Genomic DNA, 53892 nt, shown 5'->3' with positions numbered 1-53892 from the left:
AAACCCGATTGCAATGTAAAGCCCGCATCCCGATTTTTTCAATCGGGAGAGGACTTGTAATGCAAAGCGGGACTGAAGCCGCCAAGAACCACAAACCGCTCATTTCCTAAAACAAAACCTTCTTTCCAATTTCGATAAGTAACTTCTATTTGGAGCGCAGGGCTTGTACAAGGCAGTAAATTTCTTCCCGTTTTATGCTTTTACGCTTCGCTTCCTCGTACCTCGTTGCTGCAGGGTAACGCTGCAACCGGGGCTAGGTGGCCACAACTGTATTTCAATTTTGGGGTTGCGAAGTGCAGAAACCCTTGTTTATAAACCCGATTGCAATGTAAAGCCCGCATCCCGATTTTTTCAATCGGGAGAGGACTTGTAATGCAAAGCGGGACTGAAGCCGCCAAGAACCACAAACAGCTCATTTCCTAAAACAAAACCTTCTTTCCAATTTCGATAAGTAACTTCTATTTGGAGCGCAGGGCTTGTACAAGGCAATACGTTTCCTCCCGTTTTACGCTTTTACGCTTCGCTTCCTCGTACCTCGTTGCTGCAGGGTAACGCTGCAACCGGGGCTAGGTGGCCACAATTGTATTTCATTTTTGGGGTTGCGAAGTGTAGAAACCCTTGTTTATAAACCCGATTGCAATGAAAAGCCCGCATCCCGATTTTTTCAATCGGGAGAGGACTTGTAATGCAAAGCGGGACTGAAGCCGCCAAGAACCACAAACGGCTCATTTCCTAAAACAAAACCTTCTTTCCAATTTCGATAAGTAACTTCTATTTGGAGCGCAAGGCTTGTACAAGGCAATAAATTTCTTCCCGTTTTTCGCTTTTACGCTTCGCAGCCTCGTACCTCGTTGCTGCAGGGTAACGCTGCAACCGGGGCTAGGTGGCCACAATTGTATTTCATTTTTGGGGTTGCGAAGTGTAGAAGCCCCTGTTCCTAAACCCCATTGCAATGAAAAGCCCACAGCGCTGGACTGAAGCAGCCAAGAACCACAAACCGCTCATTTCCTAAGAATAAAACAGCACTAACCGTATAAGAAATATAAGATACATATAAGCTTAATGCGAATAACGACTGAACTACTTGTTAGTTTTTTTCTTACCATACATCAACAATAGGTTTATTCCTTATCTCCATATTTGCTTCATAAAATTTTAAAAAAAATCTTCAAAAATATGAGCTTAATAGATGCCCTAAACTGGCGTTATGCCGTTAAGAAAATGAACGGTCAACCTGTTGAACAAGAAAAGGTTGATAAAATTATTGCTGCTGCACATTTGGCACCAACATCATCAGGGTTACAGCCATTTAAAGTTATTGTGGTAACCAACCAGGAGCTAAAAGAGAAAATTGCGCCGATTGCTTTTAACCAATCGCAAGTGATCGATTCTTCTCACTTATTGATTTTTGCAGCCAACGAAAATTACACAGATGAAGGTATTGATGCTGTTTTTAACAGAATGAATGCAGAGCGTGGTTTACCATTAGATACTACCGATGCTTATAAAGCACAACTTAAAGGTATGCTTTTACCAAGAACTGCAGAAGAAAACTTCAATCATGCTGCCCGTCAGGCTTATATTGCTTTCGGTATTGCCATTGCAGAAGCGGCTTTATTAAAAGTAGATGCTACCCCAATGGAAGGTTTTAACGGCCCTGCATTAGATGAACTTTTAGGTTTAGATAAAAAAGGGTTAAAAAGTGTTACATTATTACCATTAGGAAACAGAGATGAAGCTGGCGATTGGTTGGTAAACCTTAAAAAGGTACGTTCACCTAAAGAAGAGTTCTTAATTGAGTTTAAATAACAGGCAAACACCATTATATTTAAAACGGGCCGCTATTTTAGTGGCCTGTTTTGTTCGTTAGATGCTCCATAAACGAACGTCTTGCTGAACTTGTTTCAGCATCTTTATCGGTTATTTTAAGATCCTGAAACAAGTTCAGGATGACGATGAACATGGGATTTTTTGTAAAAAAATGTTAAACATCATTACATTTTATGTGCTCTATTTATAATTGGATATATTTACGGACTTAGCATTTAATATCCAATCCATGAAGATTTTTAGATTATCGTTTATCATACTGTCACTTCTATCAGCACTAAGTTTTTCTTCTTCGGCCCAAACCGATACCATTAGCATAAACAGTATCATTAACAAAACGAATAAGGTATTAAGCGATTACCCAGCTGAAAAGATTTATCTTCATTTCGACAAACCTTATTACGCAGTAGCCGATACGGTTTGGTTTAAAGCTTATGTTACCGAAAATCAAAATTTCTTATCAGCCATCAGTAAGATCATTTATGTGGATGTGATCAATCAGAAAGATTCGCTTATCCAAACCTTAAAATTACCCATTACAGGCGGTTTTGCTTATGGCAGTTTTCCTTTAGACCAGATCAACTATAAACAAGGCAATTACCATATCAGGGCTTATACTTTATGGATGCTTAACAGTGAAGATCCCGCTTATTTTAACAAAACTTTTTATGTAGGTGAAGCCATTGATAAAGAGGTAAAAACCCATATCACCTATAAAAATACCTCTACTGATAAGTTAGAAAAGATTGATGCACGTGTACAATTTAAAGATGCCAATAATAAACCCTATGCCAATAAAAATGTAAGCTGGCAAGTGGTTACCAGTTACACGGTTATTGCCAAAGGAAGAGGCACAACAGATGCTAACGGCTATTTAACCATCGCGATGAGCAATGCGCAAAAGGCAGAATATCAATTACAAAAAGGCGAACTGATTACCAGTATTAATACCACTGATAAAGATGTGGCAAGCAGTAGCTTTCAACTTAAAAATGCTATTGTAAGCAAAGATTTTCAATTTTTCCCGGAAGGTGGGAGTTTAATAGCTGGCCTAAATAACGAGGTAGCCTTTAAAGCCATTAAAAGTGATGGTTTAGGTATTAACTCGAAAGGCACGGTAACCGATAATGATGGCAAAACTGTTGCTACTTTTACTGCTCAGCATTTAGGAATGGGCAGTTTCAGCTTATTGGCTGAAGCCGGAAAAACTTACAAAGCAGCTGTTACCTATGCCGATGGCACCACTCAAAATTATAATTTGCCGGCAGTTGCTGTAAATGGTGCTACCGTAAATATAGATAACAGTAGCGCAGATAACATCGCCATTAAAATTTTGGCTAACGATGCTTTCTTTGAACAAAACCAGGGCAAAAAGCTTTATTTAATAGCACAGAGTAAAGGTGTTATCTGTTACGGTGCACAAACGGTATTATCAAACAAAGAGTACAATACCACCGTACTTAAATCTAAATTCCCGAATGGAATTGCACAATTTACCCTGTTTAATGAGTTTGGTAAACCGCTAAGTGAGCGATTGGTTTTTGTTCAGCACAAAAATACCATGGCAGTAACGTTAACCAGTGCTGCAACTACTTACGGAATTAAGAAAAAGGTGAAAATAAATGTGGCAGCCAAAAAAGATGGCGCTCCTGTAGAAGGTAGCTTCTCGGTAGCTGTTGTAGATGAAACCAAAGTTCCATCAAATGAAGATGCAACCAGTACCATATTAACAGGGCTTTTATTAAGCAGCGATGTTAAAGGTTATATCGAAAAAGCAAATTATTACTTTAATGCGCCAGATGCGAAGAAAAATGCAGATTTAGATGTACTATTACTCACCCAGGGCTACCGCAGTTTCAAATACACCGATATTATTGCCAATAAATTACCTAAAATTGATTTCTTACCAGAACAGGGCATCGAAATTTCGGGTATTTTACGTCAAAACAACGGTATTCCGGTTAGAAAGGGAGCGTTATTATTAACCATACCGGATAAACGTTTCAATTTAGAAAGTACCACTGATCCTGTTGGGAATTTTAAATTTCAAAATCTGATGTTTAACGATTCCTCTAAAGTGACCATTACCGCTAAGTATAATGTTAACTACAAAAACATGACCTTAAGCTTAAATGGTGCACCTGTACCTACACTAACCAGAAACTTTAGTGCAGCCGAAGAGGTTTTAAATATCGATAGTGCTTTAACTAGTTATTTAGATAATAGCAAAAGACAATATGCTTATTTACATACACTAAAAGATGTAAACATTAAAGCCGCTGTGGTTCCGAAAGTAAGTCATAAGGATTATCCTGCGCTGAGCGGACTAAGTCAAATGGCCGATCATGAAGTTAGTGGTGATCGGTTTAAAGGATGTGGTTTATTGATTAACTGTTTACAAGGTATGCTTGCCGGTGTTACCTTCGTTGATAATAATTTCTATGTAACCAGAGATTACAACCAGGGCAAAAAAATCCCGATGGGTATTTTCATTAACGGTATGAATGTAGATGTAAACCAGATCAACACATTAGATGCCAATCAGCTCGAATCGGTTGAGGTGTTTTTAAGAGACGATTTAGGATTGGTTAACCGTGCCAATAATGTAAACGGTGTAATTGTATTTAACCAGAAGAAAGCACCTAAAGGAACCAAAATTACGAAAGCGCAGTTGATGGATATGCTTCCTAAATACTACGAGCTTACTTTCTCGCCACAAGGTTATAACAAAGAAAAACAGTTTTACTCACCTAAATATGATGTTCCTGCAAGTATGAACCGTAACGATTTAAGAACCACTATTTACTGGAACCCTAAAGTAGTTACGGATGCAACTGGGAATGCCTCTTTCGAATATTACAATGCAGATGGCAAAGGCCAATATAAAGTAATTATTGAAGGTATAGATGCCAATGGAAATTTAGGAAGATCGGTGTTTAAGTATCTTGTTAAGTAGAAGTTAAGGTTCACTTGTCATTGCAAACAGAAAACAGATTAAGTCGGTTAACTGGTTAATAATTTAATTGGTTAACTGTATCAAACACCGAATAAAATATAGTCATCCTAAAGGGTAATTTATTGAATAAAGATAAATATGAATGACGGATAAAGAAGATGAATGATATCGAAGTATCGTCATTTCGACCGCAGTGGGGAAATCTTTTAAATTTGTTAGATAACTTGATAAAAAGATCTCTCCATTTCGCTACGCTACAGTCGAGACGACAATTCTATTGGATTATCATTTCACTTCAAAAGGTAGTTTCTCCTCTTTCAATCCCGCTACAATGTTCTTAACAATTATTTGAGCCATCGCGGCTCGGGTTTCTTCAGTAGCTGAGCCAATGTGTGGTAAAACGGCAACGTTTTCCATGGCTAACAAGGGATTATTTTTATCCATAGGTTCTGGATTGGTTACATCCAGGCCAGCTCCCCAGATTATTTTTTCTTTTAGGGCTTTAATCAGGTCTTTTTCATTGTGGATGCCTCCTCTTGCGGTATTGATAAAAATGGAATTTGGTTTCATCTGTTTAAACACCCCTAGTGTAAATTTATCTTTAGTTTCAGGCGTGAGTGCGGTATGAATGGAAAGGACATCACTTTGAGCCAACAGTTCTTCAAAAGATACATATCTGGCACCTATTACTTGTTCAGCCTCTTCGTTATGCGAACGGTTATGGTAAATTACCGACATATTGTAGGCGCCAATGCATTTTCTGGCCATCTCTAATCCAATTTTTCCAAGACCGAAAATACCAAGGGTTTTGCCATTTACTTCAATACCAAGTTCAGGACTGGGTTCATAGTTTTTCCATTCACCCTTTATAATTTTCTTATGTGTGTAGAAAGCCTTTCTGGAAACAGCCAGCATCAATAAAAAAGCAGTATCGGCAGTGGCGGCGCTTAACACGCCGGGGGTATTCCCTATCGGAATATTTAATGCCTTTGCTGCAGCTATATCTACATTATCATAACCTACCGAATGCAGGGCAATCACCTTTAAATGGTTACAGGCTTTTAGAAACCCGGCATTGATCTTATTTGGGCCTACACTGATCAAAGCATCCTGACCCTGGCAGGCCTCAATCAACTCTTCCGGACTGATCTGCCGGTTTTCTTTCCATTGGGTAACCAAAATATTATTTGCTTCAAGTTCTTTTAATCCAACCGGCGCAATGTTGCCACTTATAAATACTTTCATGTTTATTTAACAGTAAATTCCGATCAGGAGTTTTAACTACTTTACAGTCGTGGTAAGTACCTGATAAGTGTTTGCACTGAAATAACCCAATGCATTATTCGTAATATTTGATGGTGGATTGGCTGGTGTTGTACCCTGATTTGGTCCGCGGTCTGATTGCTGGCTCAGGGCGTACCAATAATCAAATATATTACTGTCAACACATTCCATTTCAATCTTCACCTTATCATTAGTGTTCAGCTCATCACTGTCGTGATCGTTATTGGGTTTAAAGAAGAGCTGAATCCGTAAATCGTTACCATTGGTTAACCTGTCATTGTTAGCATAATAGCGTCGAGACAGCACATCATTTACGTAAAGGTTAAAGTGGTAGAAATTAACTTCATTGGCCGGATCTTTTAAAAAAGCAGCCGCTGTTTTGCGCTCGCGACCAAAAAAATTATTTTTAATGATCCCGATCGAATCCATTTTAACCTCATTGGGCATTTTAGAGCTTGCGGTATAGTTTTGCCCCTCAACAGTAGCATTTAAATGATAGGTAACACCAGGCTCGCCCTTCATGTGATTAATGTAAGTCCCAGGCTTACTTCCTTCTTTAAATACAAATGTATTTCCCTTACTATCGGTTACGGTAACGCTAGCACCTGAAATTTTCGGAAAAACATTTTCCTCGGTATAACCTATCGTTTTGCTGATTTTAATTTCCTGATCTATTAATTGATTATTAATGATCCCTTCAATTACCAGCTGCGGGTCGGCATTTTCAGTCTTAATTGAGATAATTTTCTTGCATGAAGTGAGGCACAAAGTAAATAAGGTAAAATATATCGTAAGTTTTTTCATGGCATTAAAATTTAAAGTTCCAGGTAATGGAAGGAATGAGCCCAAAAAGCGAGGTTTGCTGTGCAGCAGTTTTATTCGGATTTTCCGGATCGGTAATAAACTCTATTGAGTAAGGGTTTTTACGGCCCAGCACATTATAAATACCGAAATTCCAGCTAGATTGATATTTCTTTCCAGGCTTCCCTTCTAATGTAGCACTTACATCTAAACGCATGTTGTAAGGCATACGACCTGCATTACGCTGGGTATAATAATAAGCTGGTTGCCCGCCAATAATATATTTGCCTGCCGGATAGGTAACCGCATTACCTGTACTGTAAATAAAACTCGAAGAGAAGGTCCAACGCTTGCTCATATTATAAATGCCCACAACCGAAATATCATGCGTACGATCCTGCCTGGCCGGAAAATATTTGCCGTTATTCAATTCGGCAAATTTACGCTCAGTACGTGATAAGGTATAACCTATCCAGCCGTTCAGTTTACCAAATTTCTTTTTAAAAAACAGCTCCATTCCATAAGCGCGGCCTATGCCGTAAATCAGCTCCGATTCTACATTCGAATTGGCCAGTAACTGGGCAGCATTTTTATAATCAATCTGATTTTGTAGCCATTTGTAATAAATCTCACCTGAAAGTTCGTAATTGTTATCCTCAATATTTTTAAAATAACCTATAGCAACCTGATCGGCAATTTCGGGTTTAACGTTATTGCTGCTTAACACATACTGATCCGTAGGTGAGCTGGAAGTAGCATTGGTTAAAATATGTACATTTTGAGCATTACGGTTGTACGAGGCTTTGATTGAGTTCTGTTCGTTAAATAAATAGCTTACGGAGAAACGCGGCTCAAGGTTAAAATAACTTTTATAAAATTTCCCTTTGGCTACACTCTCCGTAGATGTGATATTTCCGTCCGCATCATAATTATTAAAATTACCAGGCCCCATTAGGGAAAAAGCAGCTAAACGCACACCATATAAAAAATTTAAATGTTCGTTAACCGCCCATTCGTCGGAGATGTAAGCTGCTGATTCTATACCATAACGTCTTTCCTGTGTTAGCGAATTTACCTGCGAAGATTTATCGCTGTCGATATCAATAGGAGAAATACGGTGTTGTGTAGCATTTATACCAAACCTAAGGGTATGTTTGTTGCTGAAATACTGAAAATCTTCTTTAAAGTTAAAATCGCGAACTAATGAAGTAGCCTTAAAGTTTGTGGCATCGTTTAACAACCTTACGGTATAATTATAGTTGTTGTAAATTAAGGAAGTGTTAGAAAATAAACGGTCGCTAAAAATATGGTTTAAGCGGATGGTGGTGGTAACATTGCCCCAGTTATTTTCAAAAAGGTCTTTAACACCAATATTATCTTTACCGAAATAGCCAGAAATGTAAACGGTATTCTTATCGTTGATTTTATAATTTGCCTTTGCATTGATGTCGTAAAAATTCAGGGTACTACCATTTACGGATGAATCTGGCGAAGAGCGTAAAAACGCATCGATGTAGGTACGGCGGAAACTCACCATAAACGAGCCTCTGTCTTTTACAATCGGTCCTTCTGCTTTTAAACGCGAAGCGATTAAACCAATACCGCCCTGAAACTTAAATTCTTTATTGTTGCCATCATCCATTTTAACATCTAAAACAGACGATAACCTACCGCCATATTGTGCAGGCATACCACCTTTATACAGGCTCACATCTTTAATTGCATCGGCATTAAAAGTAGAAAAGAAGCCCAAAAGGTGCGATGAATTGTACACCACGGCCTCATCCAGGATAATCAAGTTCTGATCGGCAGCTCCCCCTCGCACGTAAAAACCCGTATTCCCTTCGCCACCTGATTTTACGCCCGGTAATAACTGGATGGTTTTTAAAATATCTTTTTCGCCCAGCAGTACCGGAATAGAATTAAGCGATTTCATATCGATCCTTTCCAAACCCATCTGCGCACTTTTAACGTTTTCGTTTTTACGGTTATTGGCACTTACCGTTACTTCGGCCAAATCGTTTGCACTTCTTAATTCCTCATTTAACTTGGTATCTTTTGTTAAATTGATGGTTTTAACAATGGAGGTATAACCAGTGTAACTTATCGCCACAGTGTAGGTTCCTTCGGCCTGTGTTAAAGCAAAATATCCATAATTATTGGTTAAGGTTGCAGCGGTAGAAGCGCCAGAAATCCTTACCGTTGCGCCAATTAAGGTTTCGCCTGTACCTGCATCGCGAATAGTGCCGCTAAGGGTAAATTTCTTTTGAGCAAAAGTAGACGTGGAGAGAAAAAGGAGGAAAAATAAAGCTAAAGAGTATTTTATGGGCATATCGGCTACTATCTAATTTTTAAGGTAGAAACCAAATGTACGAAATCCAAGTCCTTTTCATAGCCAGTGGAAAATTTCTTAATACAAGTTTGGTTTTTACTTACTATTAACGGGATAAATACCGATATGGTGTGAACGCAGTAAATAAGCACTTAAATCAGCTTTACCAGCCTGTTGAAAAGTGATCAATTTTGAAGATTCTTTAGGCATATGACAATCGATACAGTTGGTACTAAGCGAGCCTTTTGCTAAAGTGGTTTTGCTATGGTTGGCACTTTGGTGGCAATTAATGCAGCGCTGCGAGTAAAGATTTAAATTGCCCTTAATATTTTCGTGCGTATTGTGGCACGATTGGCAGGTCATGGTTTCGCTTTTGCGATAGCAATTGCTTCCTTTCAGCATTTCGGTCTGGTTGCCATGCACGTCGGGATCGGCACCACCAAAGCCTGCAAAGTCTTGTGCATAATAGTCGTCTAAATTGTCGCCGGGCTGAAAACCGAAAACCGATTTTTGGGCAACCAATGCATTGCCAGAGTGGCACACCCCACAGGCATCCATCTTTTGTTTTCTGCTAAGCGTTTTATAAATGGCGATGAATTTTGCCGTCTTCACTTCGGGATTTTCCAAGTGAAAAACCGCATGTTGCCGGCCTGGCCCGTGGCAACGCTCGCAATCTATACCGTAAATTAATGCACCACGCTCCAGCTCCTCATCTGTAGAAACACCCGAAGTTTGGGTTATTTTCTTGTCTACATAGGAGGCATGGCACTCTAAACAACGGCTACCAATGAGACGGTCGTAGTAAAAGGTTTGTTTAGGGAAACCCGGACTAATGGCCCAGTTCCGAATGGCCGAAAAATAAGAAAGTGGCAACTCATACAACTTTTTGCCTTTCCAATAGGCGTAGGTATAAGCCTTCTCGCCCGAACCAAATACCATATCGAACTTTTCGGCACGTACTTCTTTTCCATCTACATAGGCTATCTGAAAAATGCCTCCTGCCCGTTTTTCGATCACCACCTTCTGGTGTACATCGTAGTTAAATACATTCGAATCGGGTGTAAAAACCTGTAAAAATTGCTGACCAACTATTGGTTTAGAGGTTAAACCATGTGCATTATGGATAAAAGATTGCCCAGTCTCTTTATGGCATTTTACACAGGTGGCGGCACCGGTATAGGTTTCGCCCCTGATGTCTTTTGGTAACTGATCAGCCACATTCATGCACCTTGAAAGGATAATGATAACTATTACCATTGCTCCTAAAATAACCAGGATTCGTTTTATACCTTTCAAGATGATGCCTGCTTTTTATTTTACAAACTGAATATAGCTAAAATTATAACCTCCGGCAGCGGCCAGCGCCCTGATTTTTTGCTTTCCGGCCTTTAATGGTACATTTTTGATTTCGAAAGTGGCAAACTTTTTCGCATCGCCAGTATTGGGTACGATTACTTCCTTAGCTACGGTTTTACCATCGATTGAAATATTCATCCGTCCGCTAGCCTGATCTGCCGCAGCATTTATTTTTAAAGTATAGGTTCCTTTTTGCGACACATTTACGGTGTATTGCAGCCATTCACCTTTTTCGATGTGGTTTACATAATACTTTTCGTACTGTGTAGAATCTTTTGTAATATCTACCCCATCATTCCTGTAAATCCAGCCGCGGTTGCCTGCATTTCTTTTTCCTGTTGAGGTATGGTAATCGGCCGTATCGTTATCGAAGTAGGCAAAACCATTTCTCCCCAAGTCATAATCAACCGCATAAATAATACTCTTGTTTTTAATTAAATTGGCTTTAAAAGGTTTGGTTTCGTTACTAAAGGGCTGTCGAATCATCGCATCGATTACGTCGCGGTGAATGATGGTATTTTCTAACCTCGAATAAATGGCCAGCTCCATCAATCCGCTATACACATTGCTATCTTTAGGTTTATTGCCGCCATTGTTCAGGTATTTTACCAGCGCATTGTAATTGGGATTCGATTTAATTTCTATCGGGTTATTGACACCGATTTTTTTTAAAGGCCACCATGACCAACCAATATTGTTCTTTTCTAAAAGGTGGATGGCATCAGTAAACCAAACATTCGAGTTCTCGCCTGTTTCGCCCAGCCAAACAGGTACATGCTGCTCATCGCGGGCTTTAATAATGTGCGCTATCGAAGCCTGATCGTTATAATTCCAGTATTTATGGAAACTTAAGGCCATATTTTTATCCCAAAGTGGAAAGATACCATTGTAATTATTGCCCCAGCCATTACCTTCAATAATAATCAGGTGTTGCTGATCTACCTCCCGGATGGCTTTGGTAATTTCTACCATCAGTTTTCTTAAGGGTGCATTTACTTTTTCTTTGGTACCGTTTTTATCTTCTTCCGGATTGCTGAAACCATAATTTGGCTCATTTATAATATCGTAGGCGCCAATATAGGGTTCGTTTTTATATCGCTCGGCCAGTTTTCGCCAAAGAGCAATGGTTTTCTCCTGGTTGGCCTCACTATCCCACAGGTAGGGTTTTGATGGATCGCGGTCGGCAATGTTTAAATCGTTTCCTTGACCGCCAGGTGCTGCGTGTAAATCTAAAATGAGGTACATTTTATTGGCTTTACACCAGTTGAGCAAACTATCGGTTAAGGCAAAACCTTTTTCGAGCCAGGTATTCTTTCCGGCCACGGGTTCTTTATCTACAGGTAAAGTGTATAAATTGTAATGCATTGGCAAACGGATGGAATTAAATCCCCAGCGTTTCATCGAATCGACATCAATTTTACGCATGTGGTTAGCCAGCCATGCATCGTAAAACTCCTGCGTTTGCTTTGGCCCTACCAGGTCGGCAATTCTTTCGCGGATACGGTACTGCTGTGCCTCGTTATTAATTTTTAGCATATAGCCTTCCTGCAACATCCAGCCTCCAAGGCCAATACCACGCAATAATACATTCTGACCGCGGCCATCAACAATTTTTGTGCCCGATGCTTTTAAAAAACCCTGACTAAAACCGGTAAACGAAATACTGCTGAACAGCAAAATAGATAAAAGTGATTTTCTTAAAAACATAGTGTAAATAATTGATAATTACCAGATATAAGTGGCTACTGCACCCTTATCGAGTGCTGCAGCATATGTTTTGCCATTCTGACTGATGTTAAAGGCTGCAGCTTCTTTACCCGTATTGGCCACAATAAGTACATGTTTACCATCGGGTGTTTTAAATGCAACGTTAGCTAAACCATTCAGCTCGTTTGAAGCAATGCGTATAGCGCCAGGCCTTACAAACTTTGAGGCATGAGCAATGGAGAAGTAAGCCAGGTTGCGGCTATACTTATCGCCATTAATGGTAACTGCCCCCTGGCACATAGAGCAACCTCCTCTTTCGGTATACGGCTTGTTTTCTGGATCGGCAGCGAGGTTCCATTCCAAAACGTTTCTGCTCCAGTTGCGTGCGGCACCAATAATTAAGCGCTTTACCGGATTTATGATATTGATAGTTGCGGCATCGGGCCGTTCAACCACCATTTGCTCAGAGAAATAAATATTTTTATCGGGATGGGCATTATGCACATCGGTTAAAGCCTCTATGTTACCTCCGTAAAGATGAAAGGCCGAACCTGTTATGTATTTCTTTGCTTCCGAATCATCTAAAATGCTGATCGGATAATCAGGTCGGTCAGCATTGTGATCATAAATAATAATTTTGGTTTTAATATTGGATTTAGCAAAAGCGGGACCCAGAAACTGTTTTATAAAAAGTGCCTGATCTGGTGCTGCCATAAATAAACTGGGATTATTACCCGGGTGTAATGGCTCATTTTGCACCGTAATGGCATCGATCGGAATACCTACCCTTTGCATTTCCTGTACGTACCGCACAAAATATTTAGCGTAAGTAGTGTAATATTCGGGTTTAAGCATACCTCCACGGGCATCGTAAGTGGTTTTCATCCATAAGGGCGGAGACCATGGCGAAGCCATAATTTTAATCTTCGGGTTAATGGCCAGGATCTCCTTCATTACCGGAATAACATCAGTTTTATCGGGTCCTAAATCAAATTTGGCCTGTTCCAAATCGGTTTGTCCTTCGGGAAGGTCATTATAAGAAAATACTTTTTCATTTAAATCGGATGCACCGATACTTAACCTGATGTAGCTTACACCAATATTATTGCCATTGGTTGCAAAAAGTTCTTTAAGCAGTGCTGCCCTTGCCGGCGCCGACATTTTAATAATATGCTGCGCACTTCCCCCGGTTAAGGCAAAACCAAAACCATCTATACTTTGAAAAGTTTCTTTATCGTTTACAAAAATAGTAGGCAGCTTATTTTTGGCCTTGGCCAAACTTAAGCCAGTAGATTGACGGGTAAATAAAGCCGTACGATCGGCTTTGGTTAACCACACTTGTGGCTGGCCCTGCGCCATAACCGAAAAAGTAAAAGCACAGCCTATTAAGAGTCCAAAGGACTTGGTGAATAGCATACAAGGAAGATGATCTGGTAAAAACAGGAAGAAAGACTTAGCTTTCTCCCTGTAACAATTAAACATTAAGGATATATAAACGGGGATTATTTAGAACCGCCCCATTCTTTACTCTGCAAAATTTTAGAGTTGGCCAGTTCATTTTCAGGAATTGGCAGGATCTCATTTCTACCGCTCTTGAAACCTTTTGAGGCCAGTACTGTTGGTGCAAGCCCCCAACGTACCAAATCAAACCAGCGGTGTCCTTCTGCAGCAAGCTCTAAACGGCGTTCGCGCATAATGTTATCCATAGTTACCGGTAGCGGATTTAAGCCCACTCTTGCCCTTACCGCGTTAAACATCATATAAGCTTTTGTTCCGGCACCAACACCTGCTCCACTTTTCAGCAATGCTTCTGCCTCTAACAAATAAGTATCGGCCAAACGGATTTCGTACATATCCTGACCAAAGTTGAGTTCTAACTGGCCACTGGATGCTTTGGTTGAATTACGGCCAGCATATTTTTCTATAAAATATCCGGTATTAGCATATGCATGCTTGTAAGTCACAATACCTGCCTTTTCTAAACTATCCAAGTTGGCAACAGTTGCTTTATTTCTTGGGTCGTAATGAATCTGGTCAAAGAAATCTTTGGTGAAAGGCAAGAAGCTCCAGCCCGAAATGTAATCAGGTGCGAGCGCTGCATTTACAGGTACATAGTTACGCGGACCAACCAAAATACTCATTACGTTACCTTCACGACTACCAACTGTTCCCCAACCCATATCAGAGGTGGTGTTGTAAACAATTTCTAAAATAGATTCAGAATTAAATTTGTTCTTCACATTCCACAGGTCGGCGTAATTAGTTAAGAGTTTATAACCATACTGGCTTGAACCTGGTGTTGAACCGTTAACCAAGGCAAACTCTGCTGCAGCTTCAGGCCATTTCTGCAACCACATATACACTTTTCCAAGTACTGCATGGGCGGCGCCCTGGGTTAACCTGCCACCTTCAGACGCAACAGGAACGGTAATCGGTAAATTTGGGATCGCCTCGCTCAGGTCTTTAATCACAAAAGTATATATATCGGCAGATGGCACCTGCAACACATCGTACATGTTGCCAGCGGTAAGCGGTTCGGTAATCAAAGGAATATTCTTGAATAATTTAACAAGGTCGAAATAGAAAATCGCTCTCATCGCTTTTGCTTCTGCGATATACCGGTTTTTTGTAGCATTATCCATGGCAATACCCTGCACTTTCTGCAAGAATACATTGGCACGGTAAACGCCGGTAAAACCTTTATTCCAGAGGTGACTGGCAGCGCCGGAAGTAGAAGTTAGCGTATAATTATTGATCGATTGTAAATCACCGATATCAGATGGCGAATCGCCCCCGGCGTAATGATCATCAGATGCTGCAGAGAGTATATTTACTTTAGTTAAGTAGCCCGAAGATTGATTTCCAAGCATATCGTAAACCGAAACCAGCGAATTAAATGCCTCTGAAGGCGTTTTATAATAATTGCTCTCCAGAATACGTTCTCTCGGATTTACATCAAGCTGTTTTCTACATGCAGTAAATAATTGTGATGAAGCGACAATAGCCGCTATATATAAAATGCTTTTTTTCATTGTTCAAGTATTAAAATCCAACGTTTAAACCAATCATAAATGAACGTGCCTGCGGATAAACACCTCTATCTACACCTAACACTGTTCCCCCAATCTCCGGATCATAACCTGTATATTTTGTAATGGTCCATAAGTTTTCGCTCATTAAATAAGCTCTCACTTTTTGTGCACCAATTTTTTTCGATACATTTTGAGGAAGCGTATAGCCTACCTGTAAGGTTTTTAGCCTGAAATAATCACCTTTTTCAAGATATAGTTTCGAAAACTTGATGTAGTTTCCGTTCGGATCAGTTTCAACAATACGCGGCATAGTGGTTGAAGGATTAGAAGGCGTCCAGCGGTCTAATATCTTCGTTTGCCAGTTGGCATAGGTTACATCTAAACGGCGTAAGCCCTGGAAAATCTGGTTTCCACCAACTCCATTACCGAAAGCTACCAAGTCCCAGTTTTTATAAGCCAGGTTGATGGTTAAACCATAAGTGTATTTAGGAATCGGACTGCCTAAATAAGTTCTGTCTGATGAGTTAATCTCGTTATCCCCATTTAAGTTCGCGTATTTAATATCACCTGGTTTTGCATTTGGCTGTAATTTGGTTCCTGCCGGACCAACATAACTGTCGATCTCTGCCTGAGTCTGGAAAATACCCTGCATATCGTAACCATAATACTCATTGAAAGAGCGACCCAAGCCTGTTCTGGTGAAATTACCCATCGTTTGGAAACTCTGTGCATTATCCTCTATAAATTCTCTTCCAGGCAATAATTTGGTTACCTTGTTTTTTAAGAAAGAGATGTTACCGTTAACACCCAGGTTAAATTCACCTATTTTTTTTCGGTAACCCAATTCAATCTCTATACCGGTATTTTGCATATCGCCAATGTTCTGAACCGGACCACCTGCAGCACCAGAATAACCCGGAATTGGAGGGGTCATTAAAATTCCGACTGTTTTCTTTTTATAATACTCGGCGGTTAATGTAAAGTTGGTAAATAATGTTGCATCGAAACCAATGTTAGTTTGACGGGTTTCTTCCCAGATTAAATCAGGGTTTGATAATGCCGCTGGGCTCCAGCCAATGGTACTTGCATCCGTAGTACCGAATGTATAGTTACGGTTACTGCCAACCAGTGAAACATACCTAAATTCGCCACCGAGGTTATCATTACCTGTTACACCATAACCACCACGTAATTTTAAGAAGTTAACCACATTGTTTTCTTTCCAGAAATCTTCTTTTGAAGGTACCCATCCCAATGAGAACGAAGGGAAATAACCGAATCTGTGGTTAGGACCAAAGCGTGTAGAACCATCACGCCTGATAATACCGGTAAAAAGGTATTTCTCATCATAATCGTAAGTTACGCGCGTAAACAGCGAATTTACTACATGTTGCACACCATCACTACCGTTTACTAATTTATTGGCTGTTCCGGGATCATAATTTAAGTTGGCCTCATAAAAATTATTGGCAATAATGTTCTGGTAAGTGGTGCTTATGCCTCTGGTATTACCATCCATATAATATCCTTGTCCTAAGATGATAAAAGCATGGTGTTTTCCAAAGTTACGTGAGTAACTCAGGGTATTTTCCCAGTTGTAGTTCAATACCGTATTGATTTCACGGTAAAATGATTTTTTATCGTTTTTAGATGATGAGTTTAGGTAAAACAGTGGAGTATAAGAATCGCCTCCATAAAAAGCAACCTTAGTACCTAAAGTAGATCTTAGTTTTAAATTCGCAATAGGCTCTATTTCAGCAAATGCATTACCCACAATATTGTGGTCCCAGCTATAATTGCCTAATCTGGTTTGCATGTAAGCCACTGGGTTAGTCATCTCCTGACCAACAATCGGCGAGATACCATATGGGAATCCGTTAGCATCCCTTAAAGTATTTGCAATGGTATAAGGCGATTTGGCAATTAAAGCCGGGTTGGTTTCTACTACCGGTGTAATCGGATCGAGGTTAATTGCAGAACTTAATGGTCCGCCAAACTCGCTATTGGTGTTCCCTAAACTGCTGTTTACCGAATGGCTGTAACCTAAATTTTCGCCAAAAGTAATCCATTTTGCAGGTTTATATGTTGTATTAATTCTTACATTGGCCCTGTTCCATTTAGAAATCGGGCTGGCCACGATACCGTCTTGTTTAATGTAACCGAAAGAGCTGTAAACAGTAAGCTTCTCGCTTCCTCCACTAACGCTGAATTCGTGTGTCTGGCGACGGGCATCATCGTTAAATACCTGGTCTTGCCAGTTAGTACCTTCACCAAGTGCAGCCGGATTTGCATAAGGCTGTGGTAATCCTGCGTTTGCTGCCGATTCATTCCTGATTGTAGCATATTGAGTTGCATTTAAAAGATCTAATCTTTTAGCAGGTGCTGAGGTGCCATAGAAACCATTATAGTTAACACTTACCAAACCGGCTTTACCTTTTTTGGTGGTCACAATGATTACTCCGTTTGCAGCCCTGGCACCATAAATGGCCTGTGAAGCGGCATCCTTTAAAACTTCGATCGATTCGATATCGGCCTGGTTAAGGTAACCAATACCGCCGTTATCTACAATCACCCCATCTACTACCCAAAGTGGATCATTACTTCCCCCGCTTGAGAAGGTGGTGTACCCCCTTACCCTAACTGTAGAAGATGTTCCGGGCTGGCCATTACTACTGGCAATGGTTAAACCAGATGTTCTGCCCTGCAAAGCCTGCTCTACCCGGTTAATGGGCATGCTTTCTAAATCTTTGGCCTTAACGCTCGAGATAGATCCGGTTACCACACTTTTCTTCTGTGTGCCGTAACCCACCACTACTACTTCGGTAAGGTCTTTTGAATTGGCAATTAGCGTTACATTAATACGGCCTCCTGCTGGCACAGTTACCGTTTGTGCCGTCATACCGATTAAATTGATGGTGAGCTTTGCGCCTACCGGAGCCTGAATGGTAAATACACCGTTGGCATCAGTAGATGCCGCTTTTGTAGTTCCATCTAACTTAACTGTTACACCTGGTAACGGACTACCATTTTGTTCTGTTACCTTTCCTGTAACCGGAATGTCTTGCGCCATTATGGCAAACGGGAAAGCCAGGAGACAGTAAATGAAGAATACGAATGTAAATCTTCCTCTCATAGAAATTAGTTTTTAGTTAATGATATTTGGTTAGTTCATGATACAGTCTTATTGGCTGCTGTTTCATAAATCAAATCTATAGACGTGGGTAGCAATAGCAGAATTTAGCACTACTACACGAACCATACACCAACCCTCAAAAAGGCTAAAAAACAAAAAAAACAGGCCTACATAAGCCCTACAAGAGAAGCATAAACAACTGTATTACAGTTGTTTAAATTTTTTAACAGAAAATAACAATTATTGTAACAAAAACATACATTTAAGGCGTTTTTTGTCGTGCTATTTCGATCAGGAATTCGTACAGATTAGTTTCTGGCTTAAGCTGAAGTTTCTTTCTAAGGCGGTAACGCCCCACTTCTATAGCCTTAATGGTTACATTCATCAGCTGGGCCATTTCTTTTGATGAAAGGTTCATTGACAGGTAGGCGCAGAATTTCAGATCGTTCTGGCTTAGGTCGGGATAAAGATCTTTTAGCCTGCTGAAGAACTCGGTATTTACATGGTTAAAATGTACACTCATGTGATCCAGTTCCTGGTCTTTCTTTTCTACATCTTTAATCAACCTGATCAGGTGCCTGAAACTGGGCGAACTTTCGTTAAGATCATGGTTTTTAATTACCGCCGATATAACTTCCTTTATTTTGGCCAAAACTTTACCACGCTGAACCAGGTGCATGGTCATGGTAGAAAGCTCTTTGTTTTTATAATTCACATCAGCTTCTAGCTTTTCGTTCTGCAGCCTTACTATTTCTTTTTCATTTCTATCTAGCTCCAGCTGGTGCAGGTAACTCATGCGCTCCTGCTCTTTTATATGCTTCTTTTTTTGCCACCTGATAATTAACCTCAATGCCATTACAATTAAAACCAGGTAAACCATGCGCATCCAAATGGTATTGTACCAGGCGGGCAGCACTACAAAAGTATAGCTTACCACATCCGATTCGTTACTGATACCGGTACTGGCCTTTACATTAAAGGTATATTTTCCGGCAGGCAGATTGGTATAATCCTTTTCACTCTTAGTATTCCATGCCGACCATTCGCTATCAAAGCCCATAAGCTGGTAGCTGAATTTAATGTTTTTATCGTGCTCAAAAAGCGTAGAAGCATATTCGAAATGGATAGAATTTAAGCTGTATACATATTCAGGTATTTCTTGCAAATCCTGCTTTGGCACAATGGCGCCTTTATTTACAAAATAGCCACCAAAAACCACACTGTCTTTATTACCCATTAATTTAACCGTGCCTAACACTACATTTGGCCGGGTTATATTCTGAATGTATTTCTGGTAATTGATATGGTAAGCCCCTTTGTTTGCACCTATAAATATGTTTTTGCTATCGGGTGTATATATCGATTCGAAACCACCAACCACTTTGCCATTTAGCTCGGGCAGGTATAAAATACTGAAAGCATTTTTACCCTGCGGCCTGTGGAAATCGATTACGCCTACCTTTTTATTGGTAATAAACCAGATATTGCCATCGTTATCTTCTTTAAGGTACTGGATGGGAACACCGTTGAGTGCTGATCCCAACAATTTAAACCGGGTAAACTTTTTACTGACCGCGTTGTATTCAAAAATCCCGCTTATGGTAGCAATTACCACCCTATTTTTAAGGTGGAACACGTAATTATAAAGCTTGGTGGGCAAACCATCCCGATCAGAGCATAAGGTAGTACGTAGCACACTTTTATGATCGGGTTTAAGTTCTATTTTATATACACCATGGTAAGGATGCGAAGCCCAGATCAGGTCTGGATTATTGTTGTCGGCCACAATAAAGCGCAGTGTTTCGTTAATTCCGGCAATTTTGCCGCCGTTAATAAAGCGGCTTCCATTGTAATTTATTTCCTGCAGTCCGGCATAAGTGCCTGCAATTACCTCTTTGCTTGGGTAAACATTATCCATGCTTTGGTACGTCCAGGTACCAATTGCGCTGTATAGCGGGGTGGCAACATTATCCTTCACTAACAGGGTTCCATCTTCGTGTGCCATGAGCAGCTGGTTGTTAATTTCATCAAGCCCCCATACCTGCCCCTTGGTATTCTTTACCTCTTCAAAATTGGCTGTCGAATAGCTTAAATCGGGCATAGCCGTATTAATTTTAGTGCGGTACAAGCCATAAGAAGTGCCAATGTAGATCGATCCGCCATATTTACGAAAAGCGTAACTGGTAATCTGCTTATTACGATCGGGTGAAATATTTTTAACTGCACTGTTTATGGCCACATAAGCAATTCCATCATCAAGGGCCAGCCACATGTTCTTATCCTTATCCAGCAGTATGCCCCTTACATTATTGTTCTGTAAGCCCTCTTTATAGTTGTATTTCTGCACCAGGTTACCCTGTTTGGTCATAATGTACACCCCACCCGAAGTGGTGGCTACGCCATATAAATTCGGACTGATTTGGGTGGTAAAATAAACCCTTTCGTTTAAAAAAACCTGATCTAAACTGGTTTTTAAAGGTTTTAGCTGGTGGTTAACGATGAGAAAGAAGCCTTTTTTTAACATCGAAACCAATAAGGTATCGCCACCATAAGGTAGTACTGCAGTAATGCCTGAGCGGTTTAAAACACTATCCACACAAAAGGGCTTCCACATTTCGTGGTCATAAATCATCAGGCCAGAATCAGATGATTGTGAAAAAACTTTCCCCTTTGCCGCGCCCATAAACAGCCAGGTAGTATTGGTTTTATAACTTTTAACTACACCGTCTTTATAATGCAGAATAGCATGTATCGACCTAAAAAACACTTCATCGCGCACAATTGCAACGCCCCAGATATCGGCTAGTTTCCGCATGTTTTCGGGCAGCAGGTTTAATAACGAAGTATATTTTAAAACACCTTGTGCATTAGGGTAGAAATAACCAAACTCATCTTGTCCGCCTACGTAAATTCGGTTTTTAGAATCGATCCCTACCGAACGTACCGAGGTAAAGTTGGGCAACCTGAACAGGTTCCAATAACGGCCGTTAAAAGTAAGCAGCCCCTCATTGTTGCCAAAATAGAGGATTCCATTTTTATCCTGCTCTACATCCCAGTTCTGAATACCGCCATTATACTGCTCGTTATTGTAGTTTACCACTTGCGGAATCCCCAATAGCACCTGGGCCTGGGTACAAAAAGCAGTAAAGAAGAATAATATAGCCAGTAGAAGTTTCTTCATGTAAGTTAGGGGACGGTTAAAACGCAATAATAAATATATAATTTTAATTCCGGTTAACATTGTTTACCGCATTCACTAAAACAAATCATTATGAGTATGAAATAGCTAACGCTTATTTTCTTAGGTGTGCTAAGATGTCTTAGATGGTAAAAATGAATTGCTTTTTATTCTTCAGCGCAGCATCTCAATTTTTTCTAACCATATAAGAAATTTAAGGACATATGAGCTTATGTGTTCTTATATATCTTATATGGTAAATTGATAGTAATCTAGGGCATCGACTTCCGAAAGTAGGGTATTTGCCTTAGGTGGTGAGAAAATTTGTCTTGTTTTTTGGAGCGCAATAGCTGTAGTGTTTCGGTTTGTTCCAGTCCCGCTTTCACTACAAGTCCTCACTCGTACCTCGCTCCGGGCTTACCGTTCAATCGGGGCTAGTTTATTGGAGACTGTGCAAGAAAAGATACATTAGGTGCTAAAGAATAGACCAGAAAATTTCTAACCATATCAGAAATTTAAGGTCATGTAAGCTTATGTGTCCTTATTCCAGGCTTGCGCGCGTTTCTAACGCGTGCATAAATTGCCTGACGATTGTATCGTTAAGCTACTCCAACCCATCACCTATTGCAGATGAATTTCAGTCTCGATATCCTTACTATAGATTTCTCCGCTTCGGTCGAAATGACGATTTTCGCTTTAAGCTTTAGTCTTTTAACAGATGTGGCTCAACAGCTTTTTTCCAGATGGCATAACCGGCAGCATTCATGTGCAGCATATCATCTACAAAAAGTTCTGGTCTAAGCTGCCCATCCTTGGTTAACATCAACGGATATATATTGACGAATTTCGTATTGGCTTCTCCGGCGAGGAACTTTTTAATCAACGCGTTAGATGCTACTGCTTTCTCCTTAAATTTATCTCTGCTCGGGCTTGGTTTAATCGAAATATAAACAATGGGCACCGTTGGTAACTTTGCCCTAATGGCCTGCACTAAACGGATGGTACGGTTTAAAACAGTATCAGGTGTAACCGCATCATTAGGCAGGTCATTTTCGCCAACATAAAGTACAATCTGTTTAGGTTGATACGGGAAAACAACATCGTTTAAATAATACGTAATATCGTTAATCACCGCACCGCCAATACCCCGGTTTAAAGCATTATATTTGGCAAAAATCTGTGTACAATCGTCCCATTTGCGGATAGATGAGCTCCCGACAAAAAGCACCGGATTTACAGGTGGTTTATACATTTGATCGTACTTTTTAATTACCTGTACATCATCCCAAAAATTGGGTTTCTTTTGCGCAAAAGTTGTTATGGTTAAGAAAGAGAGGCAAAGCAGAACAAAGGATAATTTTTTCATATAAAAATGTTTAAAACGGGCACAATATAGCAATATACAACTGGCGGTGGGTAAATCAAACAAATTTATTACCGCTGGTTTATGATGTGATTGCCATGGAGCCATAGGTTATGCACGGAGCTAGTGGCTAAATCTGTCTCGAAGCATCGTCATTTCGAGCGAAACGCAGTGCAGTCGAGAAATCTTTTAAACTAGATTTCAATAACTAGGTTCAAAGATCTCTCTCCCGAAAGTTCGGGACTGCACTCCAGTCGAGATGACGATTTTTCTATTGGAATATGCCATCCTGAGCGTAGTCGAAGGATCCTTTACGTATAAATACATTTTAAAAGTTAACGACTGAGAAGGTCTTCGACTCCGCTCAGACTGACAAACAATTAACTTTAACCCCCAAAACCAGCACTGAACTTCGTGAATAAACCTGATTGGAATGGAAAGCCCGCAATCCCGATTTTTCATCGGGAGCGGACTTGTAATGAAAAGCAGGACTACAATCTGCTAAGACCCACTGCCCTTTCATTTCCAAAAAACAAATAAATTGATCTATTGACAAAGTCTTCGACTCCGCTCAGACTGACAAACATTAAACTCAGCCCCAAAAACCAGCACTAAACCGCTTAAAATCCAACGATAAAGCCGCAATGTGCGCCAGCTTCTGCCTGGTAGAATGATCATCATGATTTACATCCATAACATCAACACGTGGTACTACATCATTTTTTAATATAGCTTCGTTACTCAGGTTGCTAACAATTTGTGTAACCAGCAATGGGTCGGCTTGCTCTGGTTTATGGTTAACAGAAAGGTAAATAGAAGTGATGATGGCATTAATCTGGTAAATGGTAGACTGTACCCCATACAAGCCATTAAAATCGATATGTTTCCGCATCGGCTCCTGGCTGGCCGACTCAATGGCTTCGCTTAATGAAGATAAACTCAGGTTAGCGTTTTTTCTGGCCATGCGTGAGATATTCTCGTCCATGTTCTCCTTCCTTTCTATCGCTACCTGCAAATAATGCAAACTGTCTTTTGTGGCTTTGCTTATTTTCTCTTTCAACTGGCGGCTGTCCCAAATTGGGAAAAGATAAGTGGCAAAAATGGCAATTACACAGCCCAGTACAGTGAAGATAATCCGATCGTGCACAATATGATCGAAATGGCCCTGGTAACTACCTAATGTTAAAATTACGGCAGGGGTAATAAACAATACACTTACAGTATAATTTAAACGGTTAAAGGCATAAAAGCCCAACAGAAAAATAACCGAGAATGATAACAGCACCGCCGGGCTTTTCACAAAATAAATAATAATCAATCCAATTACAACCCCACCCATACTTCCTTTTAAACGCTGCAGATTCCGTTTCCAGGTAATCGAAAACTTCGGCCGCGCCACAATAACCAGGGTAAGAAAAAGCCAATAGCTGTATTTACTTGGTTCTAATTGCCAGATGAGCAAAAAACCAAAAAGAAAACAGATGGCCAAGCGTAGCGAAAACCTGAAGATGGGCGATTTTAAGGTAAGGTGCTCCTTAATCGAAAAACGATCGCCGGTAATAAATAAGGGATAGGAAATCGGCCCACTCAATTCCTGCAGGTGTTTCTGTGGCGTACGCTCATTGCCTCTTATCATTTCGATAATACGTACAATATCGTTCATGTTCGAAACCACTTTGAGCACAATTTTGCGTTGCGTTTCGTTTAAACGCTCCATTTCCTGCAATAACATCAGGCGTTTCTGGTAATATTCGATATTGGTGGCCACCTCACCTTTATAAGCCTTTGCCGAACGCACGTGCCTGCCCAGTTGCTCCAGCTCTTTGGCCAGCAATTCTATTAAAGTGGCAATCAGTTTCAGGCTCGGGCCTGTTGCCAAAGTTTTTCGTACCAAAGCGTAATCGTAATGTACGGCGTTCAACTGCTCATATAAATCAATCAGTAACCTGGCCCGCTCCAACAACAACTGGCCTTTGGGGTTATCGGGATTCATGGCATACTTATCGGTAAGCAACAAATTGCGGATCAGTTCATGTTTCTGGTTTACCTTGATGTGCAGTTTAATGGCTTCTTTCTGTTGCAGATCGAGCGGCACATCCACATCATAATTTTTAGCCTTTGCATTTAGAAATGCGGCACTGCTCATCAAACATTCAAAAATGGCATGGTGCAGCGAGCGGTAAGGTCGTATTAAAATCTGGATCAGGCTGATGACATAATACCACACACCACCCACCAAAATATAACTACTGAAATACATCGGCCTGGCCGGATGAAGCCCCATTACAAAAGTGCATACAATCAGCGCCATGGTGCCAATCAACGATAGTTTTTGCCCGTACACCGCAAACATGGAACAACCGAAAGCCGCAATAACCATTACCACCGCAGTAAGGTATGGATTGTACAATACGGATGAGACCACCAATGTGGCCAGGAAAAACACGATGATACTGGATAAGGCTGTTTTCAGTTTATTCAGGCGGTTATCGGGCAAATCAGTCAGGCTGATTAACAAAGCCCCGACTCCTATTCCTTTTGCCGCCTCGGGGTTGCCCAGGTAAAAGAATAAAATAATAGGCAATACCACGGTAATGGTGGTGCGCAGGGCATCAGAAAAGTACTCGCCTAAAAAGAAGTACGAAATGGTAGAGCCGATGCTATTTTTGCCCATGAAATAAGTTAATGAATGCGGATAAACGGTTAAACGCTGCAAAGATAACAGATTTATAATGCATGCATAGTAAATGGCTATAGAAAACCAGATACCGATTTGTTCTTTGGGTTTTATAAAACTATCGGGGCGCAAGTATTAGTACTTGAGGACGGCGCAAAAGACTGAATGTGTTTTTAAAATAATATCTAAAGCAAATTGATTTTGAGCCAACCGATACGATTCTTTTTATTATACTTAAATTAGAACATTCCTGTAATCATAAAAGATACCATGTATATTCAAGAAATATCAATTGATATAATGACAAAAAAATTGGATAAAGATGAACTTATTGATGAGTTTAATGTACTGATGTCTTTTTATCGTGGAAATGGACAGACACAAGGAAGAATAGAATCTCAGTATATTAAAAACGACAAAATAGTTTGTTTACCCTTCACGCTTGAGAAAAATTCTCTCCATAAGAAATTTAATAACTTCTATGTAAATAGACAAACAAAAACAATTGAGGATATCTGTAATGCTAAGCTGAAATATAAAACTATAGGAAAGTCGTATAATAGTTATAAATCTCCTTGCAAATGTAAAAAACCTGATTTCTATATTCTGATTACAAATTATATCACAATCAAATCTCCGTTAACTTGTGGGACTTGCTTTAAATCAGTTCCTCTTTATAGATTACCAATTTATTACGATCATGGCTATATGCCTATTTTAAGTTGGGAAACAAATTATATTTCGTGCGACAGTTTGCAAATGAATTGTGAAGTTGGAGAACGTTGGGCTTTACAACAGATGCAAGAAATTGATTCTGAACTATCCAAACAGGGGCTCGAAATTTGCAAGAAAATCGAAGAGTTGACTTCAATCCCAACTCTTTATTATTTACATAATTACAACAAATATAAAGGAGATGAACTGACAAGGCCTTGTCCGGGTTGTAATAAGAAATGGAATTTAAAAACACAACTTAACAACCAGTATGACTTTAAATGTGATGCGTGTAAAATAATATCTACAGTATCAATGAACTGTGAATAAGTTTATCTATCCCAATTCTGAAAAGCACAAGTCAACCCAATTCTACTATCATACCGGCTAAAACTCGCGCCGAAATGAGTACGGTTTCCCGTATTGTTTGATTCTTTTTGGTATTTACATTAGTGGACTTAATAATAATCACTAATTAAATATGAAACACTTCAACATCTTATTCTTTGCAGCATTACTGACACTATCAAGCTGTACAACAAATTATTACCTTACCGTTTCTGATGCAGAAACTCCAATATTCAGTACATCAAATGAAATCGATCAATCATCTTCAATAGCGTCAGGCAAAGCTTTTGTTTATTCAAGGGGTACAAAAAATGCATTTATAAAATATGGATCCATCACTGGCTATAGCGCGAAACTTAGAACTTGGAAAAAATTAAAGAAGCTATCTAAAGAACAAGCTGACAATCTTAAATTTACGGATGAGTATGGTTACGTCTATGACGGAATACCTGTTATACAATATCGATATGGTAAACTAATCAAGAATAATACATCAAGTGTATCTTCTAGTTCTACGAGCAGATCAACTACCTCATCAGGAGGAACCGTACATGTAAAAGGTTATACGCGAAAAAACGGAACTTACGTAAGTCCGCATACAAGATCAGCTCCGAGGAGGCATTAATATTTATAACCTCAATTTAGCCTTAACATGGAAAGTACAAGTCAACCCAACCCTACTATTCTGCCCGTTAAGATTTGCTCTAGAATGGGTTACAGATTTTATGCCTATTTCCGTGAATGCCAATTTAAATTGCAAAATACGATTTTGGCCCACAATAATAAATTCTTATTTTGTCAGGAAATTAATCTCTCACAATGAGTAAGCAGACTGAAATAACAAATACTGTCCCAGTTCAACTATTAACATTTGGGGCAAAACGATTCAAGCAAACAATAAAATCTCATAATGAGGTTTTGGATAAGTATTATAATGGTTTTGAGAATGCAAGTAATCTAAAGGGTGATTATAAAATATTCTTAGATACAAATGTACTCCTAAGAATCTACAGTACTTCCTTCAAAGCTCGTGAAAAACTGCTTCAATTTTTCAAAGACTATGAAAAAAGGATTGTTTTGACAGCTCAAGTCCAATGGGAATTTGTTAAGAATAGGGAAAATGTAATAAATACTTTTAGTAACGAGGTAACCAAAACTATTCCAGAAAATTTTTCCTCTGGTATTCTCGATAATATCTCAAATTTTCAAGAAAAGAACAAATCGAAACTTATTGACTATCCTGATGTAGATAAGAAATTGAAAAAACTACATGATAGCGCTAAAAATCTGTTAACTGAGATCGAAACGGCAATTGGATCAAAAAACGTCTCTACATCTGAAATACTATACAAGGACGAATTTATCAAGATTTTCAATAAACTTGAATTATTACAACCACTTCCAGATGAGTATCTTAATGCTATTAAAAAAGAATTTGATGAATTTATCAAACTTCTTGATAAGTCCGATTTTGATAAAGAACAATTTAAAACCTTTCCAGGCTGTTATGAACGGAAAGAAAAATCAGAAGATCCTTATGGAGATTTTGTTATTTATCATGAAATGCTCAATTATGCAAAATCTAATCAAACTGATTTAGTTTTTTTGACTTATGATGTCACAAAGGGAGATTGGATGCAAAAAAGTAAAAATGCTCACTTACATTATGTTGAAAATTTCTACCTAAATACTTCTCAAATATTATTTATTCTAGATGGGCAGAGAACATTTGATGAACTATTAGACATAAATTTTAAGTCCCTTATAAAAACTACAATTAATGATATAAATAGTGATCAATTAACGCTGCAGATTTTTCAGGAATTTCTTAATGATTATCCTCATTTTGCAGGTGCAGGTTCATATATTTCTGATGTCATCATTTCTGAATTATTTTTTAATGGATATAATAATCTAGCTTATATAGAAGCAACTCTTCAAACCAGTTTAAAATACTTACCTCAAATCAGACGTACACATCCTAGCTTTTCAAAATTAGGCTTATTTCGGGCTTGTATGACTGCTGTTGATCCTTCTTATAAAGTATATAGCAGTGATGGCTATATCCGAATGAACTATTCGAAATTGGATTACACTCAGCCTGGTGTTTCGGACTTGGCTGATGACAAAGTCTAATGAAGCTACAGGTGTTGCCATTTTATTGTGAATCTTCGTAAATCATCAATCGTTTTAGACATTAACAAATTCAAATAACTTTGAAGACACCAAACATGCAGTAAAGCAACTGGCTATCAACAATTTTTAAGTTTCTTCAAAAAGACTTGCTTCACGCCACCTCATTACCCATCCTTTCAGTTCGCAATGACGAATTGGCCGACGAATAACGATAAAACAAACTTACATACACTGGGCTGTCTTTCAACAGCCCAGTTGTATTTTAATCCCTATACCCATCCCTAAAACTATAATGCGTTTGCGCATTACAGATTACATAATCAATAATTTCGATGTTTAGCTTTGCACAGGTATTAAAACAGGTGCTTACAAAAAGTTCGTCGAGGGGGTTAACCTTAATGCTTTTCACATCGCAATAGTTTACCACCAGTACACCATAAGCATTACAGGCAACAGCCAAGCCCGCCAGTTGCTGTATGCAGTTAATTGGTTTGGCCTGTTGCTTTAGCTTGTGCCAGCAAAAAACCTCGTGGTTTTGGTTTACAAAAAGCACATACCAATCGCATTCTTTACCAGATGATGGTTTGCCTCGGAGCTGTTTTAAAAATTGAATTGAATTTTGGACCAGGTTTACATTAAAAGGCCTTTTGAGTGTGCGATAACTAAACTCCAGTTTAGCTAAAGTAATTTGATTTTTTGTTAGATGCATCTTAAAAAAATTAAATAAATGCCTAACTGTGTTCGCGACATAAATATAGCAAAAATTTATAATTAAGCTGCTGAAAGAAGAATTTAATTTGTATACAGATAAGTTAATTACTAGAGAGACCCTGAAATAAATTACCTTCGGTGAACTCGCATAAGGCTCGGTTTACTGCGTAGCTTTCCGCTGCGCTACAGGTCAGGGTGACGATCACCTTCAATATTCTGTTAAAAAGATTGCTTCACGCCACCGAAGCAACCCTGCCTTCAGTTCGCAATGACGAAATTTTTCAGACTGATTTCTTCGTGCTCTTGGAGGTAAAACACAACACCATTAAGATTAGCTTCGCTGAGCACTCCGTGGTTCCCGCATGCGCGAGAATGAAGAATGGGCAGAGCATAATTGCAGCCCCCCAACTTTGTGCCCTCTGTGCTTTCTCTCCGTGGTCTTTGTGGTTAAGAGAAAAATATATCTAAACTTCCGCCCTCGGTCACCGACTAATTCAACCATTATCAAAACAATTGCGTTTTAAAACGGATTATATTAGTACACCAATAACATTTGATATGAAAACGAAAATAATAATTTTAGTAGCCGCATTTGGTTTAGCATTGTCAGCCTGTACTGGTAAAAAGGCTGATCAGGAAAATGCGGATAGTACGTATAAATACACTGATACCACCAAGGTAATTGACAGTACAAGTACCGATGCTGTAGCAGATTCTACCACCAATGCCCCTGCTGATATAAAGCATTAAAGAAAATAAAACAAACAGCTAGCGCTCATGCTGAAAGGTGTGGGCGTTTTGTTTTATTAAGGCTAGTGACCCCTCAGGGGTTCGAACCCTGGACCCACAGATTAAGAGTCTGTTGCTCTACCAACTGAGCTAAGGAGTCTGGTTAAATAAATATAGGATAAAAAAGAGGAGCGTTAACTAAATATATAAAAGCACATGGTATAAAAACGCATTGACCAAATAATCTGGCCATTTTTGATTATAATTGAATACTAAAGATCTCAATTGGTTACACCTAAAGCCAGCACCATTAAAATGACGCCCGAAGAATTAAAAAAAACCTACCTAAAGCTTTCTACAGTCGAACTTTTAGAGATAGTTGATAATAAATTTAACTATACAGCCCTGGCAGTTAGTATTGCCCTGGCAGAACTTGCAAGCCGGGAGGTTTCTGAACAAGACATTAACCACTATAAAGACTCACAGATAGAAAAAGTAGTAACGTTTATAAAACGTAACATTTCAGACGATTTGAACCTATTACAAAAGAATTTATTTTATTTCATCTGGTTTCCTTTAATAAATTTCGCATTTAAGCAAAATTTTAGAGACGACAATTACATTTTAAAACTCAAACAAGCCAATTACTATTCTCTGATTGGATTCCTTGTTTTTATTTCTACCGGAGTTCTTTCTGCAATATTTAATTACAATAATCTTATTTCATTTACCATTTGGATAGTTGGTTTTATCCCCGCTTATATTTTCGACGAGAAATTTAACAGAGAAAAGCAAATTAATAAGTTAAAAATACTTTACGACTCCACCAATGCTGACGAAGAAAATAACTTAGAATAAATTTAAGAACAATTCAAAAATGTTATCGGCAATTATATGATAAACCACATAACCAATAAATATCACATTAACATTTACGACGATGAAACATTTACAGAGGGATCGGTTGATCATGTTAACCATTACGATTTTGCTTATTTCGAAAAATCTAAATATCGCTCTACGTCAATTTATGGAATAAAAGTTTTTAAGAACGGCACATTAATCAAAAGTGCGGCTATAGGAGCTATTGGTGGAGGAACATCAATTCACGAAACCTCAACAATAATAGAAGATGACAGACTCTTAATCTGTTGTTCTGACACCATTTTTTGTTTATCAATTCCTGATCTGGCCTTATTATGGCGTACGCAAGCCGACGGAGCTACCTGCTTTGAAATTTATAAATATCAGGACACATATATTATTCATGGTGAGCTCGAAATTTCACGACTTGACAGAGACGGTAAAATACTTTGGCAACAAGGCGGTGCTGATATCTTTGTAACGACTGCTGATGAACAGTCTTTTGAACTTATTGAGCATTTTATTATGGCCAAAGACTTTGAGAACAGAGTTTATAAATTTGATTACGATGGGAATAATTTGAGCACAAAACCTGGCATCGATACAAGCATGAATAAGTTCAAACAACTTTTTGAAAGTAAGAAAGATGAAGTGAACGAACTGGGCATTACCTTTAACGCTCCCTGTAGCGGTGAAGACCTTACAGAGCTCGAGCTAAAGCTTAGTTATCCCCTTCCACCAGACCTTATTGAATTCTATACATTTTGCAACGGATTTAACACCGATGATTGGTTATTCAGGGTAATTCCAGTACATGAGGCGGTTGATTATAAAAGCGAATTAGCAAACAATATTTTCCACTTTGCTGAATATATGATCAACAGCGACCAATGGTTAATCCAACTCCAGGAAGGAGGTCAATATGAAGTTATAAACGACGATCATGGATCTCAGGAAATGACTGTACAGACCACTTCAATTCTAAAATTTCTGGATATATACCTTACTGAAGGTCTTTTTAGCAAATTAGACAACAACAGCTTTTGGGATCGGTTAAATAAAAACCGTGATTAACCCATTAAGTGGATATAAGGCGGCTGAAATCATCAAACAGATTGCTTTACGCCACCGCGCCATCCTGCCCTTCCGTTCGCCATTACAAATGGATTCATTTTTATAAGCCTAGACTTCCGACTCCGGACACCTGTCTTCTGACTTAAGGATTACAGCCCTTGCGCTCCAAAAGGCTCTCTGATCCTCTATGCTTTGAGAAACCCAAAATTCAGCCCCGTCTCCTAACTTCTGCCAAAACTCATAAAATATACCCAATAAAAGGTATTGATGTTAAGTGACATGATTGGGAAATTGGCTTGTAATAAACAACTAATTAAGACATGAAAATAACTAAACTCCTCCCAATGGCATTAGTGCTTGTGCTATTGGTAACGGCACCTGGTGTGATGGCGCAGGTTAAAAAATCAGCAACCAAAACAGCTGCTCCTGTTAAAACCAAATACGGCGCTTTAGCTGTAGACCGATCTAATGGTTTTTATTATGGTTTTTCGTTCGATCAGCCAAACCTGGCAGAGGCGGAGAAGAGAGCAGTTGACGAATGCAACAAACGTGGTGGATCTTGTAGCATTGTGTTAACCTATTCGGGTACAGGCTGTGCCGCCTACCGCACCATAAACGGCAATGTGGGTACCGCATTTGGCTGGGGTATAGCAAAAACCAAAGAAGAGGCCGATGCAATAGCTACTAACGAATGTTTAAAAAGAAGCGGCGGTATACAACCGACCAACTTTGTTTGGAGCTGTAATGCGGCGCAAGCGGCGCAGTTAAAAGAAATATACAATGCCTCGCCAGAAATTACAGGTCCGGTAAAAATTGGCAACCAGGTGTGGACAAGCACCAATTTAAACGTGAGTACCTATAGAAACGGCGAGCAGATTTATTATGCAGCCAACCAAAAAGAATGGGAAAAAGTAAGCAGGGAAAAGATTCCGGCTTATTGTTACCTTAATTTCGATAGCAGTAATGAGAAGAAATACGGAAAGCTGTACAACTTTTATGCAGTTACCGATCGCCGTGGCTTAGCGCCTGCTGGCTGGCATGTGCCAAGCAGCAATGAATTTTTAACGCTTATTGCAGCTTTAGGCGGGGAAAAGGTAGCAGGTAAAAAAATGCGCGGCACTACCGGCTGGGACGTAAAAGATTCGTACAAATTTGCGCATGGCAATGGCGATAACTCATCGGGGCTCAATTTATTGACTAATGGCAGTGCAGGCGGCGATGAATATGGCGGTGGCCAATCTTTCAAGTACGGGGTATGGCTAAGCTACTGGTGGTCGAGCACGACCAAATCAAGCGGCGACAGCTTTGCCTACTACCTTGACTTTAACAAATACAGCGAACCGCGTGTAACCGATTATAGTAAAACTACAGGCTGTGCAGTAAGGTTAGTGAAAGATTAAATTCGCTGTATTATAATATTTTAAGCGCTTAAAGGTTCTAAATCACTTAATCAACCGGGAATAATCAAGATTTCCGGTTGATTTTGTTTAAGGGAATAACAATCAAACCTTATCTTTAGGCACCACAAACAATAAATGACCGACGAACAAGTTATCACGCTAATTGAAAAGGAATTTCAGGAAAAAACGTTTGGGGTAACCGAACAATATCTTGAAATCCATGCGCCAATCTACATCAATAATAAATTACAGATCACGCGGATCGACCGCGACCGTGACAAGTTCATTATAGCTTACTTACCGGTGCTTGATGAACGGTTTTACTTTACGGTATATATCGATAGTGATTCGGGCGAAATAATCACTATAAGTACTGAACCCAATCATCAGGTTTATTTTTTGGCCACTTCCGAAAATCTCTCAGAAACGGAGCTTAAAGCCATGTGTAGCTTATCGGTTGATGAGAGCTGGAACATTGGAGATTTAAAGAAAAACGGCAGATCGGCATATAACTTTAGCGCGCTGAAAATAATGCCCAATAGCGAGCCCGATGAATTTGAAGATAAGCTCGATAAGTTATTAACCTATCTGGAAACAGACAAGAAAGGAGTTAGCGAACTTGTAGAAAAAGCTGAAGGCTACATTCAGGTGGCAATGGATATTCATAATGGCAATGGAATGATTGGTGGCCCGAGTATCAAAAGGGAAAGCATTACCAGAATGCACAACCTTGGGCTTTCCATCGATTTCGATCTCTATGTTAGCGGCAATAGTTTCGGGTAGAAAACGATTGGCCTTAATCTGATTCTGTTTAAGGTGTTGTGCAGAATTATCTACCTGGTTACTAGTCGAAACTTCAAGCCTCTGACTAATTCACAAAATAGATTGCTTCACACCACCTCACAATCCCTAGCCTTCGGTTCGCAATGACAAATCAATGCACATTTAGACCCGAACCTCCGACTTCTGACCAGCCGATCAAAAGATTGCCCGTCATTTCCCGTGTTTTCGAGGTACGGCCATCGTTAAATAGCCCTGATGGAAGTGAAACGGACAGCAGGACCGGAGCCAAGCTAAGGATTACAGCCCTTGCCCTCCAAAAACCTTCAATTCCAAACTGATCTTCTTCTGGCTCTCTTTTTAGAAATCCAAACTTCAGACTAACCCTTCACCAATTTTCCAACATACCTATAAGTGTTCAGCTGTACCCCTGTGGGCGTAGTTTTCGTACTTACAAAAGCCAGCTCGCGTGCATCGGCATTATCCGAAAAGAAACGTTTGCCTGTACCTAGCAATATGGGGTATACCATCAGCACAAGCTCGTCAACCAGCCCGTGTTCTAACAGTACGGCAACCACCGTCGAACTTCCATACACAATCAGATCAGGGCCTTCGGTCGATTTCAGCTCGCGAATACGGGTAATAATGTCTGTGCCTAAATCTTCAACGGGTCCCCATTCGAGGCTTTCAGGCCTATGCGTGGCCACGTATTTTTTACCATTATTTAAACTGTTCGCCATCGGGTTATCGCCTGCCTTTGGCCAGTACTGGGTCCAGCTATCGTAGGTTTTGCGGCCCAGCAACAGATCGATATTCGTACCCTGTGCTTCCAGTACTGCGGTTAAACCTTCTAAACTTCTATAAGGATTGGTCCATCCGCCATGTGCAAAATCTTCACTGTTTTCGTGCTGCATCACGCCATCGAGCGAGATGTGTTCCATTATTTTTATCTTTCTCATTTGGTTTCTTATTTATGATAAAGTTACAACGGGAAAACCACGCGCACGAGGGGCAATCGTGACAATAAGAAGGCGCTTTTATGACTATTTCTTTTGACGTAAGATGGTTATTGGAGCGTCTTACGTATTATATGTTCCATTTTACCGCTTACGTGACATGTTTAGGGTTATAACTTATATGGCCTTATATTTCTTATATGGTTAAGTGCTTAGTTGTTTAACTGAAAAGCCAACTCGAAATAGTAGAGGGTTTGGAAACGATGGGTTCTGTGCTTTTCGGGTTAGGCAGCCCCGCCATTCGCTACTTCCGATGAAGGATCGGAACCACTGCTGTCGGGTTTATTTAAGAGGGCTTGTAACTTTTGGGGACAGTTAATCAGTGACTATCGGAACTTATATGTTACTTAAATATCTTAAGTGGTTAATTGTTGAATTGATTGCTTAAAAACCTACTAAATTCCTATCTTGTGGTAACTAAAACAACATCAAGCGCTCAATCTAAATTATCAAATCAAACACTTAAGGCATATCAAAGCATACAATAGTTAATCCATACAAAAGTTTTTCGTTACTAAAGTTCTGGAAATATGGGCATGCGAAATTTAAGTGTTAACAGCAAAATTAAAAGACAGATAAATATATGTTAAAGAAGATATTTGGAAACCTATTTAAAAATAAGGAGGAAGAAACAGAACCAGAGGTTTTAGGTAATTATATTGTAGCAACATTAAATGATAAAATAATGCCCATGACTAGAGGTGACGTTTACGAAGACCCGTTAGACGAGTTTCTAAAGAAAATGAATTACGGAGAAGTAACAGGGGGAGGAACATTACAACAAGAAACTGGTGAAATTGAATATTGTGATATTGAAATATGTCTAAATTCAGATCAAATAGACCAAGAAGTAATAAAACAAATCATTAAAAAACTAGAAGAGCTTGGGGCTCCCAAAGGCTCAACCTTATTAATAGAAAAGACTGAGGAAAAAATTCCTTTTGGTGTAAATGAAGGATTAGCAATTTATCTTGACGGAATAAATCTATCTGATGAAGTATATAAAAATTCAGATTCAGAAGCCATAGCTGTTGAAATATGTAGATTAACAAATATTAAAAGTGAAGTATTACGCTATTGGAATGGTAATACAGAAACAGCATTATATTTTTACGATCATTCATTTGAAAAGATGCATAAATCAATTGAGAACTTTGTGAAAACAAATCCTGAATGTGAAAATGCTAGAATTGTTCAAATTGCATAATGCCTGTTGCCAATACAGGATTGCACTAGGGGGAAATTACTCTTAATACAGACCTTAACATTATTCACTAATCATCCGCTATGAGTTGGGACATTGTAATATTTAGCTCCAGACAAAAAATAAGCACTATTGAAGAAGTAGACGAAGAGTTACTTGTAGCAATAGATTTTAACATTATTCTAGAAAAGCATTTTATCAATATTATCGCTAACAAAAATCATAGGGAAATAAAAGGTAAAGGATACATTATAGATTATTTTTTTGATAGCGAACCTGTAAGCAATAAATTATTTAGACTTTACGGCGAAGAAGCACTTTTTGAATTAATAAGAATTGCTAAAATTTACGACTGGCAAATATTCGATACGGGCAATGGAGAGATGCTAGACCTTGAACATCCCGAAAAAAACGGTTACAGTAATTTTCAAAGTTATTTGAAACAGGTTTTGAAAAATACAGGTAATTAATATGAGCAAAGTCAGAAGAAACCGACGACAACAACAGCGCAGTAAAGTTACCTTCTCTAAATTAACCTTCCATAAACTCAACTGGTTAGAATACCTTACCGTTGGTTTAAGTGTATGGTTCTTATTTTTCCCAAAACCTTACGAGATCCTTTTTACAGTATTGCTCTGCATACCAATTATTGGCCTTGTATTAAATGGTTTAACAGGCAGGCCAAGTATTGCCAGTTTGGTAGAAATTTGGAAAGACAAGGATGGAAATGATAAATACGATGTAGCCGATTTTATAGACATTGCCGCATGGGTTATCCTGTTCCGTGTAATTATCGATTATAAATTTGAAAGCTTTTATAGTTTGATCATCCCCGGTACCGTAGCCTTTGCAATCATGCTGATCATTCTTTTTGCTACACATAATCATATCATCAATACCGATAAAAGCAAAACCTGGATTTACCTATCGCTTATTGTTAATGTTTTTCTTTATAGTTATGCAGGCACTTATGGGGCAAACTGTGTTTACGACAATTCAGAACCGACTGTTTACCAAGCTGAGGTTGTAAATAAAAGGATTAGCAGGGGTAGCAGAGGGTCGAAATCCTATATTCTAAAAGTTACGCCCTGGGGCCATCATTACGATCAGGAAGAAATTTCTGTTACAAGCGATCAGTACAACGGAATCCAGACCGGTCAAACCATAAATATCGATCTAAAAAAGGGTTTATTTAATATCCCATGGTTTTATGTAGAGTAAGCTGTAACAGCCATGCTTACATACCATCTAACAAACAAGAAAGCGTTATATTAATCCGTTTAAAAATTGACCTCCTATCCTGAAGAAATAAAATTTATATCCGGTTGGCGAAAGTATCAGCAACGGGTTCTCGATCAATTAGATGATTATATTGCCAACCGGCACCTGCATATTATTGCGCCACCAGGTTCGGGCAAAACGGTTTTGGGGCTCGAAGTAGCTATCCGCTTAAATAAACCAACACTGATCCTCGCCCCAACCATTGCCATACGAAACCAATGGATACAGCGTTTCTGTGATCTTTTTCTCCAGGTTGAAACCGTGCCAGACTGGATTTCGAAAGACATCAGAAATCCAAGGTTTTTAACAGTGGTAACTTTTCAGGGCCTGCATGCAGCATGTAATAACCTGCGCGTAAAGGAAGAGGAAGAAACAGAAGAAGAGGAAGATGCCGTAGAAAGTTTAAAATCATCAAACCCCAATCTTGATAACATTGTAAACGGTTTAAAATTACAGCAGGTTAATACCATTGTGGTTGATGAAGCCCACCATTTAAAAAACGAATGGTGGCAAACCCTAATCAGGGTAAAAGAAAAACTCGATCCCATTACAGTTGGCTTAACGGCAACCCCTCCTTATGATGTTACCCCGGCAGAGTGGTTCCGGTACCTCGAATTTAACGGTCCGGTTGATGCCGAAATATCGGTTCCCGAACTGGTAATAGAAGGCGATTTATGTCCGCACCAGGATTATGTGCACTTTACCTTCCCCACCGAAACCGAGAATAAAAACATTGAGCAGTTCAGGCAAAATATAGAACAGTTATTCCACGAAATCAGGCAGGATAAAACCATTATTGCGGCAATAGAAAACCACCCGATCTGGGTACACCCAACTGAACACCTCGAATGGATCTATACCAATCTGGCCTGTTACTCTGCCTGTTTAATCTTTCTACACGCCAACGGAAGGGAAATCCACGAGCTGCATACCGAGGTGATAGGTGACGATAAACCCGAAATCCCTCCGCTCGATTACTATTGGCTGGAAAAACTTCTGGATTTCTATCTCTATCAGGAAAAAGAGCGTTTTAAACCTTTTGATGAACATCGCAAACAACTCGAAAATAAGTTGAGGCGCTGTGGTGCGATGGAAAAACGACAGATCGATTTTTCCAACAGTAAGCGTATTACAGGATTTTTAACTTCAAGCATCAGCAAACTAACCGGTATCTGCAAAATTGTTGATTTCGAGTTTAAACAGCTCAACCATCAATTGAGGATGGTAATCCTATCTGATTACATCCGCAGGGAATTTTACGTAAACGCACCCGAGAATAAACTCGAGCTTACCAAAATGGGCGTAATTCCCATTTTTGAAAAACTAAGGCGCGAAAACCACAACGATAAAAAAATAGGCGTACTCACCGGTTCTATGGTGATGATACCAAAAACAGCCTCTGGTGCATTCAAAACAAAAGCGGCTAAAAAGGGCATTTCAAAAATTAGTTTATCAACGTTGCCTTACGATAAGAACTATATCATCATTGAGCAAACCGAACAGCTTAAAAACGACCTGATCCATATTGTAACCGAAATTTTTCAGGAAGGGGAAATTGAAGTACTCATAGGCACAAAGTCTTTATTGGGCGAAGGTTGGGATGCACCTGCTATCAATTCGCTGATACTCGCCAGTTTTGTCGGTTCCTTTGTTTCGTCCAATCAGATGCGCGGAAGGGCCATTAGAACACAGCACGGCAATGCAGGTAAAACCGGAAACATCTGGCACCTGGTAACCATAGATCCAACGGCCGAAACTGGTGGCAATGACTTTGATTTACTGAAGCGACGCTTTAAAAGTTTCGTTGGTGTTTCTTTTAAGGAAGAACCCGGCATTGAAAATGGGCTAAACCGGTTAAACCTACCCGAAAATATTGTGCTGCCAACCGAAGCAGAGAAAAAGAACGATGAAATGTTCAGCTATGCAGCGAACAGGGAAAATTTAAAAGAACGCTGGAAACTGGCACTCGAAAGTGGTGTAAACCTGATTGAAGAAATAAAAATACCATTTGCAGAGGAACTTGGCTATCAGGAAGTGAAAGCAATGTACCTGAATAAAACCATCGCCTATCTTTCGGCCACTTTATTTTCGGGCTTAGCCGGATTTGGATTGGAAAGCCTTGAAATTTTTCTAAGGGGCGCTAAAAACATCAGATCATTTAATGATATCTATATTATTTTAGCAATTATCGGAACTTTAGGGATTATTATATTTGGTGGCTTAACCTATCGAACCCTGAGCCTTTACATTAAATACAGGGATATTTCAAAAGATATCCGGCAAATTGGTGAAGCGCTGCTAAATTCGCTTGTTAAAACCGGAGCAATCAAAACCGACATTTCAAAAATTTATGTAGAAAGCAGCATAGATAAATATGGTGCCGTTTTTTGTCATTTGGAAGGAGGAACAACTTTCGAAAAATCTATCTTTATTAATGCACTGCAAGAGGTGGTTGCACCTATCGATAATCCACGTTATGTAATGATCAGGCGGAACAAGTTTATGCTGTTTATCAAACAGAAAGATTATCATGCCGTACCCGAGCTCATCGGCAGGAATAAAAATCTTGCCGAACATTTTAAAAACCAATGGGAACACCACGTAGGTTCTTGCGATTTAATATTTACCAGAACCATCGAAGGTCGAAAACTTATTTTACAGTCAAGGATGAAATCGCTGGCTGCACAGTTTCAGAACAAAGTAGAACATGTAAACAAGTGGAAGTAAAGCTAATTCTAAAATCTTTTTCAAAGATTCTTCACTGTGTTCAGAATGACAATATTGATTCTCCGCAGATCGCACAATATTCGCAGGTTGAAACAAATCTCTGCGGCCATAACAATACATTTTGCACTATTCTACATATTGCATAACTTACCCCCAATTTAAATTAACCAGTAATGAGTCTGTTACCCACCTACATTTGCCCCAGCTGTGGCGAATTACATAACGATTGGCCCGCATTAGCATTCAGTTCCCCTTTACATTGTGATGAACTAAATGATCACGATAAAGAAAATACGGCAACTCTAGATTCCGATTTCTGTGTGATAGAAGGTGGTGAAACAACTGACAGATTTATTCGCTGCACTTTATCACAAAAGATAAATGATCATTGTGAAGATTTACAGTACGGTTTATGGGTGTCGTTAAGTGAAAAAAGCTTTCAGGATTATGAGGATAATTATAATCCTGAAAACCATGAGGTGAGTTATTTTGGTTGGCTTTGCAACAACATACCAGGTTACGGAAGTACCCTAAGCATACCAACAACAGTTTATACCCAAAAAGGAAATAGCAGACCAGAAATTGTCCCACACGAAGATTTTGATCATGCTTTTGTTAAAGATTATTACAATGGAATCAGTAAAGATGAAGCTGAGAAAAGGATTAAGGAAATGATCGGGCTGACTAGCGATTAAGTAATTTTCAGTAACTTATGAAGGAGATGGGGCACCACCACCGGGCAATCTAGGGATCTCAGATCGCGAAGGAATGAAAATCGTCTTTAAATTCTGCGGTAATCATCTTAAATCTGCAGGGGAAAAAGATGGTAAGGATTGCCCACTGATTTAAGCAGACAATCCCAGGCCTATGCCTACTGCACCTTCTTTTGCGATTAAAACACGATTATTCCATTAATTTCCGTTTAATGCCTTCAGTCAGTTTTTTCACCTTCATATAGCCCGCCAAGGAGCTGTTTCGTTTATCAAAATCGATGGTTAACCAGCCCTTTTTGGCTTTAAGGTTAAATTTATCGCTACCATTTAAGTTTACAAACAGATCAATATTCTGATCGAGTGGTAGCTCATTGTTTAAAGCACTGTCCAGGTATTTTTCTAATTTACCTGTTTTATCTTCGGCATACTTTGCCTCAAATTTAAAATCGGTATTGTTATCCATGGTGCTTATCGATAAATGTCCTCCACTATTGCGGCATCCATACCCCAAAGTGGTAACTAAAATTGCGATACTGTAAAAGATATTTTTCATTGTTATTGGTTAACTGGTTAATTGTTTAAATTGGTTAACTGGAGATTTACCACCTAGATTTCTGACTTCGGACCAAAGCTTCACGACTTAGGACTGAAGACTAAAAAACTACCCCCCTGCTCTGTTCTTAACATCATCTGCCGCTGTTTTACGATTTTGATTTGATTTTAAATTTTGGTTTCCAAAGTTATAACTGATGCTGAATGAAGCCCTTCTACTGATATAGTTATTCTGTACCCTTAAATTCACATTCTGATAATCGAGCGTTCCTTTCCAATAATTGCTTTGGAAAATATCGTCAACATTTAATCTAAGTTTTAAACTTTTGTTTAAGAAACTTTTTTGTACGCCCATATTTAAGGCCTTTTGGTAAATTGTGGTCCGTTCTATACCGCGCACACGTGGCGAATTTAGCCAGAAATTGGTTTCCAATGTCCAGTTATCGGGTAAGGTTATAGAGCTGTTAATGTTAAAGTTGTACATTACTTTACTCAATGTAAAAGGGGCCCCTTCCAGGTTATCATCTTTAAATTTATTATAGAAAAGATTAAAATTGTTTTGAAGGCTCCACCATTTGGCAATGGTTAGCGGAAAATATAAGCCTGCTGTATAATATTCTCCGCTACCTATATTGCCCTGTCCAACCGTAACAATCCTGGTGCTATCATTCTGTGCAGTTTTACTGTCTAAAATAAGATCTTTTGTTTTTGAATAGCTTAAAGAAAAAGATAATCCACTTTTATAATTATAACTCACCTCAAAATTATTGGTAAACTGGGGTTTTAAGTACGGGTTTCCCTGTGCTATGGTATAAGGATCCATATAAAAATTAAATGGGTTTAATTGTTGGTAATTTGGCCGATCTATCCTCCTGCCGTACGAATAACGTAAATTACTGCTCTCTGAAATTTTCTGACTAACAAAAACAGTTGGAAACAACGATAAATAATGTTGTTTTACCGATGTATTATTGGTTACCGATGTTCCGGTAGATTGTGTATACTCAGCCCGCAAACCTGCCTGAAGTTGCCACTTTCCCCAATCTTTAGATAAATTTGCATAAGCTGCATTTACGTTTTCTTTGTAAATAAAATTATTGCTCTGCCCTACTATATTCTGCCATTCATTGTTGATCAGGGCTGATGAAAGAAAATCGTTATTGGTTTTAACATAAGCGCTTTTCAAACCTGTTTCGATCTTTGTATTTTTTGATAATGGCCAGGTAAAATCAGTTTTAGCTGCATAAATATCAATAACTGTTTTACTATTGTTTTTAATAGTTGTATTGTTGTAAACAACACCATTTTGATCGTAAAAATTGGTGTTAAAATTTTCCAATCCCGAATAATCAAAGCCAGAATAATCGGCATCAAAGTTTAAACTTGCGCCTTCCTTTTTAAAATCGTGTTTGATATTAAAGTTTGCACTATAATTTTTGTTAGGGGTATTCGCATCAGAATATTGGATTAAAGAATTTTTATTAACTGTACCAGCCTGAGTTTCGTTTATAAACGTTTGAGAGAAATTATCCAGTTTACGCGTACTTGTGCTACCATCTAACATCACCCCGATCGTAGTTTTTTCACTCACATAATAATCTGCACCCAGTTTTGCAGCCAAGCGCGATCCGGTATATATTTTTTGAAAGTTTTGATTAAATACACTCTGCAAACCGTTTGAATTGGTAGACCGATCCAAAAATAAATTGGAAAAATTATTATTTTTTGATGCATTTGCATTGGTGAAAAAATTCCACTTTTCTACCCGGTGATTTAAATTGAAGTTCAAGTCCGATCCATAAATATTAGTGGGCAAATTGGCCCTTATAGCATTGCGATAGTTTGATGAAATGCCTCCGTTTGTACCAAATGCCTTATTCTTTTTTAATTTAATATTGATTATACCTGAATTACCTGCTGCATCATATTTAGCGGAGGGATTAGTAATAATTTCGATAGTGGCAATCTGGCTGCTGCTTAAGCTATTTAAGTATATGGTTAAATCTGATGCCGATAAAAAATTGTTCTTTCCATCAATCATCACCGTTACACCCGATTTATTGTTCAACAAAATCTGTTCGTTTTGCCTATCAATCTGTACACCGGGCGCTTTTTCTAAAATTTCGAGTGCAGTACCACCTGTTGATGTAATGCTATTCTCTACATTCAATACTGTTTTATCGATTTGATGTTCAATAAAAGGTTTTTTACCCTGAACGCTCACTTCTTTTAACTGTTTGCTTAAACTTTCGATCGTGATGGCAGGTAGTTTCATGTCTTCATTAAGCGAAAAGTGGTTAGTTTTTTTACTTTTAAAGCCCACTATAGAGATAGACAATATATATTCGCCACTTTTCAACTGGTCGATTGTAAACTCCCCTTCAATATTGGTCGATACACTTTTTAATACGGTTGTATCAGGATAGTTCAGTACACGAACAATCGCAAACGCTACCGGAACAGTCTTTTCATCAACAATTTTCCCTGTAAGTTTATTTAATTTTTGGGCAAAAGAAGCCCCACACACCATTAGGCATGCAATTAGCGTAAATAATATTTTCATAGTTTCTTCTTTTTAAGTATGATCGTCATCTCATCCGCATGTGATCGTCATCTCGACTGGAACGTAGTGGAATGGAGAGATCTATTTTAGTAGGCTACTGATCTTTAAATGACTATTCTTCAGGTGCAATACCCAACTCTTCTTTAACCTCTTTAATCCTGTTTGCTACAGAATCCTGATAAACAGTATCAGTGGGGTTATTCTTTTGCAACAATTCCAGATCGAACAGCTCTCCCTTTAGTTTTTGTTTTTTTAGGGCCTCCTCCTTTAACTTGGCGATACATTTCAAACCATCATCTGTCATAACCCATACACTAGAATCGTTATGGTCATTTTCGCTGTCGTTACACTCCCAGGTCCAGTAATTATTAACGTAGCGGTAAGCATCCTGCTTTAAAATTAATTTTGTACCCACCGGAATTTCAAGATTTAACCTTACTTCCTGGTTTCGCCAGATGGATCCCTTTCTCAATTGAAACCTCGGACTAAAAATCAGTTCCGAATCTTTCATTACATAATTGTAGCTAATGTTCTGTGCATTTTGCAAGGCACTTTGAAAGGTTTTGCCCTGCGATTCGTATTTCTGTGTTAAACGGGTAACACCTGTTTCACTTTTGTTAATATCAATACGGATACGGTTCGGCGAAACAAACGGTCCGTCTTCAAAATCATCGACCACAATCTGGTGGCGGTTGTTTGCATCAATGTGGTAAGCCACACTATCCTCTTTACTGAAATATTTACTTTTATCGATATTGATGGTGTAAACCGGATAAGCTTTCAGGTCGGTTGTTTGTGTTAACTCTGCGTGTTGCTTAAATTCTGATAAAATCTTTGCAACCTGATAACCTGTTACTGCCACCCCTACCAACCAGATAATTAACAGGGCGAAAGAAAGTGTTTTATTAGTAGTCTGTTTGTTAAAGGCAATCCTGATCGAGAATAATACCAAAGCCAAAATCGGCACAAAACATACAATAAATGCACCAAACAAAATGATCCCTCTATTGCTTTCATTAACAATGGAGAATGGGAAATATTCATAAATACTGGCATCCCAAAATCCTTGAAATATAGCTGTGCCCGTAATTAACGCCAGTAAAAAGAGTACACCAAATACAACAATAATACCAGCGATTACTTTAAAAATTACCTTTCCGGTACCCGATATAAAGTGGCCAAGCCATTCGAAAAACTCACCAATAAAGTTACCTAAGCGGGCAAATATCGGTTGCGCATGTTTGTTTACTTCGCCCAGACGCTCTTTAACCGCCTGCAGCTCTTCATCCAGATTCTTTTGGAAACCCTGAAGGTTGGCAGGTTCGCCTTTCATTTCCATTTTTTCTACCCTCGATTTTGCTTTCGGCATGATGATCCAAAGGATGGCATAAACCAATAAGCCAAATCCACCGGCAAAACTGATCAGTAATGTAGCCAGCCTGATCCATTTAGGGTCAGCATTTACAAAATGTGCAATGCCCGAACAAACACCTGCTACCACGCGATCGTCCATATCGCGGTACAGTTTTTTCTCTGCATACTGGTACTGATAAGTATTGCTGATTACAGGTTCTTCTTCGCTCTCTTCTGCCGTATCAAAATCCTGCACCCGCCCCATCTGTGCAATTACCGAATTTACATTGGCCGAATCTACAACCTGTTTTTTCTGCTCTTCCAACTGCTCGGTTAACAGTTCGGCAATCCGGTTTTCGATATCTGTTACAATTTCCAGATCGTCAGCATGATTGGCAAAATATTGTTTTACCTCATTCAGGTAAACCTTTAAGAGTTCGTAGGCACTTTCTTCAATGTGAATAATCGTGTTCCCTATATTGATGATGATGGTCTTTTCCATTTCCTTTTTACTAATGATTATGAATTGGCTCCTTTTTGTGAAATACCTACAGCATAAGCCAGCTCCTGCCAGGTTTGATCTAGTTGTGATAAAATGCCCCGACCATCTTCGGTTAAGGTATAATATTTACGGGGAGGGCCTGAGGTAGATTCTACCCAGTTGTAGCTTAACAAACCATTGTTTTTAAGCCTGGTTAATAATGGATATAATGTGCCCTCAACCACCAACAGTTTTGCCGACCTTAATTCGGCAATGATATCAGAGGCATATATTTCGCCCCTCGAGATGATTGATAAAACACAGTATTCCAGAATTCCCTTCCGCATTTGTGTTTGCGTATTTTCTGCTATCATAATACAAAGATATATGTTTTATAAACTACCATGCAATACATAGTACTAAAATAAATTAAAGTAACTTAATAAACAACTGATTATCAGTTAAATAATTTTTAATAAAATTTTGTGGTTTGGAAATAATTCTATACAAATTGAAGATTTTTAATCTTTTTTTAGGAAAGCAAGGTCTTGTAATCTTTCGGTTTTGCAGTCCTGCTATCACCTATAGTCCCGATTTAGATCAGACTTTTAAATACAAAATATTCCGAAAAATCGGGAGCTATTTGGTTCTATCAGGTTTACGTGGAGCGGGTTGGTATTACTATTTAAGGTTTTGGAATAATTCCATAACATCCTTTGTAAATAAACCTGACAGAGCGGGTAGCCCACAGTGAAGCAAAGCGTAACGAGGACTACAAGCGATGGCGGGACTACAGTACCTATGAAAACTGTACGCAAATTTTCAAAAACCGCTTTCTGACCTCTAAAGTTTAACGGTACATATCTAATTTTTAGGTTTATAGGAATTAAGCATATAAATACTATAGATTTAATATATTTTAATATTTTTGCAGCGTCTTAACTTATTTTCATGAAAAAATCTATTGCCAGCATTGTTGCTGAGGCAAACGAAAGCGGCGAAGGAACGCTCAAAAGAACCCTAGGCCCCATAAACCTGATTTTAATTGGCGTAGGCCTAACGCTTGGGGCAGGGTTATTTTCGATTACAGGTTTGGCAGCGGCCAATCACTCAGGCCCTGCAGTTACATTATCTTTTGTAATTGCGGCTTTAGGCTGCGGTTTTGCAGCCCTATGTTACGCTGAGTTTGCGTCTATGATCCCTGTTGCTGGTAGTGCATACACCTATTCTTATGCCACCATGGGCGAACTTTTCGCCTGGATTATTGGCTGGGATCTGGTATTGGAATACTCTGTGGGTTGTGCCACCGTAGCCATTAGCTGGTCGCAGTATTTAACCAAGTTTTTAGCCAGCTTGCATATTTATCTCCCTCCGCAATTAACCTTATCTCCTTTCGAAACTGCTAAACTTGCTAATGGCACTACTGTTAATGGCATTATTAACATCCCCGCCGCATTGGTAGTGGTATTAATGACTGCCATATTAATCCGCGGCACCAAAGGTTCTGCCATTGTAAATGGAATTATTGTATTTCTTAAGGTTGGTGTGGTATTGGTTTTTATTGCGCTTGGCTGGCAATATATCGATCCGGCAAATTACCATCCGTACATCCCTGAAAATACCGGAACGTTTGGCCAGTTTGGATGGAGTGGTATTTTACGTGGTGCGGGTTTAGTGTTTTTTGTATTTATAGGCTTCGATGCCGTTGCCGCTTCTGCACAGGAAACTAAAAACCCTGCCCGGGATTTACCAATCGGTATTATTGGTTCATTAGTGGTTTGTACTGTTCTGTTTGGATTGTTCGGCCATGTAATGACGGGCCTGGCCAACTATAAAGAATTTGCCAATAGCGGAGCCCCGGTAGCCATTGCCATCGAAAAAACACCTTACGCCTGGTTAAGTCAGGCTATTATTCTGGCTATTTTGATCGGTTATACTTCAGTAATTTTAATCGACTTAATGGCGCAATCGCGGATGTTCTATTCCATCAGTAAAGATGGATTATTACCAAAAATGTTCTCAGATGTACATGCAAAATTTAAAACGCCATACAAATCGAACATTATACTTTGTATATTTATTGGACTTTTTGCGGCATTTGTCCCCATGAATGTAGTTGGTGAAATGACGAGCATTGGTACCTTACTGGCTTTTTTAATGGTCTGTGTAGGCATCTTAATCTTAAGAAAAACAAATACCGAAGCCAAACGCCCGTTTAAGGTTCCCCTAGTGCCTTTAATCCCTATTTTGGGCATTTTAACCTGCATCGCCATGATGGTATTTTTACCTTGGGAAACCTGGGTTAGGTTAGCGGTGTGGTTAATTATAGGCTTAGCCATTTACTTCTGGTACGGTAAAAAGAATAGCAAATTAAAAGCACAGGAAGATAAGACAGAATAACAGGTAATAAACTCATTATTATACATATAACATGCTTAAGCTGTTTTATTTTCTAGACAGCTTAAGCAGCTGTTTCTCCTCTAAATTGTGTTGATAAACATATAAATATCAATTGAATAACAGAAAAATGTAAGTTATTAACAATTCAACATTTTTCTTGATTTTTGGCTTGGGATTTGTCTTAAGAAAGTTAACCCTATTAAACTCATCTCTATGCTTATTAAATTAGACACATCCGTTTTCAGGCTTTCAAGGCACAAAGCAGAAACGATAAAAAAAAGTGTTACACCACTTACAAGAGCGCAATGGATTACGGCCGATAGAATCGTGATTGCAGCTATATTTATTGCTACTATTGTTGGTGCGATCTTATTTTAAATTTCCGATGATTGATCAAAAATCTTCAGAAATCATTTCCTTGTTCATCACCACTGCAGCCATTGTTCCTGCAGCTGTTATGATAGATAGCGACCTGAATAAGGTTGCACAATCTCCTGCGGCATAAATGCCTTTGGCAGTGCTTTGCTGCTGTTCATCTACTTTTATTGTTTTTAAATCTGTTAATTCAAACCCAAGTTGTTCGTTGAAGTTGCAGTGTTGTTCAACGTCTGGTTTGACATATATCGCCTTTAAGGCTATTTTTTTCCCATTTTTAAAAACAACATATTCGAGATAACCATTGTTGTGCAGTAGTTCAACAACTTCATCTTCTATAATGATGATGGATTTAGATCGCAGCTTTTCAGCGTGTTCGGTACTTAGTTTCGACTTACCATTGGTTAAAATGGTTAAATCTTTATTCCAAAGATGTAAATTTTTAGCCATCTCAAACGCATGATCATCATTCATTAATAGTCCAATTTTTTCATTCCTCACCTCGTAGCCGTGGCAATAAGGACAGTGTATAGCAGAAATGGCCCAACAATCGGCCAAACCTTTAATATTAGGCAATACATCTTTTAAACCAGTAGCCAATAATATTTTCCGTGCCGTAAAATTTCCGGCATTTTCTACACCAATACTAAAACCTCCATCTATTTGCCTGGCCAAAATAGCTTTTCCTTCCAAAAACCTCACCGTAGGATATTTCAGTACTTCTGCTCTTGCAGTATTAGCAATATCAGCAGGTTTATCGCCATCATGTGTTAAAAAATTATGCGAATGAGGGGTCTGCCTGTTGCACGGTCGGCCAGCATCGATTACCAGAACATTCCGGGTTGAACGGCCTAAAGTTAATGCGGCAGATAAACCAGCATAGCTGCCTCCAATTATAATTACATCAAAATCCATATCTAAATCTTTTAGTGCAAAGATCTAAAACGAATTATTAAACGCAACATTATTGCATTAAAATAAAGTCATTTTTATTTCCTGAAGATTGTTGCCTTAATAAAACCTCCATAATACAGCCTTTCCTCAACAATCAGATAATTCGCTTCGAAAAAATAAAAGGCCATGTCGATTAGTTTATTTGCTTCTACAATGCTCAGTAATTTAAAAAAGGCGTACATCGATCTGAGCAACAACCATTTCCACCAGTTTCCATTAACTTTATTGAGCGAAAAATCGACCAGAAACCATACTCCGCCTTTCTTTAAATATTCATTTAACTGTCCAAACACCTTTGCAGCACGTTGCTCAACAAAGTTATCAAATAGAAAAGGGGTTAAAATTACATCAAATAACACATCAGTTTTAAAATCCTCTATGCCTACATTCATAAATTCGATATGATTGTCTTTATAGTTCCGTTTTTGAGAAAGTGTAATCATTTTAGCAGATATTTCTACATAAACGATCTTTAATCCACGGGTATAAATCTTCGCGAGTTCTTCTAAGATCCACCCGGTTCCACCACCTACAATTAATACACGGCTATTTTCCTGAATATATTGCAGTTGATTGATCTGTGCATTAACCTGAGATTTAAAAAACACCAAACGACTTAAGGTATCGTAATGATTGGCTATTTTATCGTAGTTGTTGTTCATATTATCGGGTATTGAGTATCAAGTATTCAGTATCAAGTATTGAGAATCGGGTATCAAGATAAATTTCTCGAATGTAAATACGCTTTGGTCTTTCTGCTTTGATCTTTCAGCTTAATGAACAAACTGCATCCCGATTATTCCACAGATAGCCTTAAACAAAATGAGTCCATCAATTACCATTAAATAATAAAGGATATTTTTTCTGCGGTGCATGGAATATGCCACGTAAATGGTTAATATAAACGGTAGCACATTGCATAAAACCTGCGGTATCTCGAAGCCCTTGTAACCTGCAAATATGCCCAAAGAAATTAAGCCTATAATCAGCAATGGAATGAGGATACTGAAAATTGTTCTGCGCAAACCATAACGCACTACAAAAGTTCTTAAATGTTTATTGGCATCGGTTGGGTAATCTTTAATATCAAAAATGATTGCATTTACGGTACAGAACATCCAATTTTTAATAAATAGCCAAGTCCACAACACAGAATCATGGTAACCCACCCCGGTTTCAATTTTAAGCATAATTAGTGGTAACACATTGGCACAACAGGCCCATACGAAACCGATTACAAAAGCTTTTAACCAGCCCGTGTTCCGCAGATTAAATTTGAGGAAAGATCTGGGCAATAAACTGTAGTATAACCCTCCTGCAGTGATGATAATCAATATCGCTATCCAATAACTGAGCGGAAGGACCAGAATATGTTGAAAGTTTTGGTAAAGCAGGTTAATGGCCAATAACATGCAGCTTACAAAAAGTATCGCCTGGCTCCAGTTAATGAACTTTTTATGCTTAAAATACCATTGATTGCGGGGATTGGTCGAGGATGGCGCAGTAGAAACTTTATTGTAGGCGTAGGTATAATAGATGGTTGGCGCCAGAAAAAGCAATAGGTAGTAATTTAATGAATTAAATGGCAGCCTTAGTTGGAAGGTAGCTTCGAGTGTTAGGGCAACAGCCAGAATGCCCACGAAGTAGTTTCCAAAAAAAATGAACCTGATAATTTTACCCAACATTTGCTACTGTTTACCGACAGGCAATTTCGGATATATAATTGAATAAGGTAAATAATAAAATCGATTTTCCATTATCTTAGAGTCAACAATAAAAGCGATCAGTAAATAGCTATTGCCAATTGTTTAAATTTATAATTCAAAAAGCTAACAACGATATGGAAGATTTAAAAAACTCAACTTCAATTTCTGATACCACCCCAAAAGTAACAGGAATTGGTGGCATTTTCTTTTTCTCAGACAATCCAAAGGAAACAAAAGATTGGTATGCGAAAAACTTAGGAGTAGAAGTTAACGCATGGGGGGCAGTAAGTTTTGACTCCAGGAATATCAACAATCCTGATGAAGTTGAAACATTGCAGTGGAGTCCGTTTAAAAAAGGGGATGAATATTTTTCGCCTTCAAAAAAGGAATTCATGATCAATTACCGTGTTCAAAATCTTGAAGCATTATTGAAGAAACTTAAAGAAAACGGTGTAACCATACTTGATGAAGTTGCCACTTATGATTTTGGAAAATTTGTCCATATTATGGATGCCGAAGGTAATAAGATTGAGTTATGGGAGCCTAAATAGATTTTTGTTATTCTGAACGGAGTGAAGAATCTTTAAAACTTGAGATTTAATTAAGGAAATGATTCATCAGGGACGGTGTTTCATAGGCTGGGGATTCTTCACTCCGTTCAGAATGACAACATAAAAAAAGCCTTCCAGTATCCTGAAAGGCTTTGGTGGGAAATGATCCCGATGTTCAAATCGGGACGCCCCTCCTCGCTGTAAACGAGGTGCTCTGAACCAGTTGAACTAAACTATATTAATATATTTTGCAATTAATTTTTCAATCATTAGCCTGCTCTTCCAGTTTTTAATCTCTTTCTCTTTTAGGATTGCCTGAGTTCTTGTGTCAAAAACTTCACTCCAAACGATACGCCAGTCTCCGGTATGACCGGTAAAACCTGAGTGATTTGTATTATGTTTTTTTAACCGTTCCGTTAGGTTAACAGTAGAACCAATATAATATTTATCGCGGATTTTTGAATATAGAATGTAGGTGTAAAACATTTTTATCAGGCCTGTAAATCAGAATTAAGTAAAACGTCTACCTTGATATCTCTAAGTTGTCCCATTATTGCCACTTTTGCATGATAATCTTTGGTAAATTCTAAAAAAGTGTTTTTAAAACTAAGAATTATAAAAGAAAATGAAACAAGTACAATTACTACAAACAAATGAATGATAATATTCAATTCTAAAGAGTTGGTCGATGGGATTTTTTCGAAATATAAGTTAAAAAGTGGGCCGATTAAAAAAGATAAAATAACTCCAAACGCCAGATAACGTTTGACATGCACTTCAATAGTCTCTTTAAGCTCTGTTATTAAGTAATCAATAAGGATTATACTGATTTTACCTTCTGAGTTTTTAATTTTTGAAAAAATTTCATTCTTCATCATTAAGTTAAATGCGCACATATTAATTTTGTTTTTCCTATTAATCAGAATACTTAGATTATCATCAGCTTTTACTATCCTTATTCTTTCATAAATTTGAGTTTTTATTGAAATCCAGCCAAAAAGAAAAGTTGTTACTAATAATATAACGGTAATGAAGGGCTTACTAAGTATAAAAAATAGATATGAAAGAATTAAACCTAGAAACAATAGAGTCAATGTAATTTTAGATAAGATTTTTATCCTACTTTTATACTTTTTGATAATCCGATATGTAAACGTACTCTCCAATAATTCATTTATAAGCTCCATAATAAATTAATTTAAGATTTCACTGCCATAAAATTGCAAATCTAGAGTGAATTTATCGAAAAATTTCTTTAGATGAATATGAAGGTCTGAGTCAGAAATTATATCAATCGGAATGCCCCCCTCTTTGTAACTTGGCGCTACGAAGCAATTTAGCTATTTTTTTGGAGCAAGAAAAAAGCCCTCCAGTTTCCTAAAAGGCTTAGTAGGAAATGATCCCGATACCCAAATCGGGACACCCCTCCGTGTAAACGAAGTGCCCTAAACAGCTGAACTCAATTCAAACGTATGAGTATTTGCACAAAAAATTTGAATATAAAAAAGCCTTTCAGTATCCTGAAAGGCTTTGGTGGGAAATGAGGGGTTCGAACCCCCGACCCCCTCGGTGTAAACGAGGTGCTCTGAACCAGCTGAGCTAATTTCCCTG

40 protein-coding genes and 2 tRNA genes are annotated in these 53892 nt (G+C 38.7%); 18 read left to right on the top strand and 24 right to left on the bottom strand.

From position 1 onward, the window contains the following. The first annotated feature begins 1176 nt into the window (after positions 1–1176). Both HDC90_RS15005 and HDC90_RS15000 read left to right on the top strand, forming a co-directional pair. The gene (locus HDC90_RS15005) at positions 1177–1809 is read left to right on the top strand and encodes a nitroreductase family protein (protein WP_184467726.1); all 633 of its coding nucleotides are present in this window, start codon (positions 1177–1179) and stop codon (positions 1807–1809) included. A 250-nt stretch (positions 1810–2059) separates the two neighbouring features. After that, entirely contained in the window at positions 2060–4786 is a 2727-nt protein-coding gene (locus tag HDC90_RS15000) for a carboxypeptidase regulatory-like domain-containing protein (RefSeq protein ID WP_255497686.1), read from the top strand. 285 nt (positions 4787–5071) lie between these two features. Here HDC90_RS15000 and HDC90_RS14995 read toward each other — a convergent pair whose 3' ends face one another. The 11 genes from HDC90_RS14995 to HDC90_RS14945 all read right to left on the bottom strand — a co-directional run bounded on the left by HDC90_RS14995 (position 5072) and on the right by HDC90_RS14945 (position 25646). Further along, positions 5072–6031 carry a D-glycerate dehydrogenase gene (locus HDC90_RS14995; RefSeq protein WP_184467724.1) on the bottom strand — a complete coding sequence of 320 codons (960 nt, stop codon included), beginning with the start codon at positions 6029–6031 and terminating at the stop codon, positions 5072–5074. 36 nt (positions 6032–6067) lie between these two features. Next, the gene (locus HDC90_RS14990; protein ID WP_184467722.1) at positions 6068–6874 is read right to left on the bottom strand and encodes a DUF4249 domain-containing protein; all 807 of its coding nucleotides are present in this window, start codon (positions 6872–6874) and stop codon (positions 6068–6070) included. A gap of 4 nt (positions 6875–6878) precedes the next feature. Then, complete coding sequence (locus HDC90_RS14985; RefSeq protein WP_184467720.1) at positions 6879–9203, bottom strand: TonB-dependent receptor; 2325 nt, start codon at positions 9201–9203, stop codon at positions 6879–6881. Between the two features lie 96 nt (positions 9204–9299). After that, entirely contained in the window at positions 9300–10499 is a 1200-nt protein-coding gene (locus HDC90_RS14980) for a multiheme c-type cytochrome (RefSeq protein WP_184467718.1), read from the bottom strand. Positions 10500–10514: 15 nt separating this feature from the next. After that, the gene (locus HDC90_RS14975; RefSeq protein ID WP_184467716.1) at positions 10515–12266 is read right to left on the bottom strand and encodes a cellulase family glycosylhydrolase; all 1752 of its coding nucleotides are present in this window, start codon (positions 12264–12266) and stop codon (positions 10515–10517) included. Between the two features lie 18 nt (positions 12267–12284). After that, the gene (locus HDC90_RS14970) at positions 12285–13625 is read right to left on the bottom strand and encodes a glycoside hydrolase family 30 beta sandwich domain-containing protein (RefSeq protein ID WP_255497685.1); all 1341 of its coding nucleotides are present in this window, start codon (positions 13623–13625) and stop codon (positions 12285–12287) included. Positions 13626–13768: 143 nt separating this feature from the next. Then, on the bottom strand, positions 13769–15298 hold the full coding sequence (locus HDC90_RS14965) for a RagB/SusD family nutrient uptake outer membrane protein (protein ID WP_184467714.1): 1530 nt from the start codon (positions 15296–15298) through the stop codon (positions 13769–13771). A gap of 10 nt (positions 15299–15308) precedes the next feature. Further along, entirely contained in the window at positions 15309–18431 is a 3123-nt protein-coding gene (locus tag HDC90_RS14960; protein WP_184467711.1) for a TonB-dependent receptor, read from the bottom strand. Between the two features lie 262 nt (positions 18432–18693). Beyond that, positions 18694–21612 (bottom strand): triple tyrosine motif-containing protein, encoded by a 2919-nt coding sequence (locus HDC90_RS14955; protein WP_184467709.1) that lies wholly within the window; start codon positions 21610–21612, stop codon positions 18694–18696. Positions 21613–22312: 700 nt separating this feature from the next. Then, positions 22313–22975 (bottom strand): GDSL-type esterase/lipase family protein, encoded by a 663-nt coding sequence (locus tag HDC90_RS14950; protein ID WP_184467707.1) that lies wholly within the window; start codon positions 22973–22975, stop codon positions 22313–22315. Positions 22976–23564: 589 nt separating this feature from the next. Then, entirely contained in the window at positions 23565–25646 is a 2082-nt protein-coding gene (locus tag HDC90_RS14945; RefSeq protein WP_184467705.1) for an FUSC family membrane protein, read from the bottom strand. Between the two features lie 273 nt (positions 25647–25919). Between HDC90_RS14945 and HDC90_RS14940 the strand changes: the two genes are divergently transcribed. The 3 genes from HDC90_RS14940 to HDC90_RS14930 all read left to right on the top strand — a co-directional run bounded on the left by HDC90_RS14940 (position 25920) and on the right by HDC90_RS14930 (position 28847). Beyond that, positions 25920–26693, top strand: coding sequence for a Zn-ribbon-containing protein (locus HDC90_RS14940; RefSeq protein ID WP_184467703.1), 774 nt, complete (start codon positions 25920–25922; stop codon positions 26691–26693). A 151-nt stretch (positions 26694–26844) separates the two neighbouring features. Next, positions 26845–27336 (top strand): hypothetical protein, encoded by a 492-nt coding sequence (locus tag HDC90_RS14935; protein WP_184467701.1) that lies wholly within the window; start codon positions 26845–26847, stop codon positions 27334–27336. Positions 27337–27530: 194 nt separating this feature from the next. Beyond that, positions 27531–28847, top strand: a complete 1317-nt coding sequence (locus tag HDC90_RS14930) for a PIN-like domain-containing protein (RefSeq protein WP_184467699.1) — start codon at positions 27531–27533, stop codon at positions 28845–28847. A gap of 262 nt (positions 28848–29109) precedes the next feature. Here HDC90_RS14930 and HDC90_RS14925 read toward each other — a convergent pair whose 3' ends face one another. After that, complete coding sequence (locus HDC90_RS14925) at positions 29110–29556, bottom strand: hypothetical protein (protein ID WP_184467697.1); 447 nt, start codon at positions 29554–29556, stop codon at positions 29110–29112. Positions 29557–30116: 560 nt separating this feature from the next. On the opposite strand from HDC90_RS14925, the gene HDC90_RS14920 reads away from it, so the two are divergent. Then, positions 30117–30308: an entericidin gene (locus HDC90_RS14920; RefSeq protein WP_184467695.1), complete on the top strand. Its 192-nt coding sequence runs from the start codon at positions 30117–30119 to the stop codon at positions 30306–30308. A gap of 66 nt (positions 30309–30374) precedes the next feature. Here HDC90_RS14920 and HDC90_RS14915 read toward each other — a convergent pair. Then, positions 30375–30447: transfer RNA gene (locus tag HDC90_RS14915), tRNA-Lys, on the bottom strand. Positions 30448–30572: 125 nt separating this feature from the next. Between HDC90_RS14915 and HDC90_RS14910 the strand changes: the two genes are divergently transcribed. The 4 genes from HDC90_RS14910 to HDC90_RS14895 all read left to right on the top strand — a co-directional run bounded on the left by HDC90_RS14910 (position 30573) and on the right by HDC90_RS14895 (position 34408). Then, positions 30573–31145: a hypothetical protein gene (locus HDC90_RS14910; protein WP_184467693.1), complete on the top strand. Its 573-nt coding sequence runs from the start codon at positions 30573–30575 to the stop codon at positions 31143–31145. A gap of 36 nt (positions 31146–31181) precedes the next feature. Then, complete coding sequence (locus HDC90_RS14905; protein ID WP_184467691.1) at positions 31182–32225, top strand: SMI1/KNR4 family protein; 1044 nt, start codon at positions 31182–31184, stop codon at positions 32223–32225. A 344-nt stretch (positions 32226–32569) separates the two neighbouring features. After that, on the top strand, positions 32570–33625 hold the full coding sequence (locus tag HDC90_RS14900; protein WP_184467689.1) for an FISUMP domain-containing protein: 1056 nt from the start codon (positions 32570–32572) through the stop codon (positions 33623–33625). A gap of 135 nt (positions 33626–33760) precedes the next feature. After that, positions 33761–34408, top strand: coding sequence for a DUF4279 domain-containing protein (locus HDC90_RS14895; RefSeq protein WP_184467687.1), 648 nt, complete (start codon positions 33761–33763; stop codon positions 34406–34408). 377 nt (positions 34409–34785) lie between these two features. Here HDC90_RS14895 and HDC90_RS14890 read toward each other — a convergent pair whose 3' ends face one another. Then, positions 34786–35364, bottom strand: coding sequence for a dihydrofolate reductase family protein (locus HDC90_RS14890; RefSeq protein ID WP_184467685.1), 579 nt, complete (start codon positions 35362–35364; stop codon positions 34786–34788). 640 nt (positions 35365–36004) lie between these two features. Here HDC90_RS14890 and HDC90_RS14885 point away from each other — a divergent pair. The 5 genes from HDC90_RS14885 to HDC90_RS14865 all read left to right on the top strand — a co-directional run bounded on the left by HDC90_RS14885 (position 36005) and on the right by HDC90_RS14865 (position 41328). Next, a complete protein-coding gene (locus tag HDC90_RS14885) occupies positions 36005–36628 on the top strand; it encodes a hypothetical protein (protein WP_184467684.1) in 624 nt (207 codons plus the stop codon). Positions 36629–36708: 80 nt separating this feature from the next. Beyond that, a complete protein-coding gene (locus tag HDC90_RS14880; RefSeq protein WP_184467682.1) occupies positions 36709–37095 on the top strand; it encodes a hypothetical protein in 387 nt (128 codons plus the stop codon). A gap of 1 nt (position 37096) precedes the next feature. Beyond that, positions 37097–37846 (top strand): hypothetical protein, encoded by a 750-nt coding sequence (locus HDC90_RS14875; RefSeq protein WP_184467680.1) that lies wholly within the window; start codon positions 37097–37099, stop codon positions 37844–37846. Between the two features lie 66 nt (positions 37847–37912). Beyond that, positions 37913–40633: a DEAD/DEAH box helicase family protein gene (locus HDC90_RS14870; RefSeq protein ID WP_184467678.1), complete on the top strand. Its 2721-nt coding sequence runs from the start codon at positions 37913–37915 to the stop codon at positions 40631–40633. Between the two features lie 173 nt (positions 40634–40806). Beyond that, on the top strand, positions 40807–41328 hold the full coding sequence (locus HDC90_RS14865) for a DUF2199 domain-containing protein (RefSeq protein ID WP_184467676.1): 522 nt from the start codon (positions 40807–40809) through the stop codon (positions 41326–41328). 208 nt (positions 41329–41536) lie between these two features. Here HDC90_RS14865 and HDC90_RS14860 read toward each other — a convergent pair whose 3' ends face one another. The 4 genes from HDC90_RS14860 to HDC90_RS14845 form a co-directional block, all read right to left on the bottom strand. After that, on the bottom strand, positions 41537–41899 hold the full coding sequence (locus tag HDC90_RS14860; protein ID WP_184467674.1) for a hypothetical protein: 363 nt from the start codon (positions 41897–41899) through the stop codon (positions 41537–41539). A gap of 108 nt (positions 41900–42007) precedes the next feature. Beyond that, complete coding sequence (locus tag HDC90_RS14855; RefSeq protein ID WP_184467672.1) at positions 42008–44461, bottom strand: outer membrane beta-barrel family protein; 2454 nt, start codon at positions 44459–44461, stop codon at positions 42008–42010. A 112-nt stretch (positions 44462–44573) separates the two neighbouring features. Further along, the gene (locus tag HDC90_RS14850) at positions 44574–46316 is read right to left on the bottom strand and encodes a PspC domain-containing protein (protein ID WP_184467670.1); all 1743 of its coding nucleotides are present in this window, start codon (positions 46314–46316) and stop codon (positions 44574–44576) included. 17 nt (positions 46317–46333) lie between these two features. Then, complete coding sequence (locus HDC90_RS14845) at positions 46334–46669, bottom strand: PadR family transcriptional regulator (protein ID WP_025145298.1); 336 nt, start codon at positions 46667–46669, stop codon at positions 46334–46336. A 577-nt stretch (positions 46670–47246) separates the two neighbouring features. On the opposite strand from HDC90_RS14845, the gene HDC90_RS14840 reads away from it, so the two are divergent. Beyond that, positions 47247–48695, top strand: coding sequence for an amino acid permease (locus tag HDC90_RS14840; RefSeq protein ID WP_184467668.1), 1449 nt, complete (start codon positions 47247–47249; stop codon positions 48693–48695). Positions 48696–48908: 213 nt separating this feature from the next. Further along, positions 48909–49073 carry a hypothetical protein gene (locus tag HDC90_RS14835; protein ID WP_167297083.1) on the top strand — a complete coding sequence of 55 codons (165 nt, stop codon included), beginning with the start codon at positions 48909–48911 and terminating at the stop codon, positions 49071–49073. Positions 49074–49088: 15 nt separating this feature from the next. On the opposite strand, the gene HDC90_RS14830 is transcribed toward HDC90_RS14835, so the two are convergent. The 3 genes from HDC90_RS14830 to HDC90_RS14820 all read right to left on the bottom strand — a co-directional run bounded on the left by HDC90_RS14830 (position 49089) and on the right by HDC90_RS14820 (position 51709). Further along, a complete protein-coding gene (locus HDC90_RS14830; protein WP_184467666.1) occupies positions 49089–49985 on the bottom strand; it encodes an NAD(P)/FAD-dependent oxidoreductase in 897 nt (298 codons plus the stop codon). A 74-nt stretch (positions 49986–50059) separates the two neighbouring features. Continuing rightward, positions 50060–50686, bottom strand: a complete 627-nt coding sequence (locus HDC90_RS14825) for a class I SAM-dependent methyltransferase (RefSeq protein WP_184467664.1) — start codon at positions 50684–50686, stop codon at positions 50060–50062. A 111-nt stretch (positions 50687–50797) separates the two neighbouring features. Next, positions 50798–51709, bottom strand: coding sequence for a UbiA family prenyltransferase (locus HDC90_RS14820; RefSeq protein ID WP_184467663.1), 912 nt, complete (start codon positions 51707–51709; stop codon positions 50798–50800). A 155-nt stretch (positions 51710–51864) separates the two neighbouring features. On the opposite strand from HDC90_RS14820, the gene HDC90_RS14815 reads away from it, so the two are divergent. Further along, the gene (locus tag HDC90_RS14815; protein ID WP_184467661.1) at positions 51865–52281 is read left to right on the top strand and encodes a VOC family protein; all 417 of its coding nucleotides are present in this window, start codon (positions 51865–51867) and stop codon (positions 52279–52281) included. Positions 52282–52509: 228 nt separating this feature from the next. Here HDC90_RS14815 and HDC90_RS14810 read toward each other — a convergent pair whose 3' ends face one another. From HDC90_RS14810 to HDC90_RS14800, 3 genes are all read right to left on the bottom strand, one after another. Next, the gene (locus HDC90_RS14810; RefSeq protein WP_184467659.1) at positions 52510–52767 is read right to left on the bottom strand and encodes a GIY-YIG nuclease family protein; all 258 of its coding nucleotides are present in this window, start codon (positions 52765–52767) and stop codon (positions 52510–52512) included. A 5-nt stretch (positions 52768–52772) separates the two neighbouring features. Beyond that, positions 52773–53468 (bottom strand): hypothetical protein, encoded by a 696-nt coding sequence (locus HDC90_RS14805; protein WP_184467657.1) that lies wholly within the window; start codon positions 53466–53468, stop codon positions 52773–52775. A 344-nt stretch (positions 53469–53812) separates the two neighbouring features. After that, positions 53813–53890, bottom strand: a tRNA-Val gene (locus HDC90_RS14800). Between the last annotated feature and the right edge of the window lie 2 nt (positions 53891–53892).

Source organism: Pedobacter sp. AK013 (assembly GCF_014205835.1).
Classification (GTDB): Bacteria; Bacteroidota; Bacteroidia; order Sphingobacteriales; family Sphingobacteriaceae; genus Pedobacter.
The sequence above is the reverse complement of the archived record's forward strand: the minus strand, read 5'-3'. Positions and strand labels throughout refer to the sequence as shown.

What these genes read in the sequence shown, in the direction of transcription:
- HDC90_RS15005 (WP_184467726.1), top strand. Translation starts at nt 1,177, where the DNA reads ATGAGCTTAATAGATGCCCTAAACTGGCGTTATGCCGTTAAGAAAATG.
- HDC90_RS15000 (WP_255497686.1), top strand. Translation starts at nt 2,060, where the DNA reads ATGAAGATTTTTAGATTATCGTTTATCATACTGTCACTTCTATCAGCA.
- HDC90_RS14995 (WP_184467724.1), bottom strand. Translation starts at nt 6,031, where the DNA reads ATGAAAGTATTTATAAGTGGCAACATTGCGCCGGTTGGATTAAAAGAA.
- HDC90_RS14990 (WP_184467722.1), bottom strand. Translation starts at nt 6,874, where the DNA reads ATGAAAAAACTTACGATATATTTTACCTTATTTACTTTGTGCCTCACT.
- HDC90_RS14985 (WP_184467720.1), bottom strand. Translation starts at nt 9,203, where the DNA reads ATGCCCATAAAATACTCTTTAGCTTTATTTTTCCTCCTTTTTCTCTCC.
- HDC90_RS14975 (WP_184467716.1), bottom strand. Translation starts at nt 12,266, where the DNA reads ATGTTTTTAAGAAAATCACTTTTATCTATTTTGCTGTTCAGCAGTATT.
- HDC90_RS14970 (WP_255497685.1), bottom strand. Translation starts at nt 13,625, where the DNA reads ATGGCGCAGGGCCAGCCACAAGTGTGGTTAACCAAAGCCGATCGTACG.
- HDC90_RS14965 (WP_184467714.1), bottom strand. Translation starts at nt 15,298, where the DNA reads ATGAAAAAAAGCATTTTATATATAGCGGCTATTGTCGCTTCATCACAA.
- HDC90_RS14960 (WP_184467711.1), bottom strand. Translation starts at nt 18,431, where the DNA reads ATGAGAGGAAGATTTACATTCGTATTCTTCATTTACTGTCTCCTGGCT.
- HDC90_RS14955 (WP_184467709.1), bottom strand. Translation starts at nt 21,612, where the DNA reads ATGAAGAAACTTCTACTGGCTATATTATTCTTCTTTACTGCTTTTTGT.
- HDC90_RS14950 (WP_184467707.1), bottom strand. Translation starts at nt 22,975, where the DNA reads ATGAAAAAATTATCCTTTGTTCTGCTTTGCCTCTCTTTCTTAACCATA.
- HDC90_RS14945 (WP_184467705.1), bottom strand. Translation starts at nt 25,646, where the DNA reads ATGGGCAAAAATAGCATCGGCTCTACCATTTCGTACTTCTTTTTAGGC.
- HDC90_RS14940 (WP_184467703.1), top strand. Translation starts at nt 25,920, where the DNA reads ATGTATATTCAAGAAATATCAATTGATATAATGACAAAAAAATTGGAT.
- HDC90_RS14935 (WP_184467701.1), top strand. Translation starts at nt 26,845, where the DNA reads ATGAAACACTTCAACATCTTATTCTTTGCAGCATTACTGACACTATCA.
- HDC90_RS14930 (WP_184467699.1), top strand. Translation starts at nt 27,531, where the DNA reads ATGAGTAAGCAGACTGAAATAACAAATACTGTCCCAGTTCAACTATTA.
- HDC90_RS14925 (WP_184467697.1), bottom strand. Translation starts at nt 29,556, where the DNA reads ATGCATCTAACAAAAAATCAAATTACTTTAGCTAAACTGGAGTTTAGT.
- HDC90_RS14920 (WP_184467695.1), top strand. Translation starts at nt 30,117, where the DNA reads ATGAAAACGAAAATAATAATTTTAGTAGCCGCATTTGGTTTAGCATTG.
- HDC90_RS14905 (WP_184467691.1), top strand. Translation starts at nt 31,182, where the DNA reads ATGATAAACCACATAACCAATAAATATCACATTAACATTTACGACGAT.
- HDC90_RS14900 (WP_184467689.1), top strand. Translation starts at nt 32,570, where the DNA reads ATGGCATTAGTGCTTGTGCTATTGGTAACGGCACCTGGTGTGATGGCG.
- HDC90_RS14895 (WP_184467687.1), top strand. Translation starts at nt 33,761, where the DNA reads ATGACCGACGAACAAGTTATCACGCTAATTGAAAAGGAATTTCAGGAA.
- HDC90_RS14890 (WP_184467685.1), bottom strand. Translation starts at nt 35,364, where the DNA reads ATGAGAAAGATAAAAATAATGGAACACATCTCGCTCGATGGCGTGATG.
- HDC90_RS14885 (WP_184467684.1), top strand. Translation starts at nt 36,005, where the DNA reads ATGTTAAAGAAGATATTTGGAAACCTATTTAAAAATAAGGAGGAAGAA.
- HDC90_RS14880 (WP_184467682.1), top strand. Translation starts at nt 36,709, where the DNA reads ATGAGTTGGGACATTGTAATATTTAGCTCCAGACAAAAAATAAGCACT.
- HDC90_RS14875 (WP_184467680.1), top strand. Translation starts at nt 37,097, where the DNA reads ATGAGCAAAGTCAGAAGAAACCGACGACAACAACAGCGCAGTAAAGTT.
- HDC90_RS14865 (WP_184467676.1), top strand. Translation starts at nt 40,807, where the DNA reads ATGAGTCTGTTACCCACCTACATTTGCCCCAGCTGTGGCGAATTACAT.
- HDC90_RS14860 (WP_184467674.1), bottom strand. Translation starts at nt 41,899, where the DNA reads ATGAAAAATATCTTTTACAGTATCGCAATTTTAGTTACCACTTTGGGG.
- HDC90_RS14855 (WP_184467672.1), bottom strand. Translation starts at nt 44,461, where the DNA reads ATGAAAATATTATTTACGCTAATTGCATGCCTAATGGTGTGTGGGGCT.
- HDC90_RS14850 (WP_184467670.1), bottom strand. Translation starts at nt 46,316, where the DNA reads ATGGAAAAGACCATCATCATCAATATAGGGAACACGATTATTCACATT.
- HDC90_RS14845 (WP_025145298.1), bottom strand. Translation starts at nt 46,669, where the DNA reads ATGATAGCAGAAAATACGCAAACACAAATGCGGAAGGGAATTCTGGAA.
- HDC90_RS14840 (WP_184467668.1), top strand. Translation starts at nt 47,247, where the DNA reads ATGAAAAAATCTATTGCCAGCATTGTTGCTGAGGCAAACGAAAGCGGC.
- HDC90_RS14835 (WP_167297083.1), top strand. Translation starts at nt 48,909, where the DNA reads ATGCTTATTAAATTAGACACATCCGTTTTCAGGCTTTCAAGGCACAAA.
- HDC90_RS14830 (WP_184467666.1), bottom strand. Translation starts at nt 49,985, where the DNA reads ATGGATTTTGATGTAATTATAATTGGAGGCAGCTATGCTGGTTTATCT.
- HDC90_RS14825 (WP_184467664.1), bottom strand. Translation starts at nt 50,686, where the DNA reads ATGAACAACAACTACGATAAAATAGCCAATCATTACGATACCTTAAGT.
- HDC90_RS14820 (WP_184467663.1), bottom strand. Translation starts at nt 51,709, where the DNA reads ATGTTGGGTAAAATTATCAGGTTCATTTTTTTTGGAAACTACTTCGTG.
- HDC90_RS14815 (WP_184467661.1), top strand. Translation starts at nt 51,865, where the DNA reads ATGGAAGATTTAAAAAACTCAACTTCAATTTCTGATACCACCCCAAAA.
- HDC90_RS14810 (WP_184467659.1), bottom strand. Translation starts at nt 52,767, where the DNA reads ATGTTTTACACCTACATTCTATATTCAAAAATCCGCGATAAATATTAT.
- HDC90_RS14805 (WP_184467657.1), bottom strand. Translation starts at nt 53,468, where the DNA reads ATGGAGCTTATAAATGAATTATTGGAGAGTACGTTTACATATCGGATT.